56 protein-coding genes and 1 tRNA gene (2 of these 57 cut by a window edge) are annotated in these 55,443 nt (G+C 70.3%); 20 read left to right on the forward strand and 37 right to left on the reverse strand.

Annotated features, from left to right (window positions below; all coding sequences use genetic code 11):
• The 3 genes in view from QSK15_RS18895 to QSK15_RS18905 are tightly spaced (at most 26 nt apart) and all read right to left on the reverse strand, a layout consistent with a single transcriptional unit that may run on beyond the window.
• Window positions 1–889, reverse strand: the 5' portion of a protein-coding gene (locus tag QSK15_RS18895; RefSeq protein WP_285795470.1) for a sensor histidine kinase. The gene continues 242 nt to the left of window position 1, outside the view; 889 of the gene's 1,131 nt are visible here — the first part of the coding sequence; the start codon lies at window positions 887–889; its stop codon lies beyond the left edge, outside the window.
• 26 nt (window positions 890–915) lie between these two features.
• Window positions 916–1,716: an ABC transporter permease gene (locus tag QSK15_RS18900; RefSeq protein WP_285795471.1), complete on the reverse strand. Its 801-nt coding sequence runs from the start codon at window positions 1,714–1,716 to the stop codon at window positions 916–918.
• Between the two features lies 1 nt (window position 1,717).
• A complete protein-coding gene (locus tag QSK15_RS18905) occupies window positions 1,718–2,617 on the reverse strand; it encodes an ABC transporter ATP-binding protein (protein WP_285795472.1) in 900 nt (299 codons plus the stop codon).
• A gap of 282 nt (window positions 2,618–2,899) precedes the next feature.
• On the opposite strand from QSK15_RS18905, the gene QSK15_RS18910 reads away from it, so the two are divergent.
• Both QSK15_RS18910 and QSK15_RS18915 read left to right on the forward strand, forming a co-directional pair.
• On the forward strand, window positions 2,900–3,754 hold the full coding sequence (locus QSK15_RS18910) for an alpha/beta hydrolase (protein WP_285795473.1): 855 nt from the start codon (window positions 2,900–2,902) through the stop codon (window positions 3,752–3,754).
• A gap of 175 nt (window positions 3,755–3,929) precedes the next feature.
• Entirely contained in the window at window positions 3,930–5,069 is a 1,140-nt protein-coding gene (locus tag QSK15_RS18915; protein WP_285795474.1) for a site-2 protease family protein, read from the forward strand.
• Between the two features lie 82 nt (window positions 5,070–5,151).
• Here QSK15_RS18915 and QSK15_RS18920 read toward each other — a convergent pair whose 3' ends face one another.
• A complete protein-coding gene (locus tag QSK15_RS18920) occupies window positions 5,152–6,423 on the reverse strand; it encodes an FAD-binding protein (protein ID WP_285795475.1) in 1,272 nt (423 codons plus the stop codon).
• Entirely contained in the window at window positions 6,420–7,190 is a 771-nt protein-coding gene (locus QSK15_RS18925; RefSeq protein ID WP_285795476.1) for a hypothetical protein, read from the reverse strand. The genes QSK15_RS18920 and QSK15_RS18925 overlap by 4 nt, the downstream gene beginning before the upstream one ends.
• Before the next feature lie 101 nt (window positions 7,191–7,291).
• Between QSK15_RS18925 and QSK15_RS18930 the strand changes: the two genes are divergently transcribed.
• Window positions 7,292–7,714 (forward strand): hypothetical protein, encoded by a 423-nt coding sequence (locus QSK15_RS18930; RefSeq protein ID WP_285795477.1) that lies wholly within the window; start codon window positions 7,292–7,294, stop codon window positions 7,712–7,714.
• Window positions 7,715–7,748: 34 nt separating this feature from the next.
• Here QSK15_RS18930 and QSK15_RS18935 read toward each other — a convergent pair whose 3' ends face one another.
• Window positions 7,749–8,678, reverse strand: coding sequence for an LLM class F420-dependent oxidoreductase (locus QSK15_RS18935; RefSeq protein WP_285795478.1), 930 nt, complete (start codon window positions 8,676–8,678; stop codon window positions 7,749–7,751).
• 98 nt (window positions 8,679–8,776) lie between these two features.
• On the opposite strand from QSK15_RS18935, the gene QSK15_RS18940 reads away from it, so the two are divergent.
• Window positions 8,777–9,088 (forward strand): ArsR/SmtB family transcription factor, encoded by a 312-nt coding sequence (locus QSK15_RS18940; RefSeq protein ID WP_285795479.1) that lies wholly within the window; start codon window positions 8,777–8,779, stop codon window positions 9,086–9,088.
• Window positions 9,089–9,619, forward strand: coding sequence for an SRPBCC family protein (locus QSK15_RS18945; protein ID WP_285795480.1), 531 nt, complete (start codon window positions 9,089–9,091; stop codon window positions 9,617–9,619).
• Between the two features lie 47 nt (window positions 9,620–9,666).
• Here QSK15_RS18945 and QSK15_RS18950 read toward each other — a convergent pair whose 3' ends face one another.
• Entirely contained in the window at window positions 9,667–10,704 is a 1,038-nt protein-coding gene (locus QSK15_RS18950; RefSeq protein WP_285795481.1) for a hypothetical protein, read from the reverse strand.
• A complete protein-coding gene (locus tag QSK15_RS18955; protein ID WP_279518771.1) occupies window positions 10,704–10,973 on the reverse strand; it encodes a hypothetical protein in 270 nt (89 codons plus the stop codon). The genes QSK15_RS18950 and QSK15_RS18955 overlap by 1 nt, the downstream gene beginning before the upstream one ends.
• A 523-nt stretch (window positions 10,974–11,496) precedes the next feature.
• On the opposite strand from QSK15_RS18955, the gene QSK15_RS18960 reads away from it, so the two are divergent.
• Complete coding sequence (locus QSK15_RS18960) at window positions 11,497–11,937, forward strand: carboxymuconolactone decarboxylase family protein (RefSeq protein ID WP_285795482.1); 441 nt, start codon at window positions 11,497–11,499, stop codon at window positions 11,935–11,937.
• An 83-nt stretch (window positions 11,938–12,020) separates the two neighbouring features.
• Here QSK15_RS18960 and QSK15_RS18965 read toward each other — a convergent pair whose 3' ends face one another.
• On the reverse strand, window positions 12,021–12,569 hold the full coding sequence (locus QSK15_RS18965; RefSeq protein WP_285795483.1) for a TetR/AcrR family transcriptional regulator: 549 nt from the start codon (window positions 12,567–12,569) through the stop codon (window positions 12,021–12,023).
• Between the two features lie 222 nt (window positions 12,570–12,791).
• Here QSK15_RS18965 and QSK15_RS18970 point away from each other — a divergent pair, with 222 nt between their 5' ends.
• Window positions 12,792–14,216 carry an aldehyde dehydrogenase gene (locus QSK15_RS18970; protein WP_285795484.1) on the forward strand — a complete coding sequence of 475 codons (1,425 nt, stop codon included), beginning with the start codon at window positions 12,792–12,794 and terminating at the stop codon, window positions 14,214–14,216.
• 45 nt (window positions 14,217–14,261) lie between these two features.
• Window positions 14,262–15,701, forward strand: coding sequence for an MFS transporter (locus QSK15_RS18975; RefSeq protein ID WP_285795485.1), 1,440 nt, complete (start codon window positions 14,262–14,264; stop codon window positions 15,699–15,701).
• A 107-nt stretch (window positions 15,702–15,808) separates the two neighbouring features.
• Here the strand turns inward: QSK15_RS18975 and QSK15_RS18980 are convergent, their stop codons facing one another.
• Both QSK15_RS18980 and QSK15_RS18985 read right to left on the reverse strand, forming a co-directional pair.
• Window positions 15,809–16,363: a Uma2 family endonuclease gene (locus tag QSK15_RS18980; protein WP_285795486.1), complete on the reverse strand. Its 555-nt coding sequence runs from the start codon at window positions 16,361–16,363 to the stop codon at window positions 15,809–15,811.
• Window positions 16,364–16,411: 48 nt separating this feature from the next.
• The gene (locus tag QSK15_RS18985; protein ID WP_285795487.1) at window positions 16,412–17,431 is read right to left on the reverse strand and encodes an aldo/keto reductase; all 1,020 of its coding nucleotides are present in this window, start codon (window positions 17,429–17,431) and stop codon (window positions 16,412–16,414) included.
• Window positions 17,432–17,601: 170 nt separating this feature from the next.
• Here QSK15_RS18985 and QSK15_RS18990 point away from each other — a divergent pair, with 170 nt between their 5' ends.
• From QSK15_RS18990 to QSK15_RS19000, 3 genes are all read left to right on the forward strand, one after another.
• Window positions 17,602–18,069: a GNAT family N-acetyltransferase gene (locus tag QSK15_RS18990; protein WP_285795488.1), complete on the forward strand. Its 468-nt coding sequence runs from the start codon at window positions 17,602–17,604 to the stop codon at window positions 18,067–18,069.
• Between the two features lie 9 nt (window positions 18,070–18,078).
• Complete coding sequence (locus QSK15_RS18995; protein WP_285795489.1) at window positions 18,079–18,558, forward strand: hypothetical protein; 480 nt, start codon at window positions 18,079–18,081, stop codon at window positions 18,556–18,558.
• Between the two features lie 75 nt (window positions 18,559–18,633).
• A complete protein-coding gene (locus tag QSK15_RS19000; protein ID WP_285795490.1) occupies window positions 18,634–19,857 on the forward strand; it encodes an MFS transporter in 1,224 nt (407 codons plus the stop codon).
• 6 nt (window positions 19,858–19,863) lie between these two features.
• Here QSK15_RS19000 and QSK15_RS19005 read toward each other — a convergent pair whose 3' ends face one another.
• Entirely contained in the window at window positions 19,864–20,457 is a 594-nt protein-coding gene (locus QSK15_RS19005; protein WP_285795491.1) for an HD domain-containing protein, read from the reverse strand.
• Between the two features lie 29 nt (window positions 20,458–20,486).
• Window positions 20,487–21,662, reverse strand: a complete 1,176-nt coding sequence (locus tag QSK15_RS19010; protein ID WP_285795492.1) for an epoxide hydrolase family protein — start codon at window positions 21,660–21,662, stop codon at window positions 20,487–20,489.
• Between the two features lie 125 nt (window positions 21,663–21,787).
• Between QSK15_RS19010 and QSK15_RS19015 the strand changes: the two genes are divergently transcribed.
• Together QSK15_RS19015 and QSK15_RS19020 are read left to right on the forward strand one after the other, a co-directional pair.
• The gene (locus QSK15_RS19015) at window positions 21,788–22,732 is read left to right on the forward strand and encodes an RNA polymerase sigma-70 factor (RefSeq protein ID WP_285795659.1); all 945 of its coding nucleotides are present in this window, start codon (window positions 21,788–21,790) and stop codon (window positions 22,730–22,732) included.
• Between the two features lie 82 nt (window positions 22,733–22,814).
• Window positions 22,815–24,002 (forward strand): NAD(P)/FAD-dependent oxidoreductase, encoded by a 1,188-nt coding sequence (locus tag QSK15_RS19020; protein WP_285795493.1) that lies wholly within the window; start codon window positions 22,815–22,817, stop codon window positions 24,000–24,002.
• Between the two features lie 33 nt (window positions 24,003–24,035).
• Here QSK15_RS19020 and QSK15_RS19025 read toward each other — a convergent pair whose 3' ends face one another.
• The 5 genes from QSK15_RS19025 to QSK15_RS19045 form a co-directional block, all read right to left on the reverse strand.
• Window positions 24,036–24,539 (reverse strand): hypothetical protein, encoded by a 504-nt coding sequence (locus QSK15_RS19025; RefSeq protein WP_285795494.1) that lies wholly within the window; start codon window positions 24,537–24,539, stop codon window positions 24,036–24,038.
• 96 nt (window positions 24,540–24,635) lie between these two features.
• Complete coding sequence (locus QSK15_RS19030) at window positions 24,636–24,944, reverse strand: hypothetical protein (RefSeq protein WP_285795495.1); 309 nt, start codon at window positions 24,942–24,944, stop codon at window positions 24,636–24,638.
• Window positions 24,945–25,080: 136 nt separating this feature from the next.
• A complete protein-coding gene (locus QSK15_RS19035; protein ID WP_285795496.1) occupies window positions 25,081–25,965 on the reverse strand; it encodes a hypothetical protein in 885 nt (294 codons plus the stop codon).
• Window positions 25,966–26,005: 40 nt separating this feature from the next.
• Window positions 26,006–26,725, reverse strand: coding sequence for a hypothetical protein (locus tag QSK15_RS19040; protein ID WP_285795497.1), 720 nt, complete (start codon window positions 26,723–26,725; stop codon window positions 26,006–26,008).
• 94 nt (window positions 26,726–26,819) lie between these two features.
• Window positions 26,820–29,600, reverse strand: a complete 2,781-nt coding sequence (locus QSK15_RS19045; protein WP_285795498.1) for an AfsR/SARP family transcriptional regulator — start codon at window positions 29,598–29,600, stop codon at window positions 26,820–26,822.
• Window positions 29,601–29,732: 132 nt separating this feature from the next.
• Between QSK15_RS19045 and QSK15_RS19050 the strand changes: the two genes are divergently transcribed.
• The 3 genes from QSK15_RS19050 to QSK15_RS19060 all read left to right on the forward strand — a co-directional run bounded on the left by QSK15_RS19050 (window position 29,733) and on the right by QSK15_RS19060 (window position 31,920).
• Window positions 29,733–30,353 carry a dihydrofolate reductase family protein gene (locus tag QSK15_RS19050; RefSeq protein WP_285795499.1) on the forward strand — a complete coding sequence of 207 codons (621 nt, stop codon included), beginning with the start codon at window positions 29,733–29,735 and terminating at the stop codon, window positions 30,351–30,353.
• An 81-nt stretch (window positions 30,354–30,434) separates the two neighbouring features.
• Window positions 30,435–31,274 carry a helix-turn-helix domain-containing protein gene (locus QSK15_RS19055; protein WP_285795500.1) on the forward strand — a complete coding sequence of 280 codons (840 nt, stop codon included), beginning with the start codon at window positions 30,435–30,437 and terminating at the stop codon, window positions 31,272–31,274.
• Between the two features lie 64 nt (window positions 31,275–31,338).
• Complete coding sequence (locus QSK15_RS19060) at window positions 31,339–31,920, forward strand: dihydrofolate reductase family protein (protein WP_285795501.1); 582 nt, start codon at window positions 31,339–31,341, stop codon at window positions 31,918–31,920.
• 4 nt (window positions 31,921–31,924) lie between these two features.
• Here the strand turns inward: QSK15_RS19060 and QSK15_RS19065 are convergent, their stop codons facing one another.
• Together QSK15_RS19065 and QSK15_RS19070 are read right to left on the reverse strand one after the other, a co-directional pair.
• Window positions 31,925–32,629 carry a nucleoside/nucleotide kinase family protein gene (locus QSK15_RS19065; RefSeq protein ID WP_285795502.1) on the reverse strand — a complete coding sequence of 235 codons (705 nt, stop codon included), beginning with the start codon at window positions 32,627–32,629 and terminating at the stop codon, window positions 31,925–31,927.
• Between the two features lie 68 nt (window positions 32,630–32,697).
• Window positions 32,698–33,417: a cytidylate kinase family protein gene (locus QSK15_RS19070; protein ID WP_285795503.1), complete on the reverse strand. Its 720-nt coding sequence runs from the start codon at window positions 33,415–33,417 to the stop codon at window positions 32,698–32,700.
• 95 nt (window positions 33,418–33,512) lie between these two features.
• On the opposite strand from QSK15_RS19070, the gene QSK15_RS19075 reads away from it, so the two are divergent.
• The 3 genes from QSK15_RS19075 (at window position 33,513) to QSK15_RS19085 (ending at window position 35,387) form a co-directional block, all read left to right on the forward strand.
• Complete coding sequence (locus QSK15_RS19075) at window positions 33,513–34,154, forward strand: hypothetical protein (protein ID WP_285795504.1); 642 nt, start codon at window positions 33,513–33,515, stop codon at window positions 34,152–34,154.
• Between the two features lie 63 nt (window positions 34,155–34,217).
• Complete coding sequence (locus QSK15_RS19080; protein ID WP_285795660.1) at window positions 34,218–34,760, forward strand: alpha/beta hydrolase family protein; 543 nt, start codon at window positions 34,218–34,220, stop codon at window positions 34,758–34,760.
• A 234-nt stretch (window positions 34,761–34,994) separates the two neighbouring features.
• Window positions 34,995–35,387: a VOC family protein gene (locus QSK15_RS19085; RefSeq protein WP_285795505.1), complete on the forward strand. Its 393-nt coding sequence runs from the start codon at window positions 34,995–34,997 to the stop codon at window positions 35,385–35,387.
• 61 nt (window positions 35,388–35,448) lie between these two features.
• On the opposite strand, the gene QSK15_RS19090 is transcribed toward QSK15_RS19085, so the two are convergent.
• From QSK15_RS19090 to QSK15_RS19125, 8 genes are all read right to left on the reverse strand, one after another.
• Window positions 35,449–36,093 carry a VOC family protein gene (locus tag QSK15_RS19090; RefSeq protein WP_285795506.1) on the reverse strand — a complete coding sequence of 215 codons (645 nt, stop codon included), beginning with the start codon at window positions 36,091–36,093 and terminating at the stop codon, window positions 35,449–35,451.
• A gap of 6 nt (window positions 36,094–36,099) precedes the next feature.
• Entirely contained in the window at window positions 36,100–37,560 is a 1,461-nt protein-coding gene (locus tag QSK15_RS19095; RefSeq protein ID WP_285795507.1) for a hypothetical protein, read from the reverse strand.
• 589 nt (window positions 37,561–38,149) lie between these two features.
• Window positions 38,150–38,986 carry a hypothetical protein gene (locus QSK15_RS19100; protein ID WP_285795508.1) on the reverse strand — a complete coding sequence of 279 codons (837 nt, stop codon included), beginning with the start codon at window positions 38,984–38,986 and terminating at the stop codon, window positions 38,150–38,152.
• Window positions 38,986–43,041 (reverse strand): PDDEXK-like endonuclease domain-containing protein, encoded by a 4,056-nt coding sequence (locus QSK15_RS19105; protein ID WP_285795509.1) that lies wholly within the window; start codon window positions 43,039–43,041, stop codon window positions 38,986–38,988. The genes QSK15_RS19100 and QSK15_RS19105 overlap by 1 nt, the downstream gene beginning before the upstream one ends.
• Before the next feature lie 800 nt (window positions 43,042–43,841).
• Window positions 43,842–43,918, reverse strand: a tRNA-Ile gene (locus QSK15_RS19110).
• Between the two features lie 121 nt (window positions 43,919–44,039).
• Window positions 44,040–45,278: an FAD-dependent oxidoreductase gene (locus tag QSK15_RS19115; protein WP_285795510.1), complete on the reverse strand. Its 1,239-nt coding sequence runs from the start codon at window positions 45,276–45,278 to the stop codon at window positions 44,040–44,042.
• 122 nt (window positions 45,279–45,400) lie between these two features.
• Window positions 45,401–45,712: a LysR family transcriptional regulator gene (locus QSK15_RS19120; RefSeq protein ID WP_285795511.1), complete on the reverse strand. Its 312-nt coding sequence runs from the start codon at window positions 45,710–45,712 to the stop codon at window positions 45,401–45,403.
• 335 nt (window positions 45,713–46,047) lie between these two features.
• Window positions 46,048–46,470 (reverse strand): hypothetical protein, encoded by a 423-nt coding sequence (locus QSK15_RS19125; RefSeq protein ID WP_285795512.1) that lies wholly within the window; start codon window positions 46,468–46,470, stop codon window positions 46,048–46,050.
• A gap of 282 nt (window positions 46,471–46,752) precedes the next feature.
• Between QSK15_RS19125 and QSK15_RS19130 the strand changes: the two genes are divergently transcribed.
• Window positions 46,753–46,959: a hypothetical protein gene (locus QSK15_RS19130; protein WP_285795513.1), complete on the forward strand. Its 207-nt coding sequence runs from the start codon at window positions 46,753–46,755 to the stop codon at window positions 46,957–46,959.
• 186 nt (window positions 46,960–47,145) lie between these two features.
• On the opposite strand, the gene QSK15_RS19135 is transcribed toward QSK15_RS19130, so the two are convergent.
• The 9 genes from QSK15_RS19135 to QSK15_RS19175 all read right to left on the reverse strand — a co-directional run.
• Window positions 47,146–48,441, reverse strand: coding sequence for a helix-turn-helix domain-containing protein (locus QSK15_RS19135; protein WP_285795514.1), 1,296 nt, complete (start codon window positions 48,439–48,441; stop codon window positions 47,146–47,148).
• Window positions 48,442–48,750: 309 nt separating this feature from the next.
• Window positions 48,751–49,962, reverse strand: coding sequence for a glycosyltransferase (locus QSK15_RS19140; RefSeq protein WP_285795515.1), 1,212 nt, complete (start codon window positions 49,960–49,962; stop codon window positions 48,751–48,753).
• Window positions 49,963–49,967: 5 nt separating this feature from the next.
• Window positions 49,968–50,603, reverse strand: a complete 636-nt coding sequence (locus tag QSK15_RS19145) for a GOLPH3/VPS74 family protein (RefSeq protein ID WP_285795516.1) — start codon at window positions 50,601–50,603, stop codon at window positions 49,968–49,970.
• Between the two features lie 56 nt (window positions 50,604–50,659).
• On the reverse strand, window positions 50,660–51,514 hold the full coding sequence (locus QSK15_RS19150; protein ID WP_285795517.1) for an ABC transporter permease: 855 nt from the start codon (window positions 51,512–51,514) through the stop codon (window positions 50,660–50,662).
• Complete coding sequence (locus QSK15_RS19155; protein ID WP_285795518.1) at window positions 51,511–52,434, reverse strand: ABC transporter ATP-binding protein; 924 nt, start codon at window positions 52,432–52,434, stop codon at window positions 51,511–51,513. The genes QSK15_RS19150 and QSK15_RS19155 overlap by 4 nt, the downstream gene beginning before the upstream one ends.
• Window positions 52,431–53,582 carry a nucleotide disphospho-sugar-binding domain-containing protein gene (locus QSK15_RS19160; RefSeq protein ID WP_285795519.1) on the reverse strand — a complete coding sequence of 384 codons (1,152 nt, stop codon included), beginning with the start codon at window positions 53,580–53,582 and terminating at the stop codon, window positions 52,431–52,433. Before QSK15_RS19160 ends, QSK15_RS19155 begins: the two co-directional genes overlap by 4 nt.
• A gap of 53 nt (window positions 53,583–53,635) precedes the next feature.
• Entirely contained in the window at window positions 53,636–53,947 is a 312-nt protein-coding gene (locus QSK15_RS19165) for a transcriptional regulator (protein WP_030330380.1), read from the reverse strand.
• The gene (locus tag QSK15_RS19170) at window positions 53,944–54,420 is read right to left on the reverse strand and encodes a hypothetical protein (RefSeq protein ID WP_285795520.1); all 477 of its coding nucleotides are present in this window, start codon (window positions 54,418–54,420) and stop codon (window positions 53,944–53,946) included. Before QSK15_RS19170 ends, QSK15_RS19165 begins: the two co-directional genes overlap by 4 nt.
• A gap of 10 nt (window positions 54,421–54,430) precedes the next feature.
• Window positions 54,431–55,443: the end of a M16 family metallopeptidase gene (locus QSK15_RS19175; protein WP_285795521.1), read on the reverse strand. It continues 1,579 nt past the right edge of the window; only the last 1,013 of its 2,592 coding nucleotides appear in the window; its start codon lies beyond the right edge, outside the window — the gene reads right to left on this strand; the stop codon is at window positions 54,431–54,433.

Raw genomic sequence — 55,443 nt, forward strand, 5'->3', positions numbered from 1 at the left:
GTACCGCCCAACCGAACAACCGGTCCCACTCCTCCGGCAGCTCCGGCAGCTCGACCGGCAGGTCCGCCGCGATGCCCGCCGCGGCCAGCGCGGAGCGGGCGCCGGCCAGCTCCGCGCCGAGACTGACCTCGCGGTACGCCCCGACCGTCTGTCGCACGTCGGCCAACGCGGCCCGGGCCAGCGCCTCCACCTCGGCGATCTCGGCGGCGGCCCGGTCCCGGTCGACCTCGATCAGACGGCCGGCCAACTCGGCCTTGATCGCCACCACGGTCAGCGAGTGCCCCAGGATGTCGTGCAGGTCGCGGGCGGCGCGGGCCCGTTCCTCGGCGACCGCGAGCCGGCCGATCTCCTGCTGGGCGGCCCGCAGTTCGCTGTTGCGCTGAGCCAACTGGGAGAACCCGAACATGGCGAACGAGGCGAGCAGCACGGCGAAGACGATGCCCTTCTCCGCCTCCCACCCCGGCACCAGCCAGGACGCCAGCACCGGGGTCACCGCGCAGAGCAGCACGGTGGCCAACGCCTCCCACCGCGGCAGCAGGAACACCGCCGCAGCGGCCACGTAGACCACGGTGGCCAGCCAGTCCCCGCCGGTGCCCGGGAGACTGGCCAAGCCCACCGCGAACAGCAGCGCCAACGCGACCCGCGCCCGGCCCGCCGGGATCGGCAGCAGCGACTGACGCAGCCTGCGGGCCCACTGGAACAGCAGCACGTAGCCGATGCTGAACACGACCAGGGCGGCCACACCGAGGATCCGTCGCCACGGCTCCGGTTGGCGCAGCGCGGTGGCGAGCGGCACGTTGAGGAAGAACAGCCAGACCGCGGCCAGCAGCCAACCGGTGAACCGCCAGTGGCGGTTCACCGGCCAGGGCTGCCCCGTCGAGAGGTCCATCGGGTTCACGCTAGCGGCCCGGCCGGTCAGACCCGCGCGGTGTCCCGGCGGAACAGCCGGGCCGCGCCGACGCCGAAGACCAGTGCCCAGACGACGAGGTTGACCACCGCCGCCATGCTCACCCCGTCGCCGGTGAGGGGGGCGCGAGCCAGCACACCCATGCCGTACACCGGGGTGAACGTCGCGACCTGCTGGAGCACGTCCGGCAGCACCTCGACCGGGACGAACAGCCCGCCGAACATGGCCAGCACCGCCAGCACCGGGCCGATGATCTGCATGACGTTCTCGGCCGGCGCCAGGTACCCGATGAACAGACCGAAGGCGGCGAAGACCAGCGAGCCGACCCAGGCGGCGAGCCCGGACAGCAGCCAGACGTACGCCGGGACGCGGACGCCGGCCACGGCGCCCACCAGGAACTCGATGACGACCGCGAGCAGGCCCAGGCTCATCGCGGTGATCAGCTTGGTCGCCACGTACGCCGCCGGGCGCAGCGGGGTGAGCCGCAACTGTCGGCTCCAGCCCAGCGCCCGTTCGGTGGCCACCGCACCACCGACGCTCGTGGTCGCCACCATGGCCGCGTACACGGCCAGGCTGATCATGACGTACGCCGTCACCGGGCGACCATTGTCCAGTGACTGCCCGCCCTGCGGCAGGCCGAAGATGAGGAAGAAGACCCCCGGCATGATCAGCGTGAAGGCGAGGGTGCGGCGGTTGCGCAGCACCCGGCGCAGCTCGATACCCAGGGCACCCGGGGCGAACCCGCCCAGCGCGGGCAGTCGACGGTCCGGTGCCGTGACACCGGGGCGGGTGGAGGTGGAGGTGGTCATCTCAGGCTCCGGTCTGCGTGGTGGTCAGGGCGAGGAAAGCGTCCTCAAGGTTGCGGGAGGTGATCTCGACGTCCCGGGCGGCGGTCCGGGTCAGCAGGTGCCGGGCGACCGCGTCCGAGTCCCCGGTCCGCACCAGCACGCTGTCGCCGCGTACCTCCACGGCGTCCACGCCGGGCAGTGCGGCGAGCACGGCCTGGTCGGCGCCGGGCAGGGTGGCCCGCACGGTACGGCCGGCGGCCAGGTTCTTGATCTCGGCGGTGGTGCCGTCGGCCACGATGCGTCCCTGCCGGACCAGCACGATCCGGTCGGCGTACGCGTCCGCCTCGTCCAGGTAGTGGGTGGCGAAGATGACGGTCCGTCCACGTCGGGCGTCGCGGCGCAGGGCCTGCCAGAAGTCCCGCCGACCCTCGACGTCCATGCCGGTGGTCGGCTCGTCGAGCACCATCAGGTCCGGGTCGGGCAGCAGGGCCAACGCGAAGCGCAGCCGCTGCTGCTGACCACCCGAGCAACGCCCGACCACCCGATCGGCGATGTCGGTGATCCCGGCCCGTTCCAGCACCTCCGCCGCCGGACGGGTGTGCCGGTAGAAGTGGGCGGTCATCCGCACCGTCTCGCCCACTGTGAGGTCCTTGAGCAGCCCGCCGGTCTGCAGGACGGCAGCCACCCGACCCCGGGCCACCGCGTCGTCCGGGGTGCCGCCGAGGACGCGGACGGTGCCGGCGTCCGGGCGGGACAGCCCGAGCAGCATGTCGATGGTGCTGGTCTTGCCCGCCCCGTTCGGGCCGAGGAACGCCACCACCTCGCCGGGCTGTACCCGCAGGCTCAACCCGTCGACAGCGGTGACCGCGCCGAAGCTCTTGCTGAGGCCGTCCAACTCGACAGCCGGATGCGTACTGGTCATGGCACTGATACTCCGGCGGGGCGTACCCCGATGCCCGGAGCGGTCGTCACCTCCCGGCCGTGACATTTGTCAGGGTCCGGACGACACGGAGAGTGACCTCCGTACGAGCAAACACCGCGACGAGCGTGATGCCCCTGAGTCATCACGATGCCCCTGTGTCATCACGCTCACTGCCACGTCCGCCCCCGAACGCGACCCGTCGAGGCGAGCAACCGGCGGAGGAATTCCCGGCACGGCAGCGGGTAACCGCTGCCCCGGATGCCGCGACACCGGGGGGACGAGATGGGTGCCACGCCGCAGGGCCAGGTCGACACGGTCGTGCTGATCCACGGGCTCTGGATGACGCCGCGCAGCTGGGAGGGGTGGGCGCAGCGGTACACCGAGCGTGGCATGCACGTGATCGCACCCGCCTGGCCCGGGATGGACCGGTCGGTGGAGCAGTTGCGGGACGATCCCAGCCCGATCGCCGAGCAGAGCATCGCCACGATCGTCGCGCACTACGACAAGATCATCCGGGCGCTGCCCCGACCACCGATCATCATGGGGCACTCGTTCGGCGGCCTGTTCACCCAGATCCTCGTCGACCGGGGCCTCAGCGCGGCGGCGGTCGGGGTGCACCCCGCGCAGGTGAAGGGGGTGCTCAAGGTGCCGCTGAGTCAGCTCCGATCGGGCTTCCCGATCCTGCGCAGCCCCGCCAACCGCAACAAGGCCGTCCCGTTCACCCCGGACGACTTCGCCTACACCTTCGGCAACGCCATGAGCCGGGAGGACTCCGACCGGGCCTGGCAACGCTACGCCGTCCCCGGTGCCGGGCGGGTCTACTTCGAGGGTGCGTTCGCCAACCTCGACCCCCGCTCACCAGCCCGGGTCGACGTCGGGCGTAACGACCGGGCACCGTTGCTGCTGATGGCCGGCGAGGTCGACCACGTGGTGCCGGCGTCGGTGGTCCGCGCCAACGCCGGGCTCTACCAGAAGTCCCGCGCCCTCACCGCGTACGAGCAGTTCGCCGGCCGCTCGCACTTCACGGTCGGGCAGGACGGCTGGGAGAAGATCGCCGACTACGCGCTGGACTGGGCGCTGCGGGCGGCGGCGCTGCCCCGGGAGGCCACCATCGCCAGCGAGACCCCCCGCCGCTGACAGGCCGCCAGCTCAGAGGTGTGGCGTCCCCCGTTGGGGTATCACCGCGAGGGTGCCCGGCCGGCCCGCTGTGAACGTGGGCAGATGTTCGCTCGGCATGGTCGACCGATCACACCAACCGAGCCGCCACCTCGTCGACTGGCATGGGCAGGCCAAGTAGGGGTATGGGGCCGGGATGAGGGCAAGCTTCCGGCTTGGCCGGGTCGCGGGAGTGCCGGTCGGCGTCAACTGGAGCGTGCTGGTCATCTTCGCGCTGATCGCGTGGGGGTTGGCCGCGAACCAGTTCCCCCGCTCGTACCCCGATCACTCGCCGCTGGCGTACACCCTCGCCGGGCTGGCGGCGGCGGTGGTCTTCTTCGTCGGCCTGCTCGCCCACGAGGTGTCGCACGCGGTGGTGGCCAAGCGCAACGGGCTGACTGTCGACGGCATCACGCTGTGGCTGTTCGGCGGTGTCGCCGAGTTGCGGGGCGAACCGCGTGACCCGGGCGCGGAGTTGCGGATCGCGGGCGTCGGCCCGCTGGTCAGCCTCCTGATCGGGGCGTTCTTCGGTGCCGTCGCGGCGCTGCTCGCACTGGCCGGGCAGAGCGGGCTGCTGTTCGGGGCGGTGGCCTGGCTGGCGGGCATCAACGTGCTGCTGGCCATCTTCAACGTGCTGCCGGCCGCGCCCCTGGACGGTGGACGGTTGCTGCGCGCCGCGGTGTGGAAGGCCACCGGTGACCGGACCCGGGCGTCGGTGGTCGCCGCCCGGGCCGGCTGGGTGCTGGGGGTGCTGCTGATCGGCCTGGGGCTGTGGCAGTTCCTGTCCGGGGTCGGTTTCGGTGGGCTGTGGCTGGCGCTGATCGGCTGGTTCCTGATCGGCGCGGCCGGGATGGAGGAACGGCAGGCCCGCACCGGCACCGCGCTGCGCGGGATCCGGGTGGGCGATGTGATGACCCCGCAGCCGCAGACCGCCTCGGCGGAGATGACGGTCGCGGACTTCGTCGACCACTACCTGTTCGCGTACCGGCATTCGGCGCTGCCGCTGACCGAGGACGGCCGGCCGACCGGCCTGGTCACCGTCGACCGGGTGCGCGGCGTGCCAGCCGACCGGAGGGCGTCGACCACGCTGGCCGAGGTGGCCTGCCGCGCCGACCAGTTGGTGCTGGCGAAGCCCGATGAACAGCTCAACGACCTGCTCCCCCGGCTCACCGAGTGCGCCGACGGCCGAGCCCTGGTGGTAACCGAAGACGGCCGCCTAACCGGGATCATCTCCCCCAGCGACATCAGCCGAGCCGTCCAACGCAGCACCCTCCGCACCCCCACCCCATCGCGTTGATCATGAAGTTATTGCGCCGACACGCCGCGCCGAATGGCAATAACTTCATGATCAACGGGGGTCAGCGGGGGACCAACGAGGGTCAGCGGGGGAAGTGGTGGTCCAGGGGCGCGGTGTGGAACTTGGCTTTCGGGTCCAGGTCGGTGAGGAGGGTGGCGAAGTCGGCGTGGCGGGGGTAGTGGGCGGCCAGCTCGGCCGGGTCGGTGACGAAGACCTTGCCCCAGTGCGGTCGGGGCGCGAAGGGCGTCAGGCGCTCCTCCACGGCGGCCACCACCGGCAGCACGGCCGCGGTGTCGTCGATCCAGGTGAAGTGCAGCACGAAGCTGTCCCGCCGGTAGTTCGGGCTGAGCCACAGCTCGTCGGCCGCCACGGTGCGCAGCTCGGACACCAGCAGCACCGGGGCGATCAGCTCCGCCACGTCGTCCAGCGCGGCGAGCGCGTCCGCCGCCGCCGCCCGCGCGACGTGGTACTCGGACTGCAGTTCGTCGCCGCTGCTCGGGGTGAAGCCGAGCTTGAAGTGCGGCAGCCGCTCGTGCCACGGGCCCGGCTCGCCGAGCTGCGGGGTGCAGTTCTCCGCCGGCATGCCGAGCACCGGGTGCCGGGGCTGGTCGGCCGCTGTGGTGCCGAGCCAGTCCACCGGGGGTGGCGGCTGGTCCGCCAACTGTTTGCGCCACACCTCGCGCAGTCGGGGCGTCCGGAAGTCGGTGAAGACACTCACGCTGTACGCCGAGCCGAGAGCCTCGTCGAGCGCCGCCCGGTCGAGGTCGAGGCGTACGTACTGGCGCAGCGCGAAGGTTGGCACCACGTCCAGCGTGACCCGGGTGACCAGGCCGAGCGCGCCGAGCCCGACCACCATGCCGGCGAACCTGTCGGTGTCGCGGTCGACCCGCAGCAGGTCGCCGTCGGCGGTGACCAGTTCCAGGCCGGCGACGGCGCTGGCGAGGTTGCCGTGGCTCGGACCGGACCCGTGGGTGGCGGTGGCCACCGCGCCGGCCACCGAGATGTGCGGCAGCGAGGCGAGGTTCGCCAGCGCGTACCCCTGGGTGTGCAGCTGTCGGGCGAGGTCGCCGTAGCGCATTGCGCCACTCACGGTGACCTGCCCGCGCTCGTGGTCCACCTCGACGACCGGGGGCAGCCCGGCGAGGCTGACCAGGTCACCGTCGGTGTCACCGAGACTGTTGAAGGAGTGCCCGCTGCCCACCGCCCGGATCCGGTTGCTGCCGGCGACGAGCCGGCGCAGGTCGTCGACGGAGGTGGGCCGGTGGAACGCCTTGGCGGCGTACCGTACGTTGCCGGCCCAGTTGCGGCGCGGAACGTCGGTGGCCGACGCGGCGTGCGGTCCCTGCGCGGTCATGTGGCGGTCTCCCGATCGGTGCTCTGCTGGTCGGCCAACGCGGCGACGAGGGCGTCCAGAACGGTATCCGTCTGGAGCGTGTGGTAACCACGCTGGGCGATCGGCAGACCGGCCGCGCCGGCGCGTTCGATCTCGCCCCGGGCCGCCTGCCGGGTCGCCGCGTCCCCGGACAGCAGGGCGTCCTGGCCGCGTCGGATCAACCGGTCGACCCGGTCCATCTGGTAGCCACGCAGGCCGACCGGGAGGTCCGGGGCATCGAAGGCGGCGCGCCGCAGCGCGAGCAGGTCGACGAAACGACCTCCGGCGTAGCGGGTGAGTGCGGCGGACACCTGGTCGGGCTGCTCCCGGACCTGGTCGAGAACGAGCAGTTCGAGGGCGGGTCGGCCGTCGAGCGGGTGCCGGGCGGTCGCCGGCTCAAGCCGCACTCCCGGCGCGGGAACCAGCAGCAGCCGCGGCGGTTCGGGATGACCGTCGCGTCGGGGCGGCTCGTCGAGGACCAGCGCGCCGACGTCGGCCCATCGGATGTCCCGGCGCAGGCCGGGCCGTCGGATGGTCAGCCCGTCCCCGTGGATCCTGAAGCGGAACGGGCGCAACGCGCTGACCAGCGCCGCCGCGCCGATCGCGATCGCCCCCACCGCGATGATCGTCCGTAGCAGGGCGCCGTCGCTGGGATAGACCAACAAGAGCACCCCGCCGAGTACGCAGACCAGGGCGAGCACCCGGGCGCCCCGACTCCGGCGCAGTTCCACGCTCGGACCCCCGTTCATGACCGTGGCGTCGGTCCCCGCATCTTCCGCCAAACCGGGCACCGAGGACACCGGTCGATCGGGCACGGTTGTTCTCGTCATCGTCGGGGAACCCTACGCTCATGAGCAGCTACCGTGATCCGGCCGCCCGAGGTGACGTCTTCCCCTCCGAGGAGGAACTGGACCCGACCGGCACCGGAGTCGAGCAGGCCAGCGCACCGCCGGCCGGCGGATTGCCAAGTCACCCGTCGCCCACACCCGGCCCTCGGCCCACTCCGGCGCCCGCGCCCGCCCCGACGCCGGTGCCGGCGCCGGGTCCGCCACCGCGCGCCCCCGGCGCCCAGTCGATCGTGACCCGTCACCTGGACGGCTCGGTGGAGGTGGTCACCGACCTCGACGGGGACGGCGTCGCCGACGTCGTCCAGATCGATGTGAACGGTGACGGTGTCCCGGACATCACCTACGTCGACAGTGACCGTGACGGGCGGCTGGACACCGTGCTGGGCGACCCGGGCGCGGTCGGGAGCGGCGCCCACCGGGCCTGACCGGCGGCGTCGCTCCACAGCCACCCGCCCGCGCTCAGAGCTTCGCCATCACCTCGCTGGCGACCAGCTCCAGGTGCTCCAGGTCGCTGAGGTCCAACACCTGGAGGTAGAGCCGCTGACTGCCGATCTCCGCGTACCGGCCGATGGTGTCCAGCACCTCGGCGGGCGTCCCGGCCAGACCGTTGGCCCGCAGCTCGTCCGGTTCGCGGCCGATGGCGGCGGCGCGGCGGGCCACCTCGGCGTCGTCGCGCCCGCAGCACAGCACCAGCGCGTTGGACCAGACCATCTCGGCCGGGTCCCGGCCGATCTCAGCGCAGGCCGCGCGGACCCGGTCGAACTGCGCCGCGGTGTCCGGCACCGAGGCGAACGGCAGGTTGAACTCGTCGGCGTAGCGGGCGGCCAGCCGAGGGGTGCGCTTCGGACCGGTCCCGCCGAGCAGGATCGGTGGGCGCGGCTGCTGCACCGGCTTGGGCAGGGCGGGCGAGTCCCGGACCGGGTAGTACCGGCCGTCATGGTCGAACCGCTCCCCCGCCGGGGTGGACCACAGCCCGGTGATGACGGCGAGCTGCTCCTCCAGCCGGTCGAACCGCTCGGCGAGCGGCGGGAACGGCATGCCGTACGCGCTGTGTTCCTCGGCGTACCAGCCGGTGCCGATGCCCAGCTCCACCCGGCCGCCGCTCATCTGGTCGACCTGCGCGACGGTGATCGCCAGCGGGCCGGGCAGCCGGAAGGTGGCGGCGGTCATCAACGTGCCGAGCCGGATGCGGCTGGTCTCCCGGGCCAGGCCGGCGAGCGTGGTCCACGCGTCGGTGGGGCCGGGTTCGCCGCTCACGTCACCCATCATCAGGTAGTGGTCGGAGCGGAAGAACGCGCCGTAGCCAGCGTCCTCGGCGCACCGGGCGACGGCGAGCAACTGGTCGTAGGTGGCGCCCTGCTGGGGCTCGGTGAAGATCCGAAGTTCCATGATCCGAGCATAGGGAGCCGATCGGTGCCCCCGCCTCGGGATGGACACCCCTAACACATGCCTTGACAGTCATATGAACGACGCGGCATGTTAGGTTGGTGTCCACCGACGCCTTCACCGTCCTTGCCGAGCCCACCCGGCGCCGGATCCTCGACCAGCTCCGCGACGCCGAACGCAGTGTCGGCGAGCTGGTCGACGGGCTCGGGGTCAGCCAGCCGGCCGTCTCCAAACACCTACGGGTGCTTCGCGACGCCGGCTTCGTCACCTGCCGGACGGCCGCCCGACAGCGGATCTACCGCCTCGACCCCGGCCCGTTGCGGGACGTCGACGGCTGGCTCGCCCCGTACCGGCGGCTCTGGGCCCGACACCTGGACGCCCTGGAACGGCACCTCGACAGTCAGGAGCAGTGAATGGACCGCGACGCGTTTCGCCCGAGTCCACCCGCCGACGTGCGCGCCGAGCCGGCAGACGCCGGCGCGACGCTGGTCTTCGTCCGCGACCTGCGGCATCCGCCAGCCACCGTCTGGGCGGCCCTGACCGACCCAGCCCAGCTCGCGCAGTGGGCGCCGTTCCTCGCCGACCGCGATCTCGGCAACGCCGGTGCCGTCGTGCTCACCCTCGTCGACGGCGAGACCACCCAGGAGGATCAGGCGACGGTACGCCGGGCCGAGCCGCCGCACCTGCTGGAGTACACCTGGGGCGACGACCTGCTGCGCTGGGAGTTGAGCCCGCTGGGCAGCGGCACCCGGCTCACCCTGCGGCACACCGTCGCCGACCGGGGCATGCTGCCGATGGTCGCGGCCGGCTGGCACCTCTGCCTCGACGTGGCCGACCGGCTGCTCGACGGCGATCCGGTCGGCCCGATCCGCGGCGCGGAGGCCAAGGACTTCGGCTGGCCCGAGCTGCGCGACGCGTACGCCGAACGGCTCGGTGAGGGCTGACCGGCGCGGTCCCGGCGGCCCCGGAGCCCGGAGCCGCCGGAACCCGGTCAGACGTACGGCCGTTTGGCGTACGCCTCGCGCAGCGCCGTCAACCCGGGCGCCTTAGGCGTCAGGGTGCCCCAACCGGAGTTGAAGTAGTTGGTCCGCACGATCCGTGGTCCACGCTCGGCGTTGAGCTGGGCGATCGCCGCCGGCACGGTGGCGATCCAGGCGGCCTGGTTCGGGATCTCGGCCACCCGCACCCCCCACTCGGCGATGATCACCGGTCGGGACAGCGCCACCGGGCCGAGATCGGCCACCGCCCAGTCCTTGGTGCGACGAAACCGGGCCAGCGCGGTGTGGCTGGCGTTGGTGGCGTACGCGTTCCACTGGAGATAGTCGAGGCGGGACATCAGCGACTCCGGGTGGGTGCGCTGGAAACAGGCCCTGTCGAAACCGCCGAGCCCCACCGAGAAGGTCGTGCCGGCCGGCAGCGTCCGTGACTTGAACCAGGTCAGGATGTAGTTCATCGCCTGCACCGCTCGCGCGTCCGACTCGGCCCAGCTGTACGCCTTGCCGTCCTCGGTGGTGCCGAACTCGTGATCGGTGTCCAGTTCCGAGGCGAGCTGGATGTTCACCCCGAAGCCGAGCGTGCGGTACTGCGACAGCGCGCGCGCCAGCAACCCGTCGCACTGCCCCTTGATCACCTGCCCGTACCCGTACGCCCTCGGCCAGGTCGTGCCGGGTCGCTGCTGGATGGTCATCGTCGGTGCCGGCACCGTGTAGCTGGTGCCGTCCACCGAGAAGCTCTGTGTTCCGTAGTTCGAGGCGCCGTAGTGCTTCAACTCCAGGACCATGTTCATCTGCACACCGGCCTTGCCCAGGTTGACCAGCCAGGGTCGGTTGTAGCCGGGAAAGATGTAGCCGTCGGCGAGGCTGCGGTACTGGGTGAGTGACCGGAAGTTGCCGCCGGCCATGTCGGCGGTTGGATCGGCGCCGCCGGAGAGGTAGTAGCCGCCGAGCACGGGTTGGCCCAGGCTGTAGTCGGCGGCGGCCGTCGCGGTGTTGCCGGCGGCGTCACGGACCTGGACGGTGACCCGGGGCATCACGCCACCGACCGATACACGGCCACGGAGCCGTTGTCGGAGACCCGGGTCCAGGTACGTCCGGAGTTGTCGGAGACGGTCACGGTGAGTGGGTCGATGACCGCCGTGACCTTGACCGGCGCGCTGCTGTTGCCCTGCGCGTCGGTGACCACGATGGTGACGGTCAGCGGTTTGGTGTCGGCGTCCGAGTAGGTCACGGTCAGCAGCATCTGGTCACCCGGCGTGAAGACGGATGCGTTCAAGGCTGCGGTCGCGGTGGGAGCGGCCATGTCGGGCCCTTTCTGGCTCGGTCGCCAGGGCTCGGCGCGCGGTCGAGCGACGCCGGACCCCGGCGGGGTCCACGGTGCGAAAGGCCGGCGGGGCACGGGGGCGGCGGGCACGGCCGGCGGACGGCGTTGCCTGACAGCCGACGGTGCTGACGTCCTTGTCCCGGTGGGCGGAGGCACCGCTGCGGGCGCCCGCAGGGGTGTCGGTGGCAGCCTCGGCCTGTCGTACGCGCGATCGGATCGGCAGCTGTGCCGTGACCGTCGCGGCTTCGAGGCCGGGCCGGGTGAGGGCGGCACCGGTACGGACGATCTTGTCCGAACCGGGCCGGAGGATCGGGATGTGGCCCGCCACCCGTCTACCTCCACCTGCCCCAAGAGTGCTCTACCAGGGGCTTTACCGTCTTGTCCGAATTGCGACAACCTCCGGCGAGGCCCGGCGCGACGGCTACTCGGGCGTGCCGCGTACGGCCCTTCAGTCACGTTCGAAATGCCAGATATAGCCTGCTTCGCCCTAGTGCCTGGAAGTATGAACACCGTGACGACGAATCATCCGGCATCTGCGGCGACAGACCCTGGGTACGCCGCCGCGCTGGACACGGCTGAGCGTCTGCTGGGCTTCCGCTTGGAACGCTTCCTTGGCGCCACCCCTGGTGAGCCAGCCAACGGCGCAGACTTCAAACGGATCGCGACGATGCACGCCTTCGGCGACGTCTGGCCGCGCACCGAGCACCTGGATACACGGACGCGGGCACTGGTGTCCGTCACCATCGCGGCGACGCTCGGCGTCCTGGAGCCCCTCCGTGGTCAGCTGCGCATCGCGCTCAACGCCGGCGCCACCAAGGAAGAGATCGCCGAAGTCTTTCTTCAGGTCGCGGCCTACGCTGGCGTAGCACGCGCGTTCGACGGCTATCAGGTCGCCGCCCAGGTCTTCGCAGAGAACCCGGAGCCCTCGGGCCCTGGCAAGTAAGGCCCCCCGCAGGACCTGGTCACCCACCGCCAGGACCGTTACGCCCCAGCGACCCATCCGCGCAGACGCTCAGTGCCTGCCCGTCAGCTTCGCCCGACGCCGCGCAACAGCGCGTCGACGACCAGGTCGGCGGCCGGCGCGGCGGCCAGGTCGGGAAAGTTTTCCGCGGTGGCGTTCACGAGTTGGTCCAGCAGCGTCCTGACCCAGCCCGGTGGCAGGTCGGCGCGGAGTAGCCCCTCGTCGGTGGCGCGCTGGATGAACCGGTCGAGCCGCTCACCGAGTTGCTTGCTCCGGGCCGCGGCCTCGACGTCCATGTTCATCATCGGCTTGAGGACCTGGAGCGACCAGCGCCGGATGACCGGGATGATGCCCTCCACATAGCGGTGCAGGGCCACCGCGACCGGTGCCTCCGTCAGTCGGGCGTCGTCGAGCGCGCGCTCGGAGGCGTCGAGCTTGGCCTGGTAGACCCCGGCGAGCAGGGCCTCCCGGGTGGCGAATCGGCGGTAGACGGTGCGCCGGTCGACGCCGGCCGTGGCAGCGATCGTGGCGATGCTCGTGGCCGGATCCTGCGCGAGTAGTCGAGCACCCACGTGGAGGACCGTGTCGAGGTTGCGGGCTGCGTCGGCTCTCATAGTGCCGTCAACTCTACCCCTGTGTGGCAGGTCACGCGGCTAGCTGCACATGCTAGTGGCGGGACCCAAGGTAAGTGCTACGGTTTTGTGGCAGCTAGCCGCACGACACGCCACATCGTTGTGCCCCTGATGGTCGCGACGTGGAACGCGTACGCGGCGGGGGCCGCAGCCCGGACGCCGATCACGAATCGGCCCAAAACCTGCAATAAGGGAGTAATCACCGTGATCGTTCACGACAAGCTCTACGTTGGTGGCCAGTGGGTCGCGCCCGTCGAGGGCGGCCTGCTCGACGTCCACTCGCCGCACGACAAGTCGCTGGTGGGGCGGGCCGCCGAGGCATCACCGGCCGACGTCGACCGGGCGGTCGCCGCCGCGCGGAAGGCCTTCGACGACGGGCCGTGGCCCCGGATGACGCCGCAGGAACGCCAGGCGGTCGTCGCCCGATTCAACGAACTACACGCGGCGCGGGCCGACGAACTGGCCGCGTTGATCACTTCGGAGAACGGCTCCGCGTCGTGGTTCACCCGGTGGACGCTGCACGCACTGGCGGAGCAGACCGGCGCCTACCTGCGGGCCGCCGAGGCCTTCGGGTGGGAGGAACGGGCAACCGAATCCGGCCCGCTGATCCGGCGCGAGCCGGTCGGTGTGGTCGCCGCGGTCATCCCGTGGAACGCCCCGCACCAGTCGGCACTGGTGAAGATGATTCCGGCGTTGCTGGCGGGCTGCACGGTCATCCTGAAGGCCTCGCCCGAGACCGCGCTGGACGCGTTGGTGCTGGGCGAGATCTTCGAGCAGGCTGGGCTGCCGGAGGGCGTGGTCAGCATCCTGCCGGCTGGCCGGGAGACGAGCGCGTATCTCGTCGCGCACCCCGACGTGGACAAGGTCGCCTTCACCGGATCGACCGCCGCCGGACGCACGATCGCGTCCGTGGCGGGCCAGCAGCTCAAGCGGGTGAGCCTGGAGCTGGGCGGCAAGTCCGCGACGGTCATCCTGCCGGACGCGGACCTCTCGGCCGTGGTCGAGGGACTCAAGTTCCTGTCGTTCGGCAACAACGGCGAATCCTGCGTCGCGCACACCCGCATCCTGGCCCCGCGTAGCCGCTACGAGGAGGTCGTCGAGGCCGTGAAAACCATGACGGAGAGCCTCGTCGTGGGAGACCCCGCCGACCCGGGTACGTGGATCGGCCCGATGGTCCGCGCCGACCAGCAGCAGCGGGTCCGGAGCTACATCGAACTCGGCATCTCCGAGGGAGCGCGTCTCGTCACCGGCGGTCCCGAGGTGCCGGAGGGGCTCGAGGGCGGTTACTACGTACGGCCGACGGTCTTCGCCGACGTCGACAACGGCATGCGCATCGCCCAGGAGGAGATCTTCGGACCGGTCCTCGTCATCATCGCGTACGAGGACGAGGACGACGCGGTACGCATCGCCAACGACTCCCCGTACGGGCTCGGCGGTGGGGTGTGGACGGCCGACGTCGAGCGTGGCCTGGCGCTCGCCCGCCGGATCCGTACCGGCTTCTTCACCGTCAACGGCGCCGACCCGGGCTTCGACGCGCCCTTCGGCGGCTACAAGGGCAGCGGTGTCGGCCGCGAGTTCGGAGCCGTCGGCCTGGCCCAGTACGTGGAGCACAAGACCATCGCGGTCTGAGGAGGACCGCTGTCCGCTCCCCACCACCGAGAACTGGAGTCTTTCGTGGCTCGGACCACCACTCGTACGCCCTACCGGATCACATTCGCCGTCCTTGCGGCCGGCGCTGGCTTCTTCGCGATGCTGCAGTCGCTCGTCAGCCCGGTGCTGTCGACGATCCAGCACGACCTGCACACCTCGCAGAACACCGTGACCTGGGTACTGACGGCGTACCTGCTCTCCGCGTCGGTCTTCACACCGATCCTCGGACGGATCGGTGACATGGTCGGCAAGAAGCGGATGTTCGTCGTCTCCCTGGTCGCGCTCATCGCCGGCTGCCTGCTGGCCGTCGTCGCGCCTAACATCGGCGTGCTCATCGTGGCCAGGATCGTGCAGGGTGTCGGCGGTGCCGTCTTCCCGCTGTCGTTCGGGATCATCCGGGACGAGTTCCCGGCGGCCCGGACCACGTCGGCGATCGGGGCGATGTCGGCCCTGCTCGCCGCCGGCGGCGGACTGGGCACCGTGCTCGCCGGGCCGATCGTCGGTGCCTTCGGCTATCGAGGGCTCTTCTGGATCCCCATGGTCGTGCTGATCGCGACGGCCGTGGCGGCGCACTTCCTCGTACCGGAGTCGCCCGTACGGACGCCGGGCCGGATCAACTGGCTCGCCACCGTACTGCTGTCCGGGTGGCTCGTCGCGTTGATGCTGGCGGTCAGCAAGGCGCCGGCGTGGGGTTGGACCTCGGGTGAGGTCCTCGGTCTCCTGCTCGTCGCGGTGCTCGTCCTCGTCTCCTGGGTGATCACCGAGACCCGTTCGACCAACCCGCTCATCGACATGCGGGTGATGCGCCTGCCGGCGGTGTGGACCACCAACCTGGTCGCGCTGCTCTTCGGCGCAGGCATGTTCGCCATCCTCGCGTTCCTGCCGCAGTTCGTGCAGACCCCGACGGTCGCGGGCTATGGGTTCGGGGCCAGCGTCACCGAGGCGGGGCTGTTGCTGGTGCCGATGCTCGTCGCCATGTTCCTGACCGGCATTGTCAGCGGCCGGATGGAGCGGATTCTCAGTGGTAAGGCACAACTCGCCGCGGGCTCCGCGTTCAGCGTGGTCTCGTGCGCCCTACTCGCCGTGGCCCACGACGCACGCTGGCAGATCGTGGTCGCCTCGGCCCTGTTCGGGATCGGCATCGGCCTGGCGTACGCCTCCATGACGAACCTGATCGTGCAGAACGTCTCGGCCGCGCAGACCGGCGTGGCGGCGGGGATGAACGCGAATATCCGGACCATCGGTGGATCGATCGGGGCGGCCGTGATGAGCAGCATCGTCACCGGCCACCTGCGCTCGGACGGTCTGCCGTACGAGTCCGGGTTCACCCACGGGTTCGAGATGCTGACCGTCACCTCGCTCGCGGCAGTGGTGGCGGCGCTTCTCGTGCCCGCCGTCCGCCGAGCGTCCCGCGCGGGCGCGAGCGGTGTGACACCGGCCCCGCTGGTCGCGCGGCGCGCGTAGGCGAGGGCGCGTCGGACCAGGGGGCGGCGGACGGGATGTCACCGAATCGCCCCCTGGTCCGGCATTCCGGAGCGATGCGACAGGCCAGGGGCCGTCGGTGCTGGCGTTCAGTCGAGATGGTCGGCGGGGGCGGTCTGGAGCAGCCAGGCCAGCGGCATCCGCGCCAGCGTCTCGTAGCTGCCGTCCCCGCCCAGCCGGTGCAGGGTGACCGTCTGCGCGCCGTCCCGATCGACCACCCAGTACTGCGGGATCCCCGCCGACGCGTACTCGCGGACCTTGGTCACGGAGTCCATCGCCTCCGAGCCCGGCGAGACGATCTCCACGACGAGTACGACGTCGGCGACGGCGGCCCAGACGCTGCGGGACGGCGGCTTACGCCAGACACTCAGGTCGGGAATGCGGCCACCGTCGCCGTCCGGTCCGGAGATGCGCACACCGACTGCCTGAAGCACCTGCTCGGCGGGCCAACCCGCCACGATCAACCAGGCGAACAGGCGACTGGCGATCATGGCGTGTTCCGAATCGGGCGGCGGCATGACCGACAGGACCCCCTCGGGGCTGGTCTCGTAGCGGCGACCGTTCGGATCGGCGGCGTTCATCGCCGCCACGTCGTCGAGCGTCACAACGGCGGGCATGTGCATGCCGACAGCCTCAGCGCTCATGGGTCTCATCCTAGGTGACCAGTGGCGTCGATCACCGCACCTGGAGGCTCAGCGACGCCGCAGCGCCGGGTCGAGCAGGGCGGGCGGGGTGTCGAACTTCTCGGCTGCGGCGAGGTCGACCCCGGGTGCGACGATCGTGTCGATCGCGTCGAGCACGTCGGCCGGGAGCACGGTGTCCGCGGCGGCGAGTTGGGCGTGCAGGTGGTCGATGGTGCGGGGGCCGATGATCGCGCTGGTCACGGCCGGGTGCGCGGTGACGAACCCGAGTGCGAGCTGGATCAGGGTGAGCCCCGCCTCGTCGGCGACGCTGGCCAGCTGCTCGACGGCGTGGAGCCGGGCCTGGTTGGCCGGGACGCTGAGGTCGAAGCGGGCGGGCAGGATCGCTGAGCGGCTGGTGGTGATCTCCCGGCCGGCGCGGATCGCGCCGGAGAGCCAGCCCGAGGCGAGCGGGCTCCAGGCGAGCACGCCGAGCCCGTACTGCTCGGTCACGGGCAGGACATGGGCCTCGATCCCCCGTTGCAGGATCGAGTAGCTGGGCTGCTCCGTGACGTACCGGCCCAGGTGGTGCTCCCGCGCGGCCCACTCGGCCTGCACGATGCGGTACGCGGGGAAGGTCGAGGAGCCGAAGTAGCGGATCTTTCCCGCCCGTTGCAGGTCCGTCAACGCCGACAGGGTTTCCTCGTCGCTGGTGGTCGGGTCCCACCGGTGGATCTGGTAGAGGTCGACGTGGTCGACGCCGAGGCGGCGCAGGCTGTTCTCCAACTCGGTGACCAACCAGCGGCGCGAGCTGCCCCGCTGATTGCGCTCGTCGCCCATCGGCATGCCGGCCTTCGTGGCCAGCACGATGTCGTCGCGACGGCCGGCGATGGCCTTGCCGACCAGTTGCTCCGACTCGCCCTGGCTGTACATGTCGGCGGTGTCGATCAGGTTGATCCCGGCCTCCAACGCGGCGTCGACGATCGCCGTCGCCTCGCCCTGGGTGGTGTGCCCCAGTTTGCCGAAGTTCATTGCGCCGAGCACGAGGGTGCTGACCTGGACGCCGGTGCGCCCCAGGGTGCGGTACCGCATGACTGTTCCTCCACGGAAGGGTGAGGTGACACTGGCCCACCCGCTCTGGCATCCTGAGCAAGTGGAACCACGTTCCGCTAAAACGATACGGAACTCTGTTCCGTTTGACAAGTGACGGAGGCAACGGCGGGCTGGCCGGCGAGGGCGCCGGGCCGCGATAGCTTTTGATCATGGCGGACTGGGAGCTTCGGCCGGCTTCGGCGGCGGACGTCGAGGCGGTGGCCGAGTTGCGGGCGGTGGTGCTGCGGGCCGACCTGGAGCGGCTCGGGCGGTACGACGACCAGCGGGTGCGGCAGCGCCTGCGGGACGGGTTCGCACCGGCGTACACCTGGGTCGTCGAGGTGGACGGCGCGTTCGCCGGCTGCGTGGCCCTGCGACCGGACGGGGACGCCCACTGGCTGGAGCACTTCTACCTGACCCCGCGGCTACAGGGCGGTGGCATCGGCACGGCGGTGCTGCGCGAACTACTGGACCGGTGCGACCGCCTCGGCACGCCGGTGCGGCTGAACGTGCTGCGGGGCAGCCCGGCCCGACGGCTGTACGAGCGGCACGGTTTCACCCTCGACAGCGAGGATCCGGTGGACGTGTTCATGGTTCGCGCGCCCAGGATGATCAGCGACGAAGGCCTGTCAATGTAACGTTGACGGATGACGTCGGAGCTGGCGCGGTTGGCGGAGGTGCGCGCCGCCCGCGCCCGCCTGGACGAGCAGGAGCTGGAACTCATTGATCGGGCCCGCCACGACGGTGCGACCTGGGCGCAGATCGCGACGGCCCTCGGCCTCGGCAGTCGACAGGCCGCCGAGCAGCGTCGACAGCGGCTGGTGGCCGCGCGGTGGTCGCGGCGGCAACAGCTCGACCTCCGACTACCTCCGCAGATCGCGGCACTGCGGGCGGCGGTCGCCGACCTTGCCCGGTGGATCGGCGCCGATCAGCGGTGGGACAGCCGATTTCGCCGCGCGGCTCTGGTCCGGAGCACTGTGGAGACGGCGTTGGACGCCGCCCCGGGCTCGCTGTACGCGTTGGCAGTGCACCTCGTCACCGATCTCACCGAAGCGGGTGAGCGACTGCCCGCGCCCGCCCGAACCGCCGCACTCACGATCGACGCCGCCTTGTCAACGGAGCGTTGACAGCGCTCGACAGCATTGCGTGCACCTAGCTCACGCCTGAGGATGTGAGTCACCTCGACTCAACTCGGAGCGCTCATGCGTCGCAACGCGAGCCTGTTCGTGGCGATCTCCCTGCTGTCCGGCTTCGGCAGCAGCGCGATGTCACTGGTCAACGGCATCTGGATCCTGGACCTCACCGGCTCCACCGGCCTCGCCGCCCTCGCCGGGCTCTGCGTGTACGCCCCGGTGCTCGCCGGGCCCTGGCTGGGCGGCCTGCTCGACCGGGTGCCCCGGCGACCGCTGGTCATCGCCGTCAACCTCCTGTTGGCAGCTGCCCTGCTGACCCTGCTCACCGTGCGAGGGCCGGGGCAGACCTGGCTCATCTTCACCGTCTCGTGCGCGTACGGCGTCAGTTACGTGCTGATCGACGCCGGCGAGACGGCGCTGCTGCCGTCGGCGCTCACACCCACGGAACTCGGCGATGTCAACGGGTGGCGCTCCAGCGCGCAGGAGGGCATGAAGCTCGTCGCTCCCCTCGCCGGGGCCGGCCTCTACGCGTGGCAGGGCGGTCCCGCCGTCGCCGTGCTCAGCGCCGCGATGCCGATCCTGGTCGCCGTCCTGTACGCGGTGCTCCGGCTGCGCCGGACACCCGCCGACCAGCGGATCGAAGCCGGCCGCGGCCTGCGTACCGGACTGGTGGTCCTGTTCGGAGAGCGGGCGACACGTCTGCCGGTCGTGCTCGCCGCGGTGTCCATCGCCATGTCCGGCTTCACCACGGCGGGGATCTACGCGATCGTCGTGACCGAGCTGCGGCTGCCGACGACGTTCCTCGGTGTGCTGGCCAGCGCGCAGGGGGCCGGTTCGATCCTCGGTGGCCTCGTCGTCGGCCGGATCATCGCGGCCAGGGGTGCCGTTGCCGTCGGTGTCGCCGGCACGGCGCTGTTCGCGCTCGGCTGCCTGGCACGTTGCCTGCCGTGGTGGCCGGCGACCGTCCTCGGGGCGGTGGTGGCCGGCGTGGGCCTGCCCGCGACCCTGGTCGCGGCCGTCACCGCCGTGCAGACCCACACGCCGGCGGCGCTGCTGGGACGGGTCGCCGCGACGGCCAACACCGCGATGTTCGGACCGCTCGTCGCGGCGATCCCCCTCGGCTCCGCCGCCGTGCACCTGGGCGCCCGCCCGCCGCTCATCGCCGCCGCGGCGATCTGCCTGACAGCAGCGGTGGCCGGCACGCTCCCCCATCGGTCGACGGTGCGCGGCCGGACGCCGACCGTGCCCGCGCCGCCGCACCGGACGGCCGGAACGAGCTCGGCGAGCCGCTGACCGGGCTCACCCGCGTACCGGATGGGTTGCCTGGAACGCGAGCCGGAGGTCCGCGTCGGCGGCGATCCGGTCGAGGATGTCGTCCAGGTCGAGGAAGACCGACCAGCGTTCGCGGCCGGTGACGTCGGCCAGGCGATCGACGAGCAACTCCTCCAGGTCGGTGACCCGCTTCCCCTTCCACACCTTGTCGGCCACGCTGACCAGCAGGTCCTCGACGTCGATGCCGTCGCGGTGCCAGGACGCGTGATCGCGCGCGAACCGGGCCGACGACTCGGCCACACCGTGCTGGAGCAGCAGCTCGTAGCCGGCGGGCTCGTGCGCGGACCCGGGACCGGACAACTCCTCCGGGTGCCGGACCTTGCCGACGTCGTGAGTGGCGGCACCGAAGAGCACCGCCTCCCGGTCGAACCGGAGCTGCGGGAACCGGGCCATCACCGCGTCGGTGAGCTGCGCGGCGACCTCGTGCACCGCCCGCAGGTGCGCGGCGAGACGCGGCGGCGCGTGCAGGGTCTCCAGCAGGGCGACGACCTGCTCGGGCAGGGGCCGCAGCGGCGGGTCCGCGGGGGCGGTGAGAGCACGGCGCAGCGCATCGGACGTCACCACCGAAAGGGTACGACCAGCGCGCTCGATCACGTGATCGCAGCACCTGCACGCAGCGGCCGGAAGAAGGCGCGCAGGTCGGCGATCAGCAGCTTCGGCACCTCGAGCGCGGGGAAGTGCCCACCGCGATCGTGCTCCTTCCAGTACCGGAGGTCCGGATAGCGGCGGGTCACCCAGCGCCGGGACGGCCGGGGCAGCTCGGCGGGAAAGATCGAGGCACCGACGGGTACGCGGACCTGAGTGGCGTCTTCGCCGCTGATCCACCCGGACACCCGGTCGATGCTCTCCGCGTACAGGCGTGCTGACGATGCCGCCGTCCCGGTCAACCAGTACAGCGTGACCTGGTCCAGGATCTGGTCCCGCGTCAGGCCGGCGGAAGGGCCAGCGGGGTCGCTCCAGCTGATCAACTTCTCGCCCATCCAGGCGCACAGGCCGGCCGGCGAGTCCAACAGGGCGTACCCGACGGTCTGCGGCGCGGTGCGGTGGGCTTCCGAGTACGCCGAGCTGGACGCGCCGCGTTGGCGCAGGTGAGCCAACGCTTGGCGCTCGGCATCGGTGAGGTCCTCGGCGGCGGCCGGGTCCGGTCCCGCGAGCGGCGGTACGAGGTGAACGCCGGCCACGTGCTCGCCGTCCAGTGCCCCGAGGAGGCTGGAGACGCTGGTGCCCCAGTCACTGCCGGCGGCTCCGTACCGGGTGTAGCCGAACGCCGCCATGATCTCCGCCCACGCGGCGGCTATCCGTTCGATACCCCACCCAGGGCGGATGGGTTTGCCACTGAAGCCGTACCCGGGAAGCGACGGGATCACCACGTCGAAGGCGTCCTCGGCGGTGCCGCCATGGCTCAGTGGGTCGGTGAGCGGCTCGACCAGGTCGACCAGCTCCAGCACCGAGCCAGGCCAGCCGTGAGTCAGCACCAGCGGCATCGCACCCGGGTACGACGACCGGGCGTGCAGCACATGGATCGTCAAGCTGTCGACGGTGACGAGGTACTGCGGGACCGCGTTGAGCCGCGCCTCGGCGGCCCGCCAGTCGTACGACTCTGCCCAGTACCCGCAGAGGCTCCGCACCTCGTCCAGGGGTATGCCGTGTGCCCAGCCGGACGCCGTCGCCGCCTCTGGCCAACGCGTACGCGCCAGCCGAGCACGCAGGTCAGTCAGCTCCGACTCCGGCACGGAAATTCGATAGGGCTCGACGTCGACGGGCATGCGGGTCCTTAGCTGCCGAGCGTTGCTGACGGCGACACCGGAAGTCCTCAGTCTTCCATGAACGACGCTGTCGGGTACGCCGTCGCTCGGTCGGCGAGGTCGCGGGCGTGGTTGACTATCGAACCATGCCGCTCAGTCCGGACGAGGTGGAGCTGTTCGAGCGCTCCAGGGCCCGCCTGGAGGCGATCGCCTACCGCCTGCTGGGCTCGGCCAGCGACGCGGAGGACGCCGTCCAGGACACGTTCCTGCGCTGGCAGGCCGCTGACCGGGAGCACGTCGAGACGCCCGAGGCGTGGCTGACGAAGGTCCTCACCAACGTGTGCCTCAACCAGCTCACCTCGGCGCGCGCCCGGCGGGAGACCTACGTGGGCACCTGGCTGCCCGAACCGGTCCTCGCCGGGGACCGGATGCTCGGCCCCCTCGACACCGCCGAGCAACGCGAATCGGTCTCGATGGCGGTGCTCACCCTGTTGGAGCGGTTGTCGCCCAACGAGCGCGCGGTGTACGTGCTGCGGGAGGCGTTCGGCTACTCGCACGGTGAGATCGCCGAGATCCTCGGCATCACCGAGTCGAACTGCCAACAGACCTACCGGCGCGCCAAGCAACACGTCAGCGCCGAGCGGGCCCGCGCGGAGGTCGACCGGACCACCGCCCGGAAGATCGTCGCGGAGTTCCTCACGGCGGCCAACAACGGCGAGATCCAGCGGCTGGTGGAGTTGCTGACCGACAACGTGACGAGCACCGCCGACGGCGGCGGCAAGATCCCGGCCCGGTCCGCGCCGATCGTCGGCGCACTGGCGGTGGCGAAGTTCCTGCGCGGCCTGTTCAAGCCCGCCGACGTCAAACGGGACCTGGTCGGCGGCAGCCCCGCCCTGCACATCGCCACCGCCAACGGCGCTCCGGCGGTGGTGGTCGTGGTCGACGACCGGGTCATCGGCGTGATGTCGCTGCAGGTGACGCCCGAGGGGGTCACCGCCATCCACAACCAGGTCAACCCCGACAAGCTCGTCCGCGCCAGCCGGCAGTGGTCCGCCTCGGAGCACGAGGAGCCCGCCCTGCACGTCTGGTGATCCAGCTCATAGCCCGTTCCTGTCAGGAATCGGGGCGCTGTCCGGTTCAGGAAGCGACCACCACCGAGACAGGAGTGCCACCATGAAGCACCGCATCGTCGTCCTCGGAGCGGGCTACGCCGGAGCCATGGCCGCTGGGCGCCTCGCCAAGCGGTTGCACCCCGGCGACACTGAGATCACCGTCGTCAACGCCGACGCGGATTTCGTCGAGCGGGTCCGCATGCACCAGCTCGCCATCGGGCAGGACCTCAAACCCCGCCCGCTGAGCGAGATCTACGCCGGTACCGGCGTTGCGCTCCGGTTGGCGCGGGTCACCACCGTCGACGCCGACCGCCGGACCGTCGCGCTCACCGACGACCATGGCACCGACGAGATCGCCTACGACACGCTCGTCTACGCCCTCGGCAGCACCGCCGCCGACCATGGCGTCCCCGGGGTCGCCGAGCACGCGTACGACATCGCCGGCAGGCCGTCGGCGCTGCGGTTGCGCGACCGCCTCGCCCACCTCGCGGCCGGCGGGACCGTGCTCGTGGTCGGCGGCGGCCTCACCGGCCTCGAAGCGGTCACCGAGATCGCGGAGGCCCGGCCGGACCTCCGTGTCGCGCTCGCCGCCCGCGGTGGTCTCGGTGACTGGCTCAACGGCAGGGCGCAGCAGCACCTGCGCGGCGTCTGCGACCGGCTCGGGATCACCGTGCACGAGCACGCCGACATCGCGCGGGTCGAGGCGACCGGCGCGGTCACCCGCGACGGTCGGGAGATCCCGGCCCAGGTGACGGTCTGGACGACCGGCTTCGCCGTGCACCCGATCGCCGCCGCCACGACCCTGGCGGTCGCGGAGACCGGGCAGATCATCGTCGACGACAGCATGCGGTCGGTCTCCCACCCCGAGGTGTACGCGGTGGGCGACGCCGCGATCGCCGCGGGACCGGGCGGCAAGCCGCTGCGGATGTCGTGCGCCTCGGGCGTCCCGATGGCCTGGCAGGCCGCCGACGCCATCGCCGCGCGGCTGACCGGTCGGGCGAAGTTCCCCAAGGCCCCGCTGCGCTACTTCAACCAGTGCATCAGCCTCGGCCGCCGCGACGGCATCATCCAGTACGTCACCGCCGACGACCGGGCCAAGCCGGCTCTGCTCACCGGGAAGCTGGCGGCCCGCTACAAGGAGATCGTCTGCGCGGGCGCCGCGTGGAGCATGTCCCACCCGGTGCTGTACCCGGTGCGCCGCCACCGCGTCGTCGCGACCCGATCGGAGATCCGCACCGGCGGGTCTTGACCTGGCCACGGACTGCGGTTCGGCCGGTCACCGTCAGTGGCTGGCCGAACGCGCGGTCTTGCGGAGATACCGCGCCAACGGCCGCCGACCCAACTTCAACGCCGCGTTGGTGACCGCCTGGTCCCGTTGCAGGGAGAGCTCGGCGAACCGGGCGCGCACATCGGTCAGCGGTTGGTGTGGTGCCCAGATCGTCCGAAAGGCCCTGGCCTGGTCGGCCAGGGCCTGGTTGGTCGCAGCGGAGACGAATGCCACCTCGCTGCGGTGCGCCGCGCCCGAACTACTCGCGATCGAGGCCAGGCCGGCGGCCACCAGAGCGGCGATCGCGGCTACCGTGCCCAGCTCAGCCGAGGCCAGCCCGGCAGCCCCCGAAGCACCCGCGATCACCGCCGACAAGACGGTGGTCAGGGTGTTCCAGCGTTGCCACCATGCGGCCTGTTTCCGCTGCAGCACAGCCCAGCTGTCGTGCCGCTGTTCGAGCAACTCGGCTTCAGCGATGAAGACGGCGCGCTCTCGCTGCTCTTCATCCAGGTGCGACATTCTGTCAGCGTCCGACAACATCGGGATCCTGTCCCCAGCAGTGTCGATCTCCGGACATTGACCGGAGCTTCTGGTCCGCCGGCGCGAGCCGGCGACTCACTCCTCCGGCTGTTGATCAGTGGCTGCCCCACCGGACTCAGCCTGGCGCTCGGCCAGCCAGACGGCGTGCTCCTTGAGCAGGTATCCGATCCAGTAGACCGCGAAGAGGATCAGGAAACACGCGAAGAACACCCCCGAGACGATGCTCGCGATGATGAGTGCTTCCCGGCCGTCGCCCGCCCCGTGCGCGGCAAACGCAACCAGGCCCAGCACGAAGAAGAGGACCATGTAGAGCGGCAGTGTCGAACTGTCCGCCGGGTGGGACGAGCGGGACGGCCACGGGAGGCGAGGGTCGCTGCTGATCACTCGAGGAGTATCAGGGAACGCTCGGTCATCGGCTGTCCCTGCCGGCGCTGCCGCCGGTGGCGAGCGGCCGCAGGCGGAACCCGCCCCGCGTCGACCGGTGACGTCGATGCGGAGCGGGGCCGTCGGCGGCTACCGGTTAGAACCCGTTCCACTGCTGAGCCGAGCATTTCCAGGTCTTTCCGTCGTTCTTCGAGACGCAGACCACGGCGACCCTGCCGATGAAGGGAATCCTGAAGGTGACGATGTGGAGCTTCATCTTTGCGTACGGGACCCCGGATTTCTCCGCGATGTCAGCCAGCGCCCACCCCGGGTCCGGAGCGTCCACTGTGGCCATCCGTCGCAGTGACTCGACGTCGCCGCCGTCGAGGAGCGTCTTGATCTCGTCTGCGGAGGGCTCAACCTCGCCGACCAGTGTTTCCACCGTGTCCGGGCCGTCGACGGTGACGCCGTTGGCCTTCTCGAAGGCAGCCTTCGTCGCGCCCAGCGTGGTGCTGCCGGCGAGGTCGAGGGTGAGAATCAGGTCGCCCGTCCGGCGCGACAGCAGGCATTCCCAGACGGACTTGCCCGAGGCGACGCACATGGTCAGGCACCACTCCCTACCGCCGGCAGCGGACGAGGCGAAGAGCAGTGACGTCGCTGTCCCGCTGTCGCCGGTGCCGTCGTACGTCCCGTCGGCGAGGTCGGCCATGGTCGTGGCGAGGACGCCCCGGCTGCCCGCAATCGTGCCGACGACAGTGACACCGTCGACCTCCTTGCCGGCGACCAGCGCTTCGAGCTGGTCGCCGGTGAGGTTCCGCCCGCCGGTGTCGACGGCCAGCACCTTGTCCAGGTCACCGACGGGGTGGCCGGTCAGCTCCTCGAACCGTTGAAACATCATGCCCGGGGCACCGGGCTGGTCGGTGATCGTCGTCCGGGCCTCGTCCTCGGCGGCCTGCGACGGGGCGTACGACGCGGTCAGCCCGACGATCAGGGCCGCGGTGACGACTGTGGCGCGTCTGGTGATGGTCCGCAGAGCTGTCATCTTCTTCCCCTCACTGTCTCGATGAGCACTGTCGGTCCGGCTACCAGCGGCACGTGACGATGTCGCCGACGTCATTGGGGGATCCCCAGTCGCAGTGGTCGTCGATCCACTCACCGATCTCGCCGATCGTGTCGACGATCCAGGCGAACACCGCCTTGATCGCTCCCCAGAGGCTGAAGTAGACGACTGTCGTCTCGGGTGTGCCGCCGGCCTCGTCGATGATCTCCTTCGTCGACATGGCGGCGTCCGGCTTCTCGACGATGTCCAGCACCCGCACGCCGGTGTCGTCCTTGCCGGCCAGCAGCGCCGCGACCTGCTCCGGGGTCCGCTCCTTGCCGTCGTCGACCGCCACGATCGCGCGGTCGACACGCACCTCCCGGCTGCCGCTGACGGCCTGGGCGATGCCGGCGATCTCGCCCACGGTGAGGTCGTTGCCGAGCGCCGGCCCGGTGAACCGCCGCGCCGACACGGCACCGGCCGGGTCGACCTGGATCTCACCCGCCGTGATCAGGTCGTCGGCCGCGAAGGGCGCCCAGCCGAACGTCCACTGTCCGCCGACGCAGCGGAACACGCCGTACTCCCGCCCTTCGGGCGCTGTCTCGGTACGGACGGTTCCGCCGCGTTCGTCGACGTGCTGGACCACGCAGTCGGCGCCCTTGCGCGGCGGCTTGTCGGTCTGGGCCACGGCGGCGGAGGACATGGCCAGCACCGTCGCGCTGGCCACCCCGATCACCGCGAGGCGGTGTGCCAAAAGACTCATCGAACGCTCCATTCCTGGTGCGGAGGAAACTGGTGTCCGAAGAGTGCCGGGCCGCGCTGAAGCGGCCCGGAAACGGCGCTGAAAGCGGGGTACGTCAGCGCAGTCGACTGCCGTCGAGCTGGTCGAGGTTGGCGCGGATCGCGTCGGCGTCGGCGTCGCCGAGTTCGTCGAGGATGGTCAGGGCCCGTCGCCAGGCGGCACGGGTGGCACCGAGGTCACCGAGCGCCCGGTGGCTGCCGCCGAGGTTGACGTACGTGCTCGCCTCGGCGTACCGGTCGTGGACCTGCGTGAAGAGTTCGAGGGCGTGCTCGTAGCAGGCGATCGCTCGCCGGTCGTCGCCGAGCTGGTGGTGGGCGTGGCCGAGGCTGTCCCAGGTGTCGGCCTGCCCCTGGACATCGTCCACCTCCTGCAACATCCGCAGCGCCTCACCGCACGAGGCAAGGGCGCTGTGGTAGTTGCCGAGCAGCGCCTCCTGCCAACCGACCGCGTTGAGGGTGTAGCCCTGACCGGCCCGGTTCCCCGCCGCCCGGAACAGGGCCAGCGCCCGCCGGGAGTGGGTGAGCGCCTGCTGGTGCTGGCCCTGCCGCTCCGCCAGCTGACCAAGGTTCAGGCAGGTGTGTGCCCGTCCGGCGTCGTCGCCGACGTCGGTGAACAGGTCGAGCGCCCGCCGCAGGTGGTCGCCGGCCTCGTCGTACCGTCGAAGCCGCGAGCAGGCGAGACCGAGGCTGCGGTGCGCGTGGCCCTGCCCGGCCTGATCCCCGATGCGGGACGCGGCGGCCAGCGCGATCCGTTGCGTGCCCAGCCAGTCCTGCCAGTGGCCCTGCCGGTGCAGGAAGCCGGCCATGGTCCAGGCGAGCCGCCAGGCGTGCCCCTCGAACCCGGACCGCGCCGCGAGCGGCACCGCGGCGAGCAGGACGGGGATTTCGGTGCCGAACCACGCCGCGGCGGCCGACCGGTTCCGGGGTCGTTCCGGCAGTACGCCCGCGCGGGGCGGCGGGAGGCTGATCGCGCTGAAGTGCGGGTGCAGGGCGAGGTCGGCGGCGTGCGCGGTGTGCAGGCAGTGGTCGAGCAGCCGGTGCACGGCGGCCCGCTGCTCGGTCGACGGCTCCACCTCGGCGGCGAGGCTGGCCGCGTACGCGCGCAGCAGGTCGTGGAACGCGTAACGCCCGTACGTGTGCTCGGTGAAGAGATTCGCCCGGGTCAGCTCGGTGAGCAGCGGACCGATCGCCGGCCCGTCAGCGCCGGCCAGGCTTGCCACGGCCGGGGCGGACACGTCCGGGCCGGGATGCAGGCTCAGCAACCGGAACAGTCGGGCCGCGGGCGGGCTGAGCGTCCGGCACGACCAGGAGAAGACCGCCCGGACGTCGGTGGCCTCGTCACCCGCGTGGAAGGCGTCCAGGTCGCCCAGCTCACCGGCGACGGCCGCCAACGAGAACTGCCGGTTGGTGGCGGCTCTGGCCGCCACGATGGCCAGGGCGATGGGTAGCCGCGCGCAGCGGTCGGCGATGTCGTCGGCCGCCGCGGGTTCGGCGGCGACCTGACGCTCGCCGAGCCGGCGGACCAGCATGTCGCGGGCCTCGCCGGGGCTCAGCAGGTCGAGGGGCACCGGCTGGGCGCTTTCGGTGACGACCAGCGGGATGAGCTGGTCGCGACTGGTGACGATCGCGAGGCAGTGCGGTGAGCCGGGCAGCAGCGGTCGGACCTGTTCCGCGTCGCGCGCGTTGTCCAGCACCACCAGCAGGCGCTTGCCGGCCAGCGTGGTGCGGTACAAGCTCACCATCGCGTCCGGGTCGCCGGGCATCCGTGCCGCCGGAACACCGAGCGCCTCCAGGAAGCCGTGCAACGCCCGCGCCGGGTCGGTCGGTGTGGCTGCCGGGTCGAAACCCCGCAGGTTGACGTAGAGCTGCCCGTCGGGGAAACGTGCGGCCGCGCGGTGCGCCCAGTGCACGGCAAGCGCGGTCTTGCCGACGCCGGCGGTCCCGGAGACCACGACGGCGCCGCCCCGCTCGACGAGCGCGTCGAGGGCGGCGAGCTCCGCGGTGCGTCCGGTGAAGGTGGGTACGGGGGGAGGCAGTTGCGCCGCCACCGGCGCCGCAGCGGACGCAGCGGGTGCGGGCGCGGCGATGGCGGTGTCCTGGCGCAGGATGGCGCACTCCAGGTCCCGCAGTCGCGGACCCGGGTCGATGCCGAGGTTCTCCCGCAGGTTGTCGCGCAGCCGTCGGTACGCGGCGACCGCTTCGCCCTGTCGGCCGTCGCGGTACAGGGCGAGCATCAGCTGGGCGTGCAGGTGCTCGTCGAAGGGGTGCTGTCGGACGAGCCGTTCCAACCCTGGGAGGATCCCCGCGTGCTCGCCGACGGACAACCGGGCCTCGACGAGCGACCGTTCGGCCTCCAACCGCAGGAGTGCCAGGTGTTCCGCCTGCTCCTCAAGCCACGCCGACCCGGCCACGTCGGCCAGCGGTGGACCCCGCCACAACGCCACCGCCGCCGTCAGGTGCTTCACCTGCTCGTGGCCGTCCGTCGACCGCCGGGCCAGCTCGATGAGGCGTTCGGCGACCTGCACGTCGGTGGAGTCCGGCCCGGTGTCGAGCAGGTAACCGGGCTGGCGCGCCACGATCGATCCCGGCTCGCCGAGCACCCCACGCAGGTAGGAGACGTGACGCTGCAACGTGTTCGCCGCGGTGGCCGGCAGGTGGTCGCCCCAGACCACGTCGAGGAGCCGGTCGACGCTGACCACCCGGCCCACGTGCAGCGCCAACGTCGCCAGCACCGCCTTGCGGCGCAGGCCGTTCACCGCCTGCGGACTGCCGGCGACGACCACCTCCACCGGCCCGAGCAGCCTGACCCGCACGCCGGTGCCAGCCGTTGAGATCACCAGGTCAGGCTATTCCTGACCCCACCGAGCTCGGTCTGTTCGTCGCGCACTGGACACGATCCACGGTCGAACAGGACCTTAGGCTGACCCGAACCTGTCGAATCTGTCGGATGCGGCGCGGAGGATTACCCGATGACCACAGGTAGCAGCAAGGTGATCGCCGACCAGACCATCTCGGCCGACGGATATTCGGCCGGGCACAACCAGACCGAGGAGCGCCCGTTCGGCGACGACGGCGGTGACGGCTGGGGCCGCCGGCTGCACTCCTGGATGTTCGACTCCGCCGAAGAGAACCGGCCCGAGATCGACCAGGTCAACGCCGCCTCAGCGGTCATTATGGGGCGCAACATGTTCGGCCCCGTGCGTGGCGGCTGGGACCGGCAGTGGAACGGCTGGTGGGGTGACAACCCACCGTTCCACAAGCCTGTCTTCGTCCTCACCCACCACGCGCGTGAGCCGCAGCCGATGGAGGGCGACACCACCTTCCACTTCGTCACCGACGGGATCGAGTCGGCACTCGCGCAGGCGCGCGCCGCGGCCGATGGCGGCGACGTCCTGATCCACGGCGGCGCGACCACCATCAACCAGTACCTCACCGCCGGTCTCGTCGACGAACTGTGGTTGCACATCGTGCCGGTCACCCTCGGCGCGGGTGTGCGGCTGTTCGAAGATGTCCCGCCGCTGAACCTCGAACAGGTGACGGCGCGGGCGGCAAGCTCGGTCCTGCACGTCACCTACCGCGTGCTCCGCTGAGCTGACCCGCACCTCGCCGTCGTCGTTCCGCTCGTACCTGCTAAACCCATCCCGGCGTACCGTGCCGGCGATACTGTGCGCGTGGAGTACGTGTCCAGAGTGCCGCGACCGCCGCTGGACGGGCTGATCGACGACCTCTACTACCTGGAGGGTGTGCCGCCGTACGCCCGGTTGACGCTGCCGCCGATGCCGGCGGCGCTGCTCATCGTCAATCTCGGGGCGCCGTTCCTCATCCGTGCCGGCGCCGAGATCGAGACGACCGAGTACGCCGACGGCTGCGTCATCACCACGCCCACCCGGGCGTTCGAGTTCGGCTACCCCCTGCGGACCCGGTCCGTCGGCGTACACGTCAAGCCGTGGGGTCTGGCACCGTTCCTGCCGATGCCCGCGGCCGAGCTGTGTGACCGGCCGGTGCCGGTGGAGCACGTGTGGGGTCGGGCCGCCACTGCCGAGCTGCGCGACCGGCTGGCCATGGCGGACGGGCCGCACGAGATGCTGACGCTGCTCGAGGAGGAGCTGATGCGCCGGCTGCGCGAGACCGCTGGTCTGGGGCTGGTCCGCCACGCGAGCAGCGTCATCGCCGCGACCAGCGGTGCGGTGGCCATTGACGACCTGCGAACTTCCGCCGGCGTCAGCAGCACCCACCTGGCACAGAGGTTCAAGCAGCTCGTCGGCGTCACACCGAAGCGGCTGGCCCGCACCCACCGCTTCGCCGCCACCGTGTTTTCGATCGACCCGGCCAAATCGACCGACTGGGCCGAGCTCGCCAGCAGGGCGGGCTACTTCGATCAGGCCCACTTCGGCCACGAGTTCCGGGCGTTCACCGGGCTCACACCGACACGATATGTCGACGTCCGGCGACGGTTCCTACGCGAACATCCCGGTCACGTGTTCGATGGTTGGTCGCTGCCGACCGATTGATTTTGTACAAGAGCGACAGCCCACGAAACTCTAATCTGAGGGCAATCCCAGCAGAGGAGTGCCAGTGGGCAAGGTGGTCATGTACGGCTCGGTGTCGGTGGACGGGTTCATCGCGGACGAGAACGACCAACCCGGGCCGTTGTTCGACTGGTTGTCCAGCGGTGAGGTGGCGTTGGACGACAGCGGCGCGTTGACGGTGTCGCAGACGTCCTACGACTACACCCGGCCGTACTGGGATCAGATCGGCGCGACGATCGTCGGCCGCCACGTTTTCGACATGACGGACGGCTGGGACGGGAAGCCGCCGGGCGGGGTCGACCACGTGGTCGTCGTGACGCACCGGCCGAAGCCCGAGGGCTGGGACGCCGAGGCGCCGTTCCACTTCGTCGAGGGGGTCGCGGCGGCCGTGACGACGGCGCAGAAGCTCGCGGGTGACCGCGTCGTCGAGGTCGCCGCTGGCGACGTCGGTGGCCAGGTGCTCGCCGCGGGCCTGGTCGACGAGGTACGCATGGACGTCGTACCCGTCGTGTTCGGGTCCGGCAAGCGCTACTTCGGGTCGGTCGACGCGCAGCACCTGTTGGTCGATCCTGACGTGGTGATTCAGGGCGACCGGGTGCTTCACGTGCGCTACCGGGTACGCCGTTGACCGATTACCTCTCGCCACCGCTCCGCTGTCCACCGGGCTTGCGCGGACGGCCGAGACGGAACCGGGCGGCGAGGTCATCGACCAGATCGTGGACGGCACGCGATCCATCAACGGTCATCACCGGCAGGTGCAGCTCGATCGCCTGACGCCGGACTTCTGCGTCCCACAGTTCATCGCGGGCCAACCGCAGAGCGAGCGCCTGGCTGTGGTCGCTGTCCCCCCAGTTCGCTCGGGCTCTCGCGGCGTCGGCGAACCGAGCCCGCAACGCCCTGTCGCGGAACTGTGGCGTCGGCAGGAGGAAGGCCGCCTGCTCCGGCCACGTCAGCAGCGGAGCCACCTCACGGGGCAGGGTCCGGAAATCGTCCACCACGACCGGGCGTTCCGTGGGCAGCGCGAGGAGGTCGTCGACGACGAACCCGAACGTCTCACCGTGCAGACTCGGCATCGACTCGAAGATCTCCTGAGCACTGCGGTCGTTCCAGTTCCGCGCCAACGGAGCTTGCCGCAACGCCCACAGGTAGGGCTGCTCGTGCGCAGTGCACCGGCTGACGTAGTCGCGCTCCGCGCGGTCGCCGTCGTAGATCAGCACGTCGTAGCGCTCGGCCAGGGCTCGGGCCAGAGTGCTTTTGCCTGACCCGGTGCCTCCGGCGAGCCATCGGACATGCGAAAGGCGGCGAGTGTGATCTACCCGGTGGTTGTCGGCGGCCATGCCACCAGAGACTGCCGATACGGCGGGCAAAGAAACAGTCTTGTTCTCCTACCGGCGGTCGGTGAAGATCAAGGAGAGGGAGGGTCAGGCGGCCACGGACCTCGGCCCGATGGTCTCTTCCCCGGCCGACTCTCCCAGACCGGGCGCTGGGGCTCGTCGTTGTGCACGACCATGTCGGCGTGCCAGGTCGGACGGACCGTCGCGAAGTAGAGCCGCTGCGAGGGGATGTAACGCTCTCGCCAGCGTCGCTCGACGGCGGCCCGGGTTGACACCTGACGTTCCCGGATCACAGCACGATCCACTGTCCTCTCCAGCGTCGTCGACACGAAGATGCGCAGGTCCCACCGGTCGATCAGCTCCGGGCGCAGGAGGAAGACACCGTCGAAGACGAGCACGGCGTCGGCTGGGGCAGTCGTGACCGGCGGGGACAACACCGCATCCGTGGCGTGGTCGTAGACCGCGTACTGGAAGCGTCGATCTCCGTTGGGCCCGAGCGGGTCGAGCAGAACCCGGGTCAGCGCCTCGTTGTCATGGGTGTCGTGGTAGCAGCCCTCGGCCGAATACTCGCCGCGCGGATAGCGCTGGGCCCTGGGGAAAAGAAAGTCGTCGATCGTGGCTCGGATGACGTCGCGGCCCTGCTCACGCAGGAGGACGGCCACCTCGTCGGCGAGAGTGGTCTTGCCGGCGGCGGGTGGCCCGTCGACGGCGACCCGCGTCGGATGGGCCAGGGCGACCGACCCGACCGCCTCAGCCAGGCACCCGATCAGCTCGTCGCGGGTGCCCCGCACCCTGTCTGCTGGGTCTCGGCTCACATCGCTCCCCCGCCGTCCGTCGACCGCCCGCGAATCCCTGTCACAGTCGGCCCATCACGTAGGGTCTACCAATGGTCGCACGGTTCCTGGCGCACCTCCGCCCGCCGCTTGTCGTCTGCGGACACATGGTTGCAGTGGTGCTGCTCGTCCTGGATGCGCGCCGTGAATGGAGTGCGTACGGGTTTGTCATGCTCCTCCTGGTGCTTGGTGCGCTCGCCGCGATACCAGCGGCGTTGGTCGACGCGCCGAGGTTCCGGCTGATCAGCCTGGTCACACAGACCATCGGAGCCGGCGTCGTCGCATTGGCCCTCCACGACTCAGCCGACAAGCGGGCCCTCTGGGTGTACGCCCTGTCCGCCCTGCTGGCGGTGATCGCGCCGACCAGCCGGCCAGGGCTTGGCCGGGCGACCATGATCGGTGTGGGGGCGGCAGTGGTGCTCACCATCGGCGTGTCGGCTCCAGCACTGGCCTGGGGTGGTGATCAGCCTGAGGCGGTGGTGTGCGTGCGGCAGGGCGGGTCCGCTGAGGAACTGGTGCGCGAGAGCCACCGCTTCGACCCCAACCGCGTGGTTGCGGGCTTCGGCTCAGAAGGCCCGCAAGCGCCGTGCCTGGAGGTGCTGTTCGATCCCGGTGCCACCGCCGCCGACGCCGCCGACGTCGTCCGCCGTTACTCCGTCGACCCGAGGGTCTCGTCCGTCAGCCGGCCCCGCTGACACTCAGCGCACAGGTGCGCCAGCTGGATGGTGTCCCCGCAGCGTCTAGGTAACGTCGTCCGCATGGCTGACGCTGTCGTGATTCCCGGCGGGAGGTTCGGGCCGGGCGCTCCCCTGCTGATGTATGCCGGCGATGTGGCGGAACAGCGGGGCGTAAAGGTACATCGGTACTCGTGGTCCCAGGAGTTTCCGACGTTCGATCAGCCGGAGATCGAGAGCTGGGTCGGCGGTGAGATCACTCCACTGATCGACACCATCAGCGGTGGCCCGCTGCTGATCGGCAAGTCGCTCGGCACCAATGCGGCAGCGATCGCCGCCGAAAGAGCTTTGCCCGCCGTGTGGCTCACACCTCTGCTGACCATGCCGTGGGTGGCTGACGCACTGGGCCGTGCGACCGCGCCGTTCCTGCTCGTGGGCGGCACTGCCGACAAACTGTGGGACAGTGACCTGGCCCGCCGGCTGTCACCCCACGTGCTCGAGGTGGACGAGGCGGATCACGGCATGTACGTACCCGGCCCGCTCACCGAGTCGATCGCGGTGCTCAGTCGCGTCGTGGTCGCCGTGGAGGAGTTCCTCGACGCGATTGGTTGGCCGAGCCAGCCATAGCTGCCGGTACCTGGAAGCGGATCCTCGTCGGGCAGTCGCCGGACCTGCCCCCCCCCGGCTGATGTGCGACACGCGTCCGCCAGGTGATCTGCGGCAAACGAGAGTACGGGTCGCGGCTGGATCAGCGTGCGCGTCAGGTTACGTCGTTCGGTTTGTCGAGCGCGCCGTCACGCTGGTCGTCGTATCGGTGCGGGCGCGCCCAGCAACCGGCCGGCACGGGCCACAGGAGGCGACATGTCCGACGAGATCAGGCTCAGCGCGGTCACCGTGGATTGCCCGGACGCCGTCGCCTTGGCGGGGTTCTACGCCAGCATCACCGGCGGGACCCTGACACACGCCGGGGACGGCTGGGCATGTGTGCTGAGCCCGGCCGGGCGGATCAACTTCCAGACTGTGCCCGGATACACGCCGCCCACCTGGCCCGACCCCACCTCGTCGATCATGATGCATCTCGACTTCATGGTCGTGGACCGAGACGCCGCCGAGGCCCGCGTGCTCGCTGCCGGAGCGACAAAGTACGACTTCCAGCCCAACAGCGAACAGTGTTACGTCTACGCCGACCCGGCGGGCCACCCGTTCTGCCTGACCACCTGGGAGGCCACTGCTACGCCCACTCAGCTCGGCTGATCGAGCCGGGCAGACGAAAGCCACGGTGCTGCGAGCGCAGGGGCCGGTAGCAGGATTCGCCCTATCCCAACCTCTCGCGGACGAACGTTCCCAGCGCTTCTCGGGACGGATGTCCCCAGCCGATGCAGAACGGGTGGCCGGCCGGATCGGCGTACACCTGGTGCCCCTCATCGCTGTCCAGATCAGCGGCTTGCAGCAAGCGGGCACCGAGCCTCATCGCCTGATCGTGCGCCGGTCTGGGGTCCTCGACGTGGAGGTCCAGGTGTACCTGCTGAGGCTCGCCGTCCGGCCAGTCGGGAGGAACATGCTGCGGCGCGAGCTGGACGCCGATCCGCCACTCGCCGACCGCGTCGATGACGGTGTGGAACGTCTCGTCCACAAAGACGTGCCCACCTAGCATCCCGGCCCAGAACGCACTTTCGGCGTGCAGATCAGCGGCGTCGAACACGACGACGTTACGTTTTATTTCCGTGAGAATCGATCCTACGAACGCGTCCGACGGCGGCGGCGGAAGGTGCCAACGGCTGGTGAGCCGGAGGTACCACCATGCGAACCACGCCGCCACGATCGCCGGCGACCCACTACCGCTAACTTTGCCAAGCTCACGGGCACCAGGCGGTGCCCGTCGAACCCCGCCCGCCCGTCCGACCCGCCGGTGCGGTTCGCCGATGCGGAAGAGATACGCGTCGCAGTCGCCATCCTTCATGACTCGTCAGTTCGTCTGTCCGGTCGGTAGGTGCCGGCCGATGTAGCCGACATAGATCCGTCCGCTCCGCGCCGTGTCGTCGTAGTAGTGCATGCGGGGGCTGATCATCGCGGACTTAACGATCTTAAAGTGTGCACCCATGAAGATCCTGCCCACTTGAACAACGGAGGCTGGTACGGGGAGGAGCCGCTTCCTCCGGAACGCCGGGTTGGTTCGGACCTCCTCGCTTTCGTCACGGGCGTGTCGTCGCGTCGGCCACTCGTGGCAGCCATCTGGAGTGTTCTCCAGGAAGCCATGCACGTCGCGATCCCAGCGCCCGTCTGCCTTCGCCGCTGCATAGTCTTGGAGCACCAACAACGCGTCCCAGGTCTTCGAAGCCCAGGCGCCCAGGGGGTCGTTGCTGTCGAGTTCCACAGCGCAGTCAGGATCGCCCGTAAAGACGACGTGCTGGAGCCTTGTTAGCCAACGGAGCAACTCGCCGAAGCTGTCCGGCCGGGAAACGTCCGCTTCCGATGGCTGTGCCGTCCAGGCCATCTCTGCTTGCCCCATGGAGGCGAGCCGGTGGCGCAGCGTCCGTTCAGTCTCCGCGGACCGGGTCAGGCGTTCAACCGCGTCCCGGTTCTCAATCTGCTCATCATCCAGTTGCCATTTAATGTCGTGATACGCCTTCTGTGTCTCATCGAGTTCGGCCTGGAGTTGCGCGAGTCGGGATGCGATGTCTTTCTGCGCCTCCTGCGATGACCGACCGACCTCGATCAGACGCACGATCTCGTCGATCCGGTCGACGGTCAGGTCCTCGATCCCTACCTTGATCTTCAGGTAGTCCAGCAACATGCCTTGCTGCGCGCTGACGTCATCTTGCCGGCGATCACTCTCTCGCGTCTCGACGGCCGCCGCCTCGGGTTGCGACGGAACGAGCGATGGCCGCTTCGAACTGACGTCGCCGAGCCGGTGCACCAACATGTCGTCGGCGATGCGTTCCAGCATCCGGTGTACCCGCGCCACCGATGCGGGTAGCGGCTGTTCGAGAGCCTGAAGTTGGGCATTGGAGGCGAGGACCCGCGCGAGCCGGGGCTGTTCGTTGTCGTCGGCGATCCGTTCCGCGCTCAGCACCCGGTGCCGCAGCCCGTCGACGACCGAGTCCGGTTGCACCTGGGAGCGATAGGTACGAAGCCGGCCGGGCAGTACGGCGTGGGCCTGGCCGAGCCGGCCGTTGAGTAACTGTGTGGCCTCTCCGTCCAGCACGTAGCACGAGGCCATGCCGATGGTGAACCGGGTCAGGTTGGCTATCCGGTTAGTCCATGGGACTGAAGGCAGCGAGTCGTCGTTGCCTGCGACGAAGACGACACCTCGCCGCTCGGTGTCGATGAGGGCTTGGTGGACCTCGTCGACTTCGTCGCCCCGGATGAGGTTTGGTCGCGTCGTCAAACGTGCGGCACCGTCCCAGGCATCGATGATTTCGAGCATGGGGGCGAGAAAGCGGGGGGGTGCCTGCGAGGCGGGGGCGGCTGCGTGGGTCCTCGCTGTCGGGGTCGGGGGATTCGATGTCGATCCAGGCCCACGCCGCCCGCTCTCTCGCGTTGGGCGAATGTACGGTCAGTTGGACGATCCACTGCCCGTCCGGCTTTGTTTCAACGATCCGTACGCGCGTTGATGTCGATCCATCCTGCCCCTCGTGCTGCAGTAGGAGGGCCCTGACGTTGTCGCCGATGGTCGCCCACCGATTCTCCAGAAGCGCTGACGGATCCCAGCCCTTGGGGCCCGCGATCCAGCGGTCGAGTTGTTCCCGTACCAGTGGCTGTAGATGGTTACGTTCGCGGTGGGTCGTGAACACAGACCTGAAACCGAGCATTGTGCCGTCCCGAGGGGTTACAGGCGAGAGGCTCCGCCGGACGCGCCGCCGTACTCGCTCGATGCGGCCCCGCTGACCTCCGTCTGCTACTCAAGCACCTGGTCTTGGTGCGGAAACTGGAGTAGCAGCGGCGGTGTCGAGGTCGGCATCTGGACAAAGAGAGGTCAATCCGCTTGCTTACTGGTCACCGAGATGAACTGTTGATCATGGCGCGGATTCCAGGTCATTGAGGAGCGCGTGTACAGGAGCCCAGCACATCCGCACCGTGTCCAGGTCGGGCACGAGCCCATAGTCGATCTGGTGGCGGGGGTGGACGAAGTTGCGGTAGTCCCGGACCTTCTCCATGAAGTCCTTGGCGTCGGTCTGGACCCATTTCTGGCGGTGCGCGTACTCAAGAAGCAGGTGCAGGCCTGCTCGTTCGGCCCGAACCCGTCGGCCGTTCCGGTCGACCAGGCCGTTCCTGCGCACCGTTTCGTCGCGGTCAGTCACCACGACGTGCAGCAGGCCTTCGACGAAGCTGCCGATGCCGATGATCGCCAGAGCGTAGGCTCCGTTGTTCTGGCAGATGGATGCTTCGTCGGCGCGGGCCATGAGGATGTCGACCGCCTTGCTGTTGGGGGACAGTCGTCGTACCCGCTCGTGGAGGTCCGGCGGCGGCCCGTACAGGGGAACGTCGCTGCTCTGACTGATCTGACCGAGCACGGGGCGCCCGCCGACGTAGGTGATGGTGAGCTGCTCGGGAGCCAGGATGCGGTTCAGCTCTTGCGCGATCGGCTCGGCGGCGTCGACGCCGCCGTCGTACTCCAGCGGATCACCGATACGACAGAGCAGCCGGTCGAGGGCGGCGGCGTCATCGGCATGGCAATTGAGTACTTCTGTCAGCCAGGGGATCCGCGGAGAGCCGTCGTACTGCGGATCGCCAGGCCACCGGACTCGATGCAGAAACCGCTCGATCTGCGTACCGGTCCGCTCGTAGGGACCATCGACGTCGCAGATCACGCGGGCGACGCGTTCCAGGGTGAGCGGGTCGAGGGCAATCATCAGGATGCCTCCCGGTCGGCGCGCTGCTGCGCGATGTCGAGTGCTTCGGTCAGGCGCTGGAGGATGGTTGAGCCGCGCTTGCGGAAGCCAAGTTCGCTCATGGCCTCCTGGAGGCGCTCATCCCGATCACGCTGAAGCTGGTCGCTCACCAGCCAGGTGCAGATCTGTACCAGCTGTTCCCGCGTGTAGTCGGTGATCCGCAGACCGATCGGCACGTCGGGGCGGGGGCCACGGCGGGTTGCCGGCGGCGACGGTGGCTGAGCGGGCCGGCGTGCCGGCGGTACGGGGTGGCTCCTCGCGGCGTGGTTGGCGCGGTCGACCGCCAGCTTCCAGCGGGCGATGAGTCGGGCTGTCTGGCCTGCCGGGTCCACGTACCAGTCGGTCGACCAGATGCGGTGGAACTCCCACCCGAGGCGCTCGAGATGTTGCTGGCGCAGCCGGTCCCGGTCCCGGGCGCTGTGTGCCTGGTGGTACGAGTGACCGTCGGTCTCCACAGCGAGGACCATGCGGCCGGGCTGGTCTGGATGGGCGAGGGCCAGGTCGATGCGGTAACCGGAGACGCCCCACTGCGGCACGGCGTTGATGCCCTGCTGCTGGAGGGCCCTCAGGACGCTGCGTTCGAGGCCGTTGAGCTCGACCCCGGTGTGCTGTCGCGCGCCCAGGGCGCCGCCGAGGTCGACAAACTCGAGGTAGCGGCGGAGCAGTTCGGGTCCGCGGTTCCTTGTTGCCGCGGTCTGGTTCGGATCCATGTCGTTGTGGGAGAAGGCGCTCACCACGGTCATCCGACTCCGGGCTCGGGTGACCGCGACGTTGAGGCGCCGCTCACCACCCTCCTGGTTGAGCGGTCCGAAGCGTAGCGGAAGTCGACCGTCTCTGGTCTTGGCGTAGCCGATACTCAGGATGATGGCGTCTCGCTCGTCGCCCTGGACGTTCTCCAGGCTCTTGATGAAGAACCGCTGGCTCGCGGCCCGGTCCTGGGAGAAGAAGTGGTCGAGGTGCTCATGCTCTCGGCGTCGGCTGCGCAAGGTCGCCTCGATCCGCAGGGCGTGCTTCTGCCCCATCGTGATGACCCCGAGGCTCTCGTTCGGTCGCTGCTCGGCATGCTCGAGAATCAGCTCGACCGTCCGGTTGACCTCCTCCGTTGACGAGCCGCCCTGCCCGGGGGCGACACGGCCGTCCACCGTCTCCAAACGCAGCGGGCTGTCGACCTGCACGCCAGGGAACGTGACGAGGGACCGGTTGTAGATCTCGACGTTCGAGAACGCGATCAGGCGCTCGTCTCGGCTGCGGTAGTGCCAGGTCAAGCGGTACCGGTCCGAGATGAGCCCACCGAGGACGTCAAGAACGGACTCGTAGTCCTCAAGGCTCTCGTCGCCGAGATCATCGTCTTCGCCAGCCGGGCTCTGCTGAATGAGGCGTCGGAAGAACGGCGTGGGTGGGAGCTGCTTCGGGTCACCGGCCACTACGAGCTGGGTGCCACGCATGATCGAGGCGACAGCATCGTGCGGCTCGATCTGGCTCGCCTCATCGAAGATCACCACGTCGAACGACCGCTCAGGCGGCAGGATGCGGCTGACCACCAGTGGCGACATGGCCCAGCACGGGAACGCGGCGAGGAGCACCTCCGGTGCGCTACTGAGCAGCTTCCGCAGAGATAGGTGCCGGCTTTTCTTGGCCGCCTCCCGCCGGACGAGGCCGTTCTGGTCGGGATAGGCGTCTCGGGCCTTCCGCAGGTTCACTGCCACGTTGCGGCGCACGTGCCGGGCGGCCATCTCGATGTGCCGGCTATCCGCAGCGCGAAAGTCCTGAACCACCGCGGCATGCTGCTGCCCGACGAACTGACCGAGGTACGGGACCCGCATGCGCATCTCGTCGAGGACCACCTGCAACCAGGATCGCAACAGGGTGTCGGCTGCCTCGTCGCTCGAGACCTGCCGGTGGGCCAGGTCATCGAGCATGTGGCTCAGCCCCAACGAGCGGAACATCTGCTGCTGTTTGTTCAAGTCGGGCATCAGGAACAACGTCTCGCGGTCGGCGTTCAACTCGGCGAGCGTGTTGGCGGCGGTGGCGGTAGGTCCACGCTCAAGGCCGTCGATCCGGGCACATGCCGCCACCGCGGCGAGGTGGTTACGCACCTGCGTGAAGGACGACATGCACAGGTCGGCGCCCGCCAGAGCAGTTGGTGCGGTGTCCTGACGGCTGAGCGTCCGCCACCGCTCACGCTGGCCTGCCGCAGCGACCAGGCCCTGATACATCTCGGATCGGCTCTTGGGAGGGGCCGGACAGGTCCGTCGCAGCTCGCGGCGCAGTTGGAACCGGCGGAAGATCCCGAGCGGCTCGGAGCGGCGCGGCCGGGATCGCCCTGGTGCTGTCGCGTAGACGAAGTCGTCCAGATCCGGGCCGAAGACCTGCCCGCCGTAGCTGGCAATGGTGCGGTCGACCTCGCTGAGCAGGTCGAACAGGTCCCTCCACGCAGCGAGGTCGTCCGGCACGTCCAGCCCTGCCTGGTCGACTAGGTCCCGGATCTGGCGCTGTGCACCCTGCAGGGCGCCGGCCGCGAGTTCGTCGAGATGCACCAGCACCTTGCCGACATCGTCTGGTGTGCGGACAGCGGCCTTCGCCCACGGCGACTCCCCGCGCCAGATCCTCAGGCCGCCTCGATCCACGAACGTCCGAAGGTCCTCCCGCGCGGACTCAAGCCTCGAGCGGTCAAGGTTCCGCAGCTCGGACGCGCGCAGGTTGTAGCCGCTGACATCGAGAGTCGGAAGCGCGAGGAGCTGCTCGATGACCTGAAAAGCGCTCACCCCCCAGGGCTGCCGAACCTCGTGCAGCTCGGCCGGGTGCCGTTTCGCCACGGCCCGGCGGCTGCTCAGGCGGCGGTGCAGATCGTCGGTGTCGACGGGTGGTTCAGCGCCGGCTTGAGTGAGGACATTGGCGATGCGCTGCGCGACCTGCCGCTTGCTGATCTTGCGGTCGTGCAGGTCGAACACCAGGTTGTCGAGCCCGACGTCGCCAAGACGGTTCATCACCGCTTCGATGGCAGCCCGCTTCTCCGAGACGAACAGCACACTGCGGCCCATCGCGGCCATGTACGCGATGACGTTCGCGATCGTCTGACTCTTACCCGTGCCGGGTGGACCCTCGATGACCACATGCCGGCCAGACAGCACCGCGTCGATCGCTGACTGCTGAGACGAATCCGCGTCGTGGACCAGGAACTCCTTGGCCGGATCAATCCGATCGGCACTGGAACTGGACCCCTGAGCTTGCTCAGTGCGCAACTGTTGCCGAGCGTCGCGGTCGCCCGCCATCGCGCCGATCACTGGGTGCGATGCCAGCAGCTCGGCCGAGTTACGCAGATCCTTGACCATGGCGAGCTTGTCGAAGCTGAAGACGCCGGCAACCACTGCGGGCTCGAGCCGGAGAGACAGGCCGCTGGGCGCGGCTGCCTCGGCGATCAGCTCGTAGGCGGCACTGAGCTGCTGGTCCGGATCAGCGATCTCGGACAGCATCGCGCTCACTTTTTCGCCGAGGACGCTGATGTCCGCCTCCACGCCGTACTGCCGTTCCAGCGCGTACAGGAGTACGGGATTGATCTCGGGTGACTCCGATAGCTCCAGCGTGAAGTCGTTCTCGGTCGCCGTCCGACTGTCCAGCGCAAGCTGCTGCAGGATCAACGGCGCCCGCAGCGGTTGCATCGGCACGGAGCCGCGCGTGTACGGACCGACCATGCAAAGCAGACCGCGGGTCACCCAACCAGCCTGGATGCCCTGCTCCTCCTCCAGCTCGACCAGCTTCCGGCGGAGGCTGCGGGCAGTGTTGCAGGCGGTGGTGTGCCGGTCCTGGTCCGGGAACAGCGTCCGTAGGCGAACCTTCTGCCCCCGGAGCAGATCGGCGACCACTTCAGCAGCCGCCTCGGCGAGATCGAGGGTGGTGGTCTGTCGCTCCTTGAAGTAGAGCAGCGTGTTGCGCGGGCCGAAGTCGATCAGTTGGTCTGCCCACCGGCCGGCGGCGTGTTGGACGAGGTGGAGCACATCCGGTTGGGTCAACAGCATCTCGTCTCCAAGTCAGTCGACGTACACCAGTGCTGATCCGCCGGGCCGTCGGCCCGAGGCAAAGCCCTCCAGGATAGGGCGCGGGAGAGGTTGGGTGATGCGTCAAATTCCCGACAGGCGTCGTCATTGAAGAGATACCAAAAAGACACTTATATCTAGGTATCCACCTGAAGGGCATGCGGTTAGGTCGACGCAGCCTCGCTGCCAGGGATGCTGCGCGTGGGGTGGCGGGGCATTCAGCTACACAGACACCGCAAGCCTGATGCATGTAAGCGGCCAGGTGATGTTTGCTGGCGGAACAAGCGAGGTCAGGACCCTTGTCAGCTTCGCGACAACCATTCTGCCGGCTCGATGCGCCAAACCCGCGACAGCGTTTTCGATCGGACCAGTCAGCCTGCAAGCGACGGCTGCGCGAAGTTACCTCACCAACCAAAAGGACTAATTTCTCGGCGCCAGCCGGCTTGTCCGCGCCGATGGCAGGACGGTCGGGGTCGTGCCGGGAAGTTCATCACCATAAAGATGGCAACGGGTAGACCAGTGATCAAGTACCGACAACGCGTCGCGACGATTTCCGGGGCCTACCTCAGGATTTCGTACGACAAGTCGCTGCATTGATCAGATCAACAACTCCTCCCGGGTGAGGGACTTATGCCAACATGATCGGCACAGCGGTCCTGGACCAGGTGGCGGATCGTCGCGACCGGGCTGCGGGTCGTGCTGCTGCGGACTGAGGGCGCTGGCCCAGACCTCGACGCGGTACGTCCGGGTCGCCGGCAGCATGGTTGACCAGGGAAAACGGATGGTGGGGCGGGCGGGACTCGAACCCGCGACCGAGGGATTATGAGTCCCCTGCTCTAACCGGCTGAGCTACCGCCCCGAACACCGCGCCGGATCTTATCCCGCTCGGCGGTCAGCAGCCAGCACCGCGCCGGCCGGCGCCCACGCCTGCGCCAGCACGATGGGCAACAGGAATATAACAGCGCGCTCAGGTACGCCTGTCAGCCGGCACGCAGCTCGTCCAGCACCGCGCCGGCGGCGCGCCAGCCGCTGGTGAGAGCGCCCTGGATCGATGGGCTGTCCCGGTGGTCACCGGCCACGAACAGGCCCTCCCCCAACGCCACCGGCTTGCGCAGTTGGCCCTGCGGTGGTGGTGCGGCGGGCAGCGCCTCGGGGACGGCGACGGTGGTGAGGTGGGTCCAGTCGGCGGTGGAGCGGCCGTACAGCCGGGTCAGCTCGGCCCGGATGGTCGGTTCGGGTGGGGCCGTGGGGCCGACCACCGAGGTGGCGATCAGGTGCCGTCCGGCGGGCGCGTAGGTGGGGGCGGCGTTGCTGAGCACCACGGTGTTGGCGACGAGTTCGCGCCGGTCGCCGTCGACGAGCAGGATCGGCTCGGTGAGGGGCGGCTCGGGCGCGCTGTGGTAGTAGGTGGTGTAGCTGTGCATGCGTACCCTCGCCAGGGTCGGCAGCAGCGCGGACGCGGCGGGTGGGTCGACGGCGACCATGACGGCCCGGCAGCGGATGTCGCCGGCCTGGGTGCGGACCCGGCCGGGGCTGACCTCCGCGACGGGGGTGTCCAGGTCGAGCAGGTCGGCGGGTAGCGGCGCGGCGATGGCCGCTGGCAGCGCGGCCATCCCCTCGGCGGGCAGGCCGATCCGGCCGCGGGCGAAGGAGCGCAGCACCATTGCCAGTACCCGGCTGGAGGTGGACAGTTCCCGGTCGATGAAGACACCGGAGAGGAACGGTCGCAGCAGTTCCTCGATGATGGCGTCGGAGAGGCCGGCGCGGCGTAACGCCGTCTCGGTGCTGGTCTCCGGCGCGGCGAGCAGCCGGGACGTGGGCAGGGTGGCGCAGCCGGTGGCGAGCGCGGCGAAGCGCAGCCGGTCGAGCAGGGAGCCGACCCCGGCGAGCGCGGTGCCCGGCCCACCGGTCGGTTCGCGCACCGGGTTGACCAGCCGCCGCAGGTTGTCGCCCTTGCGGACCAGCACACCGGAGGTGAAGTAGCCGAGGTTGAGCTGGTCGGTGTCGAGCAGCGTGCCGAGCCGGGGGTAGGCGGTGTTGAGCACCTGGAAACCCCGGTCGATGAGGTGACCGTCGATCACTTCGGTGGCGACTCGGCCGCCGAGTCGGCCGCTGGCCTCCACCAGTCGCCAGGGCACGCCGGCGCGGTGCAGTCGGCGGGCGGCGGCGAGGCCGGCCAGGCCGCCGCCGATGATGACGACGTCGACCTCAGCGCCCATGCCCTCATCCTAAGCCGATCAGCCGCGCGACCTCGGTGGTTGTCACGGGCGCGAGGAGTACCCGGACGCGAACGAACCCCGGGTTCTCGGCGGTACCGAGGCCCCGGGGTTCGGAAGGAACGTCAACCGGCGAGCGCCAGATCGGCTGTCGTGGCCTTGATGCCGCGCATGAGCGTGAGGACGGCCTGGACGGACGGCAGCATCAACGCGCCGGAGCGGGTCAGCGTGACGCCGGCGGAGGTACGGACGAACAGCTTCGTGCCGAGGGTCATCTCCAGGCACTTGATCTGGTAACTCACTGCGGGCTGCGAGTAGCCCAGGGCCCGGGCAGCCATGTCCATCCGTCCGTGCTCGGCTACCGCGACGAAGGCCTGTAGTTCGCGCTCGTTCACCTGATACCCCCGAATATCGACCGGCTCCACCTGGCTTGTCATCACCAGGCAGTCATCAGAGTAATGACTTTCGTCATGCCGGTCAATACCGTCCGGCGGAAGTCCCAGCCGCATCGTGCCCGGTCAGAGCGGCTTTCAGGAAGTACACAGCGAACGTGTGGTGACTCCATCGGAGTCATGCGCTACAGGAGACTCAGTCATACTCGATGACTGAGTGGATCGAGAGCCGCCGTTGGCGGTCGAACGTCCGCACGACGACAAGGACCTCCGTCGCAGGTGGCAGTCCCACCTCGACCGGAGGTCCTTGTCATCACCGCTCGCCGGTGCCGCCCGCACCCGACCTCACCAGCAGGCCCTGGCGACCCGCCCGACAGTGGTCACCAGAGCGTCGTCGAAGCGCCGCACGCGGTGCCCGCGCACAGCCGGGCGGTGGCGGAGGGCCGACCGACCAGGAAGGTCTGGAAGGTCGTGACGAACGACTGCGGGCTCTTGCCTGCGCAGGTCACCGGCGACTCCCAGGTCGTACCGGCGTGCTGGATCTGGACGTGGAAGCAGCCGGTGGCGGCGCCGGTCGTGATGATGCCCTTGACCGTACGCTTCTGGCCGACGCCCAGCGGGTCCTGCTGGACGGTCTGGGTGCCGCTCGCCGTGGCGCCGTCATAGCTCGCCTCCCACGCCAGGGGCAGCACGGACGAGGTGGCGGCCGGGCGGGCGAGCGCGGGCGCGGCGACGGAGACCGCGGCGGCAGTCATCAGTACGGTCGCGGTGACCACCCGGCGGACTTTTCCTGACAGGGACATGAATTGCCTCCGAATACCGATCGATGGTTCGGGAAGCGGCGCGGCGGAAATGATGCGGCAGGTTACCGATCACATTGCCGTGCTCTCGCCGAAGCAATCTCAGCCATCGGGTGACGGGGCGGGCAACGCCATATCGAACTCTTGAAAGAGCCGCCAGCCGCCGGCGGGGCGGCGCGCGATTTTAAGGGCAGCCGGCAGCCCGACGCCACCCCCGATCAGTCTGGCTCCAAAAAATTCGAACCAGACTCCACCGGCGCGACGCGAGCCACTAGACATAGAGGCATGACGAAGCACACCGCAGCCGCCGCCACTGACGACAGCCGCCTCGTTCGCCGCCTGGTGATGCCGGCGATCGCGTTCGCCGCGATCGCGCTCGCCGGCTCGGAGGCCACCGACGAGACCGCTACCGACACGTCTCAGACCGGCGTCGTCGCGGTCGCCGACGCGCCGGAGTTCGCGGCCCCGGCGTCGGCCGACTGGCCCTGGTGAACGACGACGCTCGATCAGCCGGCCGCGGCAGCGAGGGAGCCGCGGCCGGCTTCGCGCCCTCCATCACCTGACGGTGCCGGAGGGCTTCTCCATGTACCCGCCCCTTGTTCGCGGGACCATGTACCCGCCCCTTGTTCGCGGACCCAGAGCATCTTCGCGGACCCACCGCTTCTTCACGGACCCGGCTCAGGACGACGGAGCCTCATCCACCTCACGCCAGATCTGGACCGCCCGCCGGTACGCCGAAGCAGCCTCGGCGAGCTGAGCCGCCCGGCGCAACGAGCCGGCGGCCTCCTCGGATCGCCCGCAGCGGCGCTGGGCACGGCCGACCGCCAGGACGAAACGCACCCGCTCGATGGCCGACAGGTCGGCCTCGTCGACCGTGCTGGCGATCTCCAGCGCCCGCTCCGGTTCGCCGACGGCCACCGCGTACCGGACCTCCAGGCTGGCCGCGGCGGACGGTGAGGTGGCGAGATCGGCGGCGGACATGGCGGCGCGGGCGGCGACCATGTGCGCGGTGATCTCCGACAGGTCGGCTTCGGCGTCCATCAGCGCGGACACCGCTGCGGCGGCGAACCGCGCCCAGTCCCGCAGCGAGGTGGTGGGGTTCGCCAGCATCTCCCGTGCCGATCGCAGGTGCTCCAGCGACCGCTCGACCTCGCCCATCCGGGCCATCGCGATACTCGCCACCCAGTGTGCGCGCCCGGTGATGGCGGGGCTGTCCAGCTCCAGCGCCATCGCCATCATCCGCTCGACGATCCGGATCACCTCGGCCCCGCCGCCGGCGTCGCTCAGCACCGAGATGTGCACCGCGTACAGACGGATGTGCTCGCTGCCACGGACGAACGCGGTGCTGGTGATCTCCTGCTCGGCGAGCTCGATGTGGGTGAAGGCCTCGTCGAGGCGGCCCACGTCACGGGCCGCCCCGATCAGCGCGATGCGGGCGCGCACGAGCGCCTCCGGGACGCCGGTCTTCTCGGCGACCTCGACGAGTTCCTCAAGCAGCGCGTGTCGGGCGACCCGGTCGTTGCGCTGCTCCAGGATTCGCTCCAGGGCCAAGCCGTGACTCAGCGTCGACGCCGCCTCACCGGCGTCCCGGGCGGCACGGTAGGCGCTGGTCAGCCCCTGCTCGGCGCGGACCAGATCGCCCTGCTCGATGGCGCTGTTGGTGACCAGTTCCTGGGCGAGCCGGGCGGCCTCCACCGGCGGTCGCGCACCGTCGTCGGACGGTCGCGGCCCCGACGACGGCGCGGGCGCGGGATCCAGGGCGGCGTCGTCGATCAGGGCCGCCATCGGTACGCCGAGGACACCGACCAGGTGGGCGACGACCTCCAGGGTCGGCACCCGGGTGCCGGACTCGAGCAGCGAGATGTAGGACTGGTTGACCGCACCCACGGCAAGGTCCCGTTGGGACATTCCGCGTTCGGTGCGGAGGCGTCGCAGCCGTCGCCCGAAGTCGGGCTGAGCAATCTGCGTGGCCATGCGACTACCTCGTGTGCCTTTCCGTAATCCAATACGACGCGGTCCGACGCTGGACCAGGGAGCAGAATACGCCGAGCACGCCGACGCATCGCCTCCGCCGAATGGCCCGCGCTGAATTCTGCCGGGACCATACCGGGGTACGGGAGCGGGGGCGGTGAACGCCCCCGCGAGCAACCCCGGGGGAAGGTGCTCGCGGGGGCCGGGACCCGGCACGGCCCGGAGGTGATGACTCCGGCATATGACTGGCCCCGGCTACCTGCCCGACGGGGTCCGACTGGACACCTCCGGGTGGGTCGCGCCTGCTCCCCTCTATCCCACCGAAACCGACGCAGTCCGACAAGTCGCTATTGAAGATTTCGAATCGGCACCGGGCACCGGCACCTGGTGTGGTGCGGCACCGGCAGGTGAGCGGTTCAGCAACCGGTCCAGCACCCCCCGGGCCACTTGGGCGTCGAACCGGGCCGACAGCCCCGCTCCGGCCGTCGCGACGAGGCGTCCGGCCAGCTCGTCGTCCCGGAGCAACCGGACCAACTGGCCGGCCAGCTCCGCAGCGGTCTCCCCGCCCAGGACGTCGACGCCTGCCACCAGGCCCATGCCCTCGAAGGCGATCGGCGTGCCCACCACCGGTACGCCGTACTCGATCGCCTCGCCCACCTTGCCCTTCACGCCGGCGCCGTAGCGCAGCGGCGCGACCGCCACCCGGGCCTGCCGGTACATCGGTGCCAGATCGGGCACCCAGCCGTGCACGGTGACCCGGTCGCCGGCCATGGCCCTGACCGTCGGCGGCGCCGCGTCACCGACCAGATCCACCGTCACCTCCGGCAGCTCGGCCCAGACCAGCGGCATGATCTCGGTACACAGCCAGCGGGCCGCGTCGACGTTCGGCTCGTGCAGATAGTTGCCGACGAAGAGCACACTCGGCGTCGGCGCCCGCCGCACAGTGGTCCGCGCCGGCCGGTGGATGTTCGACAGCACCTCGACCCACGCGTCGGGCACCAACTCCTGCAGCAGGTGGCGCTCCTCGTCGGAGACCACCAGCGTCACGTCGCATTCACGGGTCAGCAGCAACTCCACCGTCCGCATGCTGTCGGCTCGGGCCCGCAGCGCGTACCGGTCCGGGCTGCCCTGCGCGGCGGCCAGCGCCGCCTGCCGGTCGAGTCGACGAAAGTGCACATCGACCGTGTCGTACGCGACGAGGCAGCCCGGCGCGGCGTCGCGCACCCGCGCCAGCATCTGCACCGCCGGCTCGGGGCGGCAGAGCAGCGCCAGGCCGATCCGGTGCCCCTGGTCGGCGAGGAACCGGGCCTGCTGCCTCCGATCGGTGATGACGCCGACGCCGGCCGCCCGCAACCGGTCGGCGTACTGCCGCTCGGCCGTCCCGTTCTGCGGAAAGAACAGCACCTGACGCCCGAGGGCGAGCAACTCGTCGATGACGCGTTGCAGGCGCAACGAACCGGAGTCGCGGTCCGGGGTCGGCAGCTGGTGGTCGACGACGAGGACCAGGTCGGGGGCGGGTGACACGGCGGTCAGCTCGCGGCGAAGAGGATCAGGAGCTGTGCCGTGTCCAGCCCGTGGAAGGCGTCCCGCAGCGGGCCGGACGCCCAGGCGGTCCGGGCGATCTCGGCGGCCCGCTGCCGGGTCGCCTCGTCCCGGGCACCGGGGACCGCGCCGATGCCGTGCAGGATCGTGATCAACACGGCGGTCTCCTCGTCGGGCCGCGCGCCGTTGAGAGCCGCGTCGATCCCGGCCCGGATCTCCCGCTCCCGCGAACCGTCAGCGGTCGGGAAGCTCCGGGTCTTCACCAGGCCGAGCACGCGATTCTCCTCGACCCGGATCGCGCCGTCGGCGGTGAGCAGCTCGAGCAGCGGCTTCCAGCAGTCGTGCCCGAGGTTCTCGGCGGCCCAGCCGACCTTGATCGGCTTCTCCCCCAGCTTCGCCAGCGCGGTGTCCAGGGCGGCGTCGCCGGTCGGGGTGCCGTCGGAGACCACCACCCGGGCCTCCCGGGCGTCGCCCGACGCGGGGATCGAGATGCGACCGGCCCGCACCAGGTCGAGCAGCACGGCACTGCCGACCGCCCGGTACCGGCGGCCGAGGTCGACGGTGCTGCGCCCGCTCTCGTCGTCGAGCAGCAGCAGGACAAGGTCTTCGGCCAGTCGGGACATGAGCACTCTCCTCGGTGGGATCGGATGAACGTCGAACAGCTACGGGTGGATCGGGGTCAGGCGGCGCGGCGGCTCAGGGCGCGGTCGCGGCGGGCGGCCATCGTGGAACCGGACTCGCGGCGGGCCATCAGGCGCAGCACCACCGGCGCGGCCAGCATGCCCAGCACCGCCCAGCCGCCGAGCACCGCCACGGTCTCCCAGTGCCGCCATGACTCGCCGATCTCGGCGGCCAGGGCGCTCTCCGGCAGCAGCGCGGACCGGGCCGCCAACCCCAGCCAGTACAGGGGGAACACCTGCGCGACGACCTGCATCCAGGTGGGGAAACCGGCGATCGGGTGGAAGATGCCGGAGATGGTGGCGAGGGCGAAGACCGGCAGCATGATCAGACCGATGCTGCGCGGGCTCTCGATCAGCGAGCCGAAGACCGCGCCGAGGGGCAGCATCGCCAGCAGGCCCAGCGGCAGCAGCCAGAGCAGGGTGAGCCACCGCCCGGCCTCGCCGAGGTGCAGACCGTCGACGAGCAGCGCGCCGGTGCCGAGCACCGCGACCCAGGCGACCAGGACCATGCCGGCGACCAGCAGCACCTTGCCGATCAGGTACGACACCATCCCGTGCGGCAGCGCCTTGAGTCGCAGCAGCGTGCCGTCCTCGCGTTCGACGACGAGCTGCTGCGCCAGGTTGAGCAGGCCGTTGAAGCCGATGCACATGCTGAGCAGGCTGGGCAGGACGAAGGCCGCCACCGACACGTCGGTGCCGGCGAGCATGTTGTCGCGCAGGAAGTAGATCGGTGCCAGCAGGCCGATCAGCCACACCAGGTTGCTGCCGAGATCCTGGCCGTTGCTGAGCACCTGGCGCAGCTCGGTGCCGCCACGACCCAGGCCCTGCCGTACGGCGTTGCCCGTCACGTTCATCGCTTCGCCTCCTCGCCCGCCACCATGGACAGGTAGATCTCCTCCAGACCGGCCCGGTGCACCTGCAGGTCGTCGACCTCCGCGCCATCCTGGATCAGCTGGCGCACGAAGGCGGAGACATCGGCGGTACGGGCGCGGTGCGCCCGGCCGCCGCTGGTCCAGGTCACCTCGGCCTCCCCGCCGAACTCGCGGGCCAGCTCGGCGACGGTCCCCCGGGCGGCGATCCGACCGCCGGCCAGGATCAGCACCTGGTCGGCCAGCTTCTCGGCCTCGTGCAGGTCGTGGGTGGTCAGCAGGATCGTCATCCGGGCGTCGGCCAGGGTTCGGAGCAACTCGTGGAACTCCTGCCGAGCCTGTGGGTCGAAGCCGACGGTGGGCTCGTCCAGGAAGAGAACCTCGGGCCGGCCGACGATGCCGACGGCGATGTCGAGGCGGCGGCGCTGCCCACCGGAGAGCGCGGCGATCGGCTTGTCGGCCTGCTCGGTCAGCCCGACGGCGGCCAGCAGCTCGTCGACATCCCACGGCCGCGTCACGCCGTCAGTCGCGTACGGCCGGTAGAAGGAGCCGAAGTGGGACAGCAGCTCCCGGACCCGCCACTTGCCGTGGTCACGCCAGGACTGCAGGACGATGCCGAGCCGGGCCCGCCACGCCTCGTCGCCACGAGCGGGGTCGACGCCGAGCACGCTGACCTCACCGGCGGACCGGAGCCGGAAGCCCTCCAGGATCTCGATGGTGGTGCTCTTGCCGGCGCCGTTGGGCCCGAGCAGGGCGACGATCTGGCCGCGGGTGATGGTGAAGTCGATGCCCCGCAGCACCTGCTGGGTGCCGTAGCTCATCCGCAGCCCGCGCACCCGCACCACGGGCGGCGGCTCCGCGGGGGCGGTCCGGACCGGGTCCGGTGCGGTGGCTGTGGTCGTCATGCCGCGCGTCCTTTCTCGACAGGGGTCGCCCCGGCCAGGGGCAGGTGCAGTTCGATGTGGTCGGCGGCGGCGCGGGCACCACCGGCGGCGGCGATCTCGGCCCGCAGGTCGTCGAGCCGTACCCGGGTCTCGGGGCTGGTCGTGACGGCCCGCACCGCGTCGCGCACGGCTTCTGCGTCGAAGGCCCGGGGCGGGACGACCCGGCCGACGCCCAGGGCCTCGACGCGGGCGGCGGTCACGAACTGCTCGACGCCCTGCGGGACCACCACCAGCGGCACGCCCTGGGTGAGCCCTTCGAGGACGCTTCCGGTGCCGCCGGCGGTCACGAAGACGCCGGCCTGTTCCAGCACCCGTACCTGCGGCACCCAGCGGTGCACCTCGACGCCGGCCGGCAGGTCGCCCAGCGCGGCCGGATCGACTGTGGTGCCGGTGGCGATCACCACGTGCCAGCCGTCGCCGGCCAGCGCCGCCGCGCAGTCGGCGAAGACACCGGGCCGGGTGTTGTACGTGGTGCCGAGCGAGACCAGGGCCACCGGGCGGCCCGGCGGGGCGGTCCAGTCACCGTCGGTGCGTCGACGCCACGGCACGGGGCCGACGAAGACGTACGCGTCGTCCACCTGCGCGGCGTTGACCTGCAACGATCGCGGCATCGCCACCACGCACGGCTTGACGTCGGGGGCGACCCGCACCGGGGCGCCGATCTGCTCCTCGCTGCCGGAGTAGAAGACGTGGGTCGGTGAGAACTGCACCTCCGGCACCCGCCAGTGCCTTGCCAGCAGCGGGGCGTGGGCGGTGACCGTGTCGTACACGATCAGGTCCGGGCGGTCGCCCTGGTACGCCGCCGCGACCTGCGGCAGCGCGACGTCGCGTTCGCGGGCGAAGACCGTGGCGGCCTGCCGGCCGTCGTCGTCGGTGGCGAGCCATCCGCGCCCGGGGGCGTCGGGCGACGGGAACGTCGAGGTGTACGGCACCAGGGTGGCGCCCGCCTCCTCGACCAGCGCACCGAAGGCGGGTGCGGTGGCGAAGGTGACGCGGTGCCCCCGGCCGACGAGCTCCGCCACCACGCCGAGCATGGGGTTCACGTGCCCGTGCAGCGGCACGGACATGAAGGCGATGTGGGCCCCGGGCGGCGAGTGGGTCGGCGTCACTGTTGTTTCCCCCTCTTCCAGGTTGGCCGCCGCCGGTGCGAACGATCAGGTCGCTACGGACGGGGGCGGTCGTCGGTCACCACGCTGTCGGCGACTCGGCGAAGCTCGGCCATGTGCGCGGTGAAGACAGTTCTACCGAGCGGTGTGAGCGCGACCCAAGCGTGGATTCGAGAATTGAATGACTCCTTGCGCACTGTCACGTAACCGGCTTCCTGCAACACTTTGAGCTGCTTGCTGAGCACCGAGTCGCTGACCGCCAGGGCGTCGCGGATGGTCGAGAACGACAGTGACTCGACCCGGCTGAGCATGGCGCAGATCTGCAGTCGGTTGAGCGGGTGAATGACCTCGTCGAAGCCGGACCTCATGCCCGCCGACCCAGGTCGCGTACGAGCGCCGCGTCGATGCGACGGCCGGCGACGATCGTGATGACGAGCATGACGACACCGCAGGCCGCCATGCTGCCGCGCAGGTCGGCACCCCATTCGAGGGCGAGCCCGAGCACGATCAGCACGGGCAGCGCCGCACCGGCGCGGACGCTGATCCGGCGGGCGCCGGGGGTCGCGTGGTAGCGGTCCAGTGAGATGCCGGTGACGTGGTTGGCCGCGAGGTTGAACAGCAGCGGCCCGACCAGCAGACCGATGATCACGCCGTACGGGATCCACGCCCAGCCGATGGAGACTGCCGCGAACGCCCACAGCAGTGACAGGCCGATACCCAGGTGGTACCACCAGGGCGCGACGGCCCGGTCGGCGATGATCTCGCGGCCACCGGCGACCTGGACCAGTGCCTGGCGAGCTTCCTGCGGGCCTATCCGGTTCATGATTCCTCCTGTTTCCATAATGGAAAGTCTAGGCTCGACTTTCCACAGCGGCAAGTCGATCCGTCGAGAAGTCGGCCGGCGGATCACCCAGCACGACGGTGTGGCTCAGCGCGCCGAAGAGGTCCCGGGCGGCGGCGGACACGTCCACGGGTCGAGGCGTACGCAGCAGGTCGGGCCGTCGCACCACCCAGTCCAGTCCGCGCCCCGAGGCCGTGGTGTGCCGCAGCGCGTCCGCCAACCCCGCCGGTGAGTCGAAGGCCGACAGCAACTGCGCCGAGCAGTACCGGCGCACGGCCGCCAACTCCTCCTGCGACGGCGGCTCGGCGATCAGCGCGGCAACCTCCGCACGGACCCCCGCCACCGCCTCGCCGATCCGGTCCCGCGGCACTGCCAGCCGCACGGACGCCCGCCGGTACCCGGCCAGCACGTCGCGGCGCGCCACCATGACATCGGCGTGACCCAGGCGACGACACCGCTCGGCCAGCCTCGCGGTGGTGTGCCCGCCCAGAAGGGCGGTGGTCAGATACCGGGCGGGCTCCGCCGACCCGACCTCGGGCTCCCGCCCGGAGAGCGTGAGGTGGACGGTGTCGCCGGCCGCCTCACGCAGGAGCAGCAGCTGCGGTCCGGGATCGTCCGGTGCCGGTCGGGCAGCGGGCCCGGCAGGCCAGCCGCCCAGGACGTCGGCCACCGGGGCGAGGAGCGCCTCGGCGTCGGCGGCGCCGACGACGACCAGCGTGGCGTGCTGCGGACGGAACACCCGCCGGTGCAGCGCGGTCGGGGCGGCCGGTGCCTGCCCGGTCTGACCGGCCCAGTGCCGGCGCAGCGCCTCGTCCATCCGCTGCTGCGGGGCGACCGGTGCCGGCCGGGCCGGCGGTAGCGGTCGCCACTCGGGCAGCGGCCCGGGAACCAGCACGTCGGCCACCACGCGCAGCAACGCCGGCAACTGCGCTACCGGTGCCCAGGCAGACACGTCGGCCCACTGGCCGTCCTGCGTCAGCTGCAACTCACCGCCGATGCCGGCGACCCGCCGGCCCGCGTCGG

Source organism: Micromonospora sp. NBRC 107095 (assembly GCF_030269705.1).
GTDB classification, from domain to species: domain Bacteria; phylum Actinomycetota; class Actinomycetes; order Mycobacteriales; family Micromonosporaceae; genus Micromonospora; species Micromonospora parva.

Excerpts from the sequence above, each read along its gene's own strand:
- QSK15_RS18900 (WP_285795471.1), bottom strand. The coding sequence starts at position 1,716 with ATGACCACCTCCACCTCCACCCGCCCCGGTGTCACGGCACCGGACCGT.
- QSK15_RS18905 (WP_285795472.1), bottom strand. The coding sequence starts at position 2,617 with ATGACCAGTACGCATCCGGCTGTCGAGTTGGACGGCCTCAGCAAGAGC.
- QSK15_RS18910 (WP_285795473.1), top strand. The coding sequence starts at position 2,900 with ATGGGTGCCACGCCGCAGGGCCAGGTCGACACGGTCGTGCTGATCCAC.
- QSK15_RS18915 (WP_285795474.1), top strand. The coding sequence starts at position 3,930 with ATGAGGGCAAGCTTCCGGCTTGGCCGGGTCGCGGGAGTGCCGGTCGGC.
- QSK15_RS18920 (WP_285795475.1), bottom strand. The coding sequence starts at position 6,423 with ATGACCGCGCAGGGACCGCACGCCGCGTCGGCCACCGACGTTCCGCGC.
- QSK15_RS18925 (WP_285795476.1), bottom strand. The coding sequence starts at position 7,190 with ATGAACGGGGGTCCGAGCGTGGAACTGCGCCGGAGTCGGGGCGCCCGG.
- QSK15_RS18930 (WP_285795477.1), top strand. The coding sequence starts at position 7,292 with ATGAGCAGCTACCGTGATCCGGCCGCCCGAGGTGACGTCTTCCCCTCC.
- QSK15_RS18935 (WP_285795478.1), bottom strand. The coding sequence starts at position 8,678 with ATGGAACTTCGGATCTTCACCGAGCCCCAGCAGGGCGCCACCTACGAC.
- QSK15_RS18945 (WP_285795480.1), top strand. The coding sequence starts at position 9,089 with ATGGACCGCGACGCGTTTCGCCCGAGTCCACCCGCCGACGTGCGCGCC.
- QSK15_RS18950 (WP_285795481.1), bottom strand. The coding sequence starts at position 10,704 with ATGCCCCGGGTCACCGTCCAGGTCCGTGACGCCGCCGGCAACACCGCG.
- QSK15_RS18955 (WP_279518771.1), bottom strand. The coding sequence starts at position 10,973 with ATGGCCGCTCCCACCGCGACCGCAGCCTTGAACGCATCCGTCTTCACG.
- QSK15_RS18960 (WP_285795482.1), top strand. The coding sequence starts at position 11,497 with ATGAACACCGTGACGACGAATCATCCGGCATCTGCGGCGACAGACCCT.
- QSK15_RS18965 (WP_285795483.1), bottom strand. The coding sequence starts at position 12,569 with ATGAGAGCCGACGCAGCCCGCAACCTCGACACGGTCCTCCACGTGGGT.
- QSK15_RS18980 (WP_285795486.1), bottom strand. The coding sequence starts at position 16,363 with ATGAGCGCTGAGGCTGTCGGCATGCACATGCCCGCCGTTGTGACGCTC.
- QSK15_RS18985 (WP_285795487.1), bottom strand. The coding sequence starts at position 17,431 with ATGCGGTACCGCACCCTGGGGCGCACCGGCGTCCAGGTCAGCACCCTC.
- QSK15_RS18990 (WP_285795488.1), top strand. The coding sequence starts at position 17,602 with ATGGCGGACTGGGAGCTTCGGCCGGCTTCGGCGGCGGACGTCGAGGCG.
- QSK15_RS18995 (WP_285795489.1), top strand. The coding sequence starts at position 18,079 with ATGACGTCGGAGCTGGCGCGGTTGGCGGAGGTGCGCGCCGCCCGCGCC.
- QSK15_RS19000 (WP_285795490.1), top strand. The coding sequence starts at position 18,634 with ATGCGTCGCAACGCGAGCCTGTTCGTGGCGATCTCCCTGCTGTCCGGC.
- QSK15_RS19010 (WP_285795492.1), bottom strand. The coding sequence starts at position 21,662 with ATGCCCGTCGACGTCGAGCCCTATCGAATTTCCGTGCCGGAGTCGGAG.
- QSK15_RS19015 (WP_285795659.1), top strand. The coding sequence starts at position 21,788 with ATGCCGCTCAGTCCGGACGAGGTGGAGCTGTTCGAGCGCTCCAGGGCC.
- QSK15_RS19020 (WP_285795493.1), top strand. The coding sequence starts at position 22,815 with ATGAAGCACCGCATCGTCGTCCTCGGAGCGGGCTACGCCGGAGCCATG.
- QSK15_RS19025 (WP_285795494.1), bottom strand. The coding sequence starts at position 24,539 with ATGTCGCACCTGGATGAAGAGCAGCGAGAGCGCGCCGTCTTCATCGCT.
- QSK15_RS19035 (WP_285795496.1), bottom strand. The coding sequence starts at position 25,965 with ATGACAGCTCTGCGGACCATCACCAGACGCGCCACAGTCGTCACCGCG.
- QSK15_RS19040 (WP_285795497.1), bottom strand. The coding sequence starts at position 26,725 with ATGAGTCTTTTGGCACACCGCCTCGCGGTGATCGGGGTGGCCAGCGCG.
- QSK15_RS19050 (WP_285795499.1), top strand. The coding sequence starts at position 29,733 with ATGACCACAGGTAGCAGCAAGGTGATCGCCGACCAGACCATCTCGGCC.
- QSK15_RS19065 (WP_285795502.1), bottom strand. The coding sequence starts at position 32,629 with ATGGCCGCCGACAACCACCGGGTAGATCACACTCGCCGCCTTTCGCAT.
- QSK15_RS19075 (WP_285795504.1), top strand. The coding sequence starts at position 33,513 with ATGGTCGCACGGTTCCTGGCGCACCTCCGCCCGCCGCTTGTCGTCTGC.
- QSK15_RS19080 (WP_285795660.1), top strand. The coding sequence starts at position 34,218 with ATGGCTGACGCTGTCGTGATTCCCGGCGGGAGGTTCGGGCCGGGCGCT.
- QSK15_RS19085 (WP_285795505.1), top strand. The coding sequence starts at position 34,995 with ATGTCCGACGAGATCAGGCTCAGCGCGGTCACCGTGGATTGCCCGGAC.
- QSK15_RS19090 (WP_285795506.1), bottom strand. The coding sequence starts at position 36,093 with ATGAAGGATGGCGACTGCGACGCGTATCTCTTCCGCATCGGCGAACCG.
- QSK15_RS19095 (WP_285795507.1), bottom strand. The coding sequence starts at position 37,560 with ATGCTCGAAATCATCGATGCCTGGGACGGTGCCGCACGTTTGACGACG.
- QSK15_RS19100 (WP_285795508.1), bottom strand. The coding sequence starts at position 38,986 with ATGATTGCCCTCGACCCGCTCACCCTGGAACGCGTCGCCCGCGTGATC.
- QSK15_RS19105 (WP_285795509.1), bottom strand. The coding sequence starts at position 43,041 with ATGCTGTTGACCCAACCGGATGTGCTCCACCTCGTCCAACACGCCGCC.
- QSK15_RS19115 (WP_285795510.1), bottom strand. The coding sequence starts at position 45,278 with ATGGGCGCTGAGGTCGACGTCGTCATCATCGGCGGCGGCCTGGCCGGC.
- QSK15_RS19120 (WP_285795511.1), bottom strand. The coding sequence starts at position 45,712 with ATGACAAGCCAGGTGGAGCCGGTCGATATTCGGGGGTATCAGGTGAAC.
- QSK15_RS19125 (WP_285795512.1), bottom strand. The coding sequence starts at position 46,470 with ATGTCCCTGTCAGGAAAAGTCCGCCGGGTGGTCACCGCGACCGTACTG.
- QSK15_RS19130 (WP_285795513.1), top strand. The coding sequence starts at position 46,753 with ATGACGAAGCACACCGCAGCCGCCGCCACTGACGACAGCCGCCTCGTT.
- QSK15_RS19135 (WP_285795514.1), bottom strand. The coding sequence starts at position 48,441 with ATGGCCACGCAGATTGCTCAGCCCGACTTCGGGCGACGGCTGCGACGC.
- QSK15_RS19145 (WP_285795516.1), bottom strand. The coding sequence starts at position 50,603 with ATGTCCCGACTGGCCGAAGACCTTGTCCTGCTGCTGCTCGACGACGAG.
- QSK15_RS19150 (WP_285795517.1), bottom strand. The coding sequence starts at position 51,514 with ATGAACGTGACGGGCAACGCCGTACGGCAGGGCCTGGGTCGTGGCGGC.
- QSK15_RS19155 (WP_285795518.1), bottom strand. The coding sequence starts at position 52,434 with ATGACGACCACAGCCACCGCACCGGACCCGGTCCGGACCGCCCCCGCG.
- QSK15_RS19165 (WP_030330380.1), bottom strand. The coding sequence starts at position 53,947 with ATGAGGTCCGGCTTCGACGAGGTCATTCACCCGCTCAACCGACTGCAG.
- QSK15_RS19170 (WP_285795520.1), bottom strand. The coding sequence starts at position 54,420 with ATGGAAACAGGAGGAATCATGAACCGGATAGGCCCGCAGGAAGCTCGC.